Origin of the sequence: Paraburkholderia strydomiana, assembly GCF_031456815.1 — a bacterium.
GTDB classification, from domain to species: Bacteria; Pseudomonadota; Gammaproteobacteria; order Burkholderiales; family Burkholderiaceae; genus Paraburkholderia; species Paraburkholderia caledonica.
Genome location: NZ_JAVDVL010000018.1, coordinates 57,672 through 112,288 on the forward strand (window position 1 = coordinate 57,672; position 54,617 = coordinate 112,288).

The window sequence follows — 54,617 nt, forward strand, 5'->3', positions numbered from 1 at the left end:
AGTACGGCCGGTCCCTGTCATCAAGTATCGCGTACATTGCCTCCCGGTCCTGTGGATCGGGGTTGAGCCATGCATCTATGTTTTCCGGCTTGATAGGGCCAGGAACGGTCGTTCGACACCGGCTCGAAGATATCGTAGACAATTCGTGAAGTCGTCCCCTTGCTAGCAACTGCCCATCACGATGAAGTTTAGACCCGGCAAGAGCACACATTGAGCACATGCTTCGTGGAGTCTCGAAGTCGTCTGGACGGGCGCCCGGGTTTATCCCACGACGCACGCAATAGGTGAACGTACGGTAGCCGGAGGCACTCCATGCAGGAAGAGAAGATAATTGAAGCCCTGAATGCGCACTGGCAAGCGTCAGCGGCCGGCAATCTCGACGCAGAACACGATATTTACGATGACGATGCCATCTGTGACTATCCCCAGTCAGGTGAGCGAATCCTCGGACGAATGAATTTGCAGGCACTGCGGAGTCATCATCCAGGCAAGCCAGCAGGTTTCGATGTCAGGCGAATTCAAGGAGAAGGTAATCTATGGATCACGGAATACTCCATCACCTATGACGGGCGACCGGCTTACACGGTAAGCATTATGGAGTTCCGCAAGGGGAAGGTCATTCACGAGACCCAGTACTTTTCAGATCCCTTTGAAGCGCCGGGTTGGCGGAGTCAATGGGTTCAGCAGATCCCGTGACAATGCACATTGAACACGCTCTCGCCGCCGCCCAAAAGAACCTCATGGCCGGTCAACTCGACGATGCTGCAAGTCTGCTGCACGGTATTCTCGCAAGCATCCCCGACCACAGTGAAGCGCTTTCGGGCCTCGGTTACATCGCCGCCGAACAAGGCGATCATGCACGCGCTGCAGAGTTTCTGATACAGGCATCGGCGCACATGTCCGTGTCGTTTGAACAACTGAATTTCGCCGCGCGGGCGTGTCAGTTGGCACAACGTCACGACGATGCAATAGCGCTGTTCGAGCGCTGCCTGGCCCGGTTCCCAGACCATGCCGCTTCATTGCATGGCGTCGCAATGGGGCTGATACAGCTTGGCGAACTGCAGCGTGCACTCGAAATCCTGGTGCATCTGTGCAAAATCCAGCCGCGGTCAGCCGAAGCGCATTACAACCGGGGCTCGCTGCTCGGTAAGTTGGAGCGGTATGAGGACGAGCTGGATGCTTACCGGCAGGCGATCGCGCTCAAACCGCGTTTCGTGCGCGCATACGTCAATCTCGGTGTCGCATTGCGAGATCTGCGACGCTTCGATGAGGCGCTGCTTCAATTCAAGAAGGCGCTTTCGATCGATCCGAACGACGTCGGTGCCCGCACCAATCGGGCTCAGACGAATTTGCTGCTCGGCGAATTCGAACACGGCTGGCGCGAATATGAATGGCGTTGGCGCGATGGCACCGGTAGCCACGGCTTTCCGCAGAGCACCCTATGGACCGGCGGGCAACCGATACGTGACAGGACAATACTCGTTCATCACGAGCAGGGGTTCGGCGACACGCTCCAATTCGTACGCTTCGTGGATCGGCTCAGTGCGGCTGGAGCTCGCGTCGTGTTGCGCGTTCAGGATGCACTACTGCCGCTTCTGAAGAATTATCGGGGCGCGGCCGAAGTCATCGGCGAGACGGGAGAAGTGCCGCATTTCGATTATCACATTCCGACCCTGAGCCTGCCGTTTGCGCTCAAGGTTCGCGCACCCGATCTCGCGGTGACCGGTCCATATGTTCACGCAGACGACGCGCTTGTCCGTCAATGGGACGATCTGTTTGCCGCCTCTGCTCGACGGCGGAAGGTTGGGATCGTATGGTCGGGAAGCCGGACACATGTGAATGACCACAACCGGTCTATATCGCTCGAACAACTGACGCCGTTATTCGATGCCGACGCGGACTTCTTCGCGTTGCAACATGATGTACGTGACAGTGATCGGACGTGCCTCGCGCAGCTTGAGCAGCGCGCGGTGCTGCGCGACGTTTCCGCGCAGCTTACTACGTTCGCTGAGACGGCTGCGCTGATCGCTCGCCTCGACCTCGTGATCAGCGTCGACACGGCCGTAGCGCATCTGGCGGGGGCGCTCGGAAAGCCCGTATGGATTGCTGTGCCGTTCATGCCGGACTGGAGATGGCAACTCGACAGAAGTGATAGTCCATGGTACGCACAGGCGCACTTGTTTCGACAAACGACACGAGGTGACTGGACTGGCGTAGTGGCTGCGCTTCGCGCAGAGCTCGACGCTTGGCGGGGCGCCTGAACGGCGCCCTGCGAACAGCGAGCGCCATTCATGTGCTCGCGGCGAGGAGCTGCAAATGGGATCGCGTTATCCCGGTCGTGTCGAGTGTCCAATTTGCAGTTCTCTTACGGACATTCTCGATGACGACTCGACAGACGACTCCCGCTGCGTCTCTATACTCCTCTCGCATCACTGCAACCACATTATTCATTGCGTGCGCGGGGGGACTGAAAACCACAGATGTCATGTCGAACGGCGAGCCCCATCTGTATTCGATCTCTTTAAAATCGTTTCAGTCTGATTGAAGAGCGTCCGTCAGAAAAAGGGTTGGGTTTTCACCTACCTTTATAAAACCGTGCAACGTCTCTCTGTGAGGAATGCGTTCCTTCACAGTGCGTCCATGCCTCACGATTGGGCGCCGCTGCCCCGGTATCGCCCTCTCGGACAGGCCTGCAACAACCCGAGGTCCGGCAGTCCCGGCAACAAATGTCTGGCATGGATATCGCTTAAAGCGTTGCAGAGTATAAGCGGCTAGCGTCGGCGTATCTGACCGGCGTGGGGCATTGCTCTTGGGGCGCATCGCGCGCCTACGTCGACCAGCCTCGACGTTCGAACGGAATCGTCCGGATTCCGTCGACAGGAAGCGTTGCGTGAATCGCCCCGAATCTTCCTCGATCGTCATCCGGCACGCCGAGCGCATTGCGCCCGACACGTTCTTACGTCCGCATGGTCTTCCTACGTTCCAACAGGGGAGCCCTTTTCATGCGTGTATTGAATCGCATCTTGAGCAGCATCGTTCTAGCCGCGAGTATCTGTTCGACGACATCGGCGCGCGCCGACGATCACGTCACCATCCTGACAAGCTGGTATGCGCAGGCCGAGCACGGCGGCTTCTATCAGGCACAGGCCACGGGCCTCTACAAGAAAGCCGGGCTCGACGTCACGATCAGGATGGGCGGCCCGCAGGTCAACGGTATGCAGTTGCTCGTCGGCGGCCAGGCTGACTTCATTCTCGGCTACGACTTCCAGGTGCTGTCGAGCGTCGAGGCGGGGATTCCGGTGACGACGGTCGCCGCCTCATTCCAGTTCGACCCGCAAGGCATGCTCACGCACGACGACGTGAAGAGCCTCGCGGACCTCAAAGGCAAGACAATCCTGGTCGCGGGTTCGGGCCGCACGTCGTGGTGGCCCTGGCTCAAGGAGAAGTATGGCTATAGCGACGGTCAGACGCGTCCCTATACGTTCAACATCCAGCCGTTCTTCGCCGATGCAAACGTCGCGATGCAGGCGTATCCGTCATCCGAGACGTTCCAGGCCGAACGCGCGAACGTGAAAACGCACTTTTTCCTTTTTGCCGACGCCGGCTATCCGCCCTACAACACCACCATCGTCGGCATGAAGAAGACTCTTGCCGAGAAGCCCGATGTGGCCGCGCGCTTCGTGAAGGCGTCGATGGAAGGCTGGAAGAGCTATCTCGCCGATCCGGCGCCGGGCAACGCGCTCATCAAGAAGGACAATCCCGAGATGACCGATGCGCAGCTCGCGTTCGGCGTGGCGCAACTGAAGAAGCTGAAGCTCGTGACGGGCGGAGACGCCTCGACGCTCGGCATCGGCGCGATGACCGACACGCGCTGGAAGCAGACCTACGACTACATGGTCGGCGCGAAGCTGCTCAAAGCGAGCACCGACTATAAGAGCGCCTATACGCTGCAGTATATCCAGAACGCAAAGGTCATGCCCTGAGCGGGCTTCACGGAATCAAGGAGTCCGATCATGCTGGTTACACGTCAGAAAGTTTTGCGCCGCTTCTGGTACGCGGTCATGCCGATCTCGCAACTCGACGCAGGTCCGCAGCCGTTCACGCTGCTTGACGAACCGATCGTCCTGTGGAAAGGCGCGGGCGGCAAGCCGCATGCGCTGCGCGACCGCTGTTGCCATCGCACGGCGAAGCTCTCGAAGGGATTCGTCGATGCCGATGGCAACATCGCCTGCGGATATCACGGCTGGACCTACGACTGCAGCGGCAAGTGCGTGCGCATTCCGCAAAACGCGGGCGGCGAGATTCCGTCGCGCGCGATCGTGCAGTCGTATCGCTGCGAGGAGCGCTACGGTTACGCGTGGGTTGCGCTCGACGATCCGCTGCAGCCGATTCCCGAATTTGCCGAGGAAACCGCACCGGGCTACCGGCGCATCCTGCAGTTCTACGAACAGTGGAATACGAGCCCGCTGCGCATGATGGAGAATTCGTTCGACAACTCGCACTTCAGCTTCGTGCACAAGTCGAACTTCGGTCTCTTCGACAATCCGAAGCCATCGAAGTACGAGTTCCGTCCGAACGAATGGGGCTTTGAGGCCGAGACGCGCGTGCCGATCCGCAACCCGCAAGCGAGCTTCCGCATCACGGGCACCACGGACGACATCACCGAGCGCCATCTGATGAACCGATGGTACTTGCCGTTCGCGCGGCGCTTCGGCTGCATGTATCCGGCAAGCGGCGTGCATCACATCATCTACAACTGCGCGACGCCGATCGACGACCGGACGATGATGCTCGTGCAATGGCTCTATCGCAACGACACCGAAGAGCAATGCTCGACCCAGGAGCTGATCGACTGGGACCGGCCGATCACCGATGAAGACCGCGAGATTCTCGAAGCCACCGACTACGACGCGTGCATCGACGTGCGCCGCCAGCAGGAATGCCACATGGCATCCGATCAGCCCGGACTGCTAATGCGCCGCATGCTGCTCGAGCTCCTCGAAAAGCACGGCGAGCGCGAAGTGTTCCGCATCGATACAGAGGAGGCATGAGGCCATGAGCGATGACAGCAAAGACACGGCGCTCGCCGTCCAGCGTGTCGACAAGGTCTATCCGAACGGCACGATCGCACTGGACGATGTACGCCTCACCATCGGCGCGGGAGAATTTGTCTCGCTGCTCGGACCGTCGGGTTGTGGCAAGAGCACGCTGCTGAAGATGTTTGCCGGCATCGAGACGCCCACGCACGGTCACATGCGGTGGTGGGGCCAGCCTTTCAGCGTCGTCGGATCGGTCGGGCGGCGCATGTCGATGGTGTTTCAGGAAGCCACGCTGATGCCCTGGGCGTCGATTGCCGACAACGTGCGCCTGCCGCTCGACCTCGCGCACGTACCGCGACGCGAAGCCGACGCGCGTGTCGCCACGGCGCTCGCGAACGTCGGTCTTGGCGGCTTCGGCACAGCGCGTCCGCGCGAGCTGTCGGGCGGGATGCAGATGCGTGCGTCGCTGGCACGGGCGCTCGTCACGGAACCCGACCTGCTGCTGCTCGACGAGCCATTCGGCGCGCTCGACGAATTCACGCGCAACAAGCTCGATGCCGATCTTCGCGCGCTCTGGAGGAAGCGCGGGATGACCGTGGTGTTCGTCACGCACAGCGTCTACGAGGCGGTGTATCTGTCGGGACGCGTAGTCGTGATGCAGGCGCGGCCGGGGCGTATCATCGCCGACGTGCCGATCGGCGGGCCGGCCGAACGCGACGAAGCGTATCGCGTGTCGGCACCCTTCATGCAACATTGCAAGACGCTGTCGGACCTGATCACCGACGCGCATCTGGCATCGAGTGAAGACAGGCAGGTCGATACCGAAGGAGCGCAATCATGAGTAGTCAGACGCTTGCAACGAAGCCTGCGATGCAGCCGACAGCCGAGCGCCGGCGCAGCCCGCCGCTGTTACAGCGGCCCGGCGTAGCGAAGGCGATGGCGCCCTGTGTCGTCGGCATATTGATGCTGCTGGTCTGGGAAGGCTGGTGCGCGCTCTTCAAAGTGCCGGTGTATCTCGTGCCCGCGCCGCATGACATCGCGCTGCAATTGGTCGCCGATGGCCCGATGCTCGTCATGAGTCTTCTCGCGACGCTCAAGATCACGCTGCTCGCCTTCGCACTCGCAACAGTCCTGGGCGTGGCGGTCGCTTTGCTCTTCGCGCAGAGTCCGCTGATCGAGGCGAGCTTATTTCCTTATGCAATCTTGCTGCAGGTCACGCCAGTCGTCGCGATTGCGCCGCTCATCATCATCTGGGTGAAGGACACGACGTTCGCGCTCGTGATCTGCGCGACGCTCGTCGCGTTGTTCCCCATCATCTCGAACACCGCACTCGGCTTGCGCAGCGTCAACCCGGGCCTTGTCAGCCTGTTTCGCATCAATCGCGCGACACGCTGGCAGACGCTTGTGCGTCTGCGCATCCCGAGCGCCCTGCCGTATTTCTTCGGCGGCTTGCGGATTTCGAGCGGACTTTCGCTGATCGGTGCGGTCGTCGCGGAGTTCGTCGCGGGAACCGGCGGCAGCGGTTCGGGTCTGGCTTATCAGATTCTGCAGGCGGGATTCCAGTTGAACATTCCGCGCCTTTTTGCGGCGCTTTTTCTGATCACGCTCACGGGCGTGGTGCTGTTCGGCATCACCGTATGGGTCGCGCGCATCGGCTTGCGCGGCTGGCACGAAAGCGAACTCTGAGACCATCGATATGAGCATACTGATTCGCAATGCAGCGGCCATCATGACCGGCGGCAACGGCAGCGCCGAAGAACCCGCGCGCGTGGACGGACCGGACATCCGCATCGAAGGCGAGACGATCGCAGCGATTGGCAGGCTCGCGCCGCGCGAGGGCGAGACGATCGTCGATGCCTCCGATTGCGTGGTCTATCCGGCGTGGGTCAACACGCATCATCATCTTTTCCAGTCGCTGCTCAAGGGCGATCCTGCGGGACTCAACGCCTCCCTCACGCCGTGGCTCGCCGCGACGCCGTATCGCTTTCGCGTACTCTTCGATGAGAAGCGCTTCCGCCTCGCTGCCCGCATCGGGCTGATCGAACTGATGCGCTCGGGATGCACGACGGTCGCGGATCACAACTACCTGTACTACCCGGGTATGCCGTTCGACAGTTCGGCGATCCTCTTCGACGAAGCGGACAAGCTCGGCCTGCGCTTCGTGCTGCTGCGCGGCGGCGCGACGCGCACGCGCCAGCTCGAAGCCGAGTTGCCGACCGCGCTTCGGCCCGAGTCGCTCGATGCCTATCTCGCCGATATCGAGCGGCTGGCGTCGACTTATCACGATGCCTCACCGCGCGCAATGCGTCGTGTCGCGATGGCGCCGACCACCGTGCTCTATTCGATTTCGCCGCACGAGATGAGCGAGACGGCCAGCGTCGCGCGCAGGCTCGGCTTGAGGATGCACAGTCACCTGTCGGAAACGGTTGGCTATCAGGACAGCGCGAAGGCGATGCATGGCGCGACGCCGGTCGAGTTCTGCGGCGAATACGACTGGCTCGGCGACGACGTCTGGTTCGCGCATCTCGTCAAGCTCGATGCACACGAGATCGCGCTGCTCGCCGAGACTGGGACCGGGGTCGCGCATTGTCCGCAATCGAACGGGCGGCTCGGCAGCGGCATCGCGCCGGTGCGCCAGATGGCGGACGCGGGCGTGCGAGTGTCGATCGGCGTCGATGGCGCGGCGTCCAACGAAGCCGCCGACATGATCTCCGAGGTCCACATGGCGTGGCTCGCGCAGCGCGCGCGGCGCGGCATGGCGGCGCAACCTGTCTATCGGGGCGGCACGTTCGAAGGCGGCGCCGACGCTGCTTCGGTGGAAGAAGTCGTGCACTGGGGGACGGCGGGTGGCGCGCGCGTGCTCGGTCTCGAAGGCGTCGGGCGAATTGCGCCGGGCTACTCCGCCGATATCGCCGTGTACCGGCTCGACGATCCCCGCTACTTCGGTCTGCACGATCCAGCGATCGGACCGGTTGCGTCGGGCGGACGGCCGACGGTCGCGGCACTATTCTCGGCGGGGCGCTGCGTGGTGAAGGACGATGCCGTGGCGAATGTCGATCTCGGCGAACTACGACGGCAAGCGCTGGCCGAGGTCAGCGGGATACTGGCAGAAGTGGCGTAACGGCGGCTTTGCCCGCTGGTGCATCTCCGGTGGCGAAGTCAGGCCTGCTACGGCGGCCCTCGACTGACATACTGCCTAAAGGAACAATTTTGTGCGCCAACTGCGGTGAGAAAATTGTTCCTGAGAGCGCCCGAGCCCACGGCCCCCCTCAACACAAACAATCCCCAACGCCAACACAACACGCGCCCATGCCGCAGAAATATTTCGAAGTTTGGCACCAACTCCGCTCAAGCACCCAGAAACCAGGCCGACAACCATCATAACGGCCCGCTCTGCGGCCGTTGCGCTCAACAAAACATTACGGTTCAAGTTCAGATACTGCTCAGAGGTCATTTGTGAAGCTTACGAGTTCGATCGCCTTCAAGTTCAGCGCTGTGGCCGGTGCTGCACTCGCGGTTGCGGTTCTTCTTCTCACCACGGTCGGCGCGCGGAATGTGCGGCAGCAGGCTGTCGACCAGTTCGAGCGATCCAGCCATGAGCGCATTCTTCAGGCCGATGAATCGCTCGACACCAATTTCCGCGAGGTCGAGCAAAACATCAGCTACCTGGTACAGACAACGCAACTAAGAGCGGCTGACCAGAGCATCACCGATTATCTGAGCCACGGCGGACAGATGACGCCGGATGCTAACGGCGAAACTGAAAAAACCATTTTCGCCCTGCTCAAGCAGTTCGGCGACAGTCACCCGAACATGCGATACCTCGATATCGGCACGCGCTGGGGCGGCTACGTTCAGTGGCCAATCGAGAGCATGAATGGCGATCACTACGATCCTCGCGTGAGGCCGTGGTATCAGTTAGCGTTGACGGCGCCCGATCGCGTCGTGCGCCCTGCTCCCTATCTGAGCGCAGCGGGCTCCGGCGGTGCGATCATTTCGTTTGCTCGTGTCGTGAAAGACAGCAAGGGAGAAATCCTCGGCGTGCTCGAGGGCGACATCTCGCTTGCTGACTTCGCTCGCCTCACCAGCGGTATCAAGTTCGGCAAGACGGGCTACCTGCTCGTCGCGGACAACAACGGAAAGATCCTGATCGACCCCAGGGCCAAGGAACACGAGTTCAAGGATCTGAAAAGCCTTGGCGGCGGCTACGCGCAACTGGCCGCGTCGTCCGACGGGCTGACCACTGTGCAGATGGACGGCGTTTCATACGAATCCTTCGTCTATACGTCGCCGAAGAACGGCTGGAAATACTTCGCCCTGGTGCCAGGGCCGGAAATGATGGCGGCCGCGAACAAGCTGACTTTGACGCTGATCGCGACGGGTCTTCTCGTGCTGGCCGCAGGACTTGGTATGACGATCCTGCTCGGGCGGAAGATGACCGGTCCGATCCGCAGCCTCGCCAGTTCGATGCATGAGATCGCCGCCGGCGACGGTGACCTGACCCGGCGGCTGCCGCTCGATAGCGAAGATGAAGTCGGACTTCTCGCGCGCCAGTTCAATGCGTTTGTCGCGAAGCTCCACGGCGTCATGCAGAAGGTCGTGAGCAGCAGCGGCCATCTCGAACTTGCGGCGGGTGAAGTATCGTCAGGCAATCTGGACCTGTCATCGCGGACTGAGCAGCAGGCGGCTTCGCTGCAGCAGACGGCTGCGAGCATGGAGGAGCTTGCCGGAACGGTACGCGGCACGGCCGAACAGGCGAAGAGCGCCAATAGCGTGGCGAGCGGCGCAGTAGAGACAGCGCATCGCGGGAATGAAGCGGTTTTGAAGGCCGCGAACACGATGAACGCCGCGGTCGAGCAATCCAGCAAGATTGTAGGGATCGTCGGCATGATAGAAGGCATCGCATTCCAGACGAACATCCTCGCTTTGAACGCAGCGGTTGAGTCCGCCCGTGCGGGCGAAAGCGGACGCGGCTTTGCCGTCGTCGCCGCCGAAGTTCGCAACCTTGCCCAACGCTCAACGACCGCAGCCAAAGAGATCAAGGGACTGCTGGAGTCATCGGTCGTGAATGTCGAGGCAGGTGCCGAACAGGTCAACCTCGCCGGAAAGACCATTGCCGAGTTGGCCACCGCCATTTCGCATGTCGCGACGATCACGGGCGAGATTGCCACGTCGGCTCGCGAACAGAGCCGTGCGATCGACGAAGTGAATCAGGCCGTCGCCTTGATGGACCAATCGACCCAGCAGAATGCCGCACTTGTCGAGGAAATAGCCGCAGCTTCGGATTCGCTCAAGTCGCAGGGCCACGAACTCAACTCCACCGTCCGCTTTTTCAAGCTGTAGGGCTGGCGGCACTGCCTGGACCTATCGGTCCGGGCTTCTATCGTATCGACGAAGGGTGACGTGCAAGCGCTGTCACCTCGATCGACATGTACGGAAATAGCGGTAGGCCAGAAAGAATCTCGTGTAGCTCGTCGTGCGAGTCGACGTCGAAGATACTGTAGTTCGCATACTGACCGACGACCCGGTGCAATTGCTGCCATTTCCCCTGCCGCTGTAATTCTTGCGAATATTCCTTTTCACGGGCCTTAATCTCATTGGCCTGAACGACCGGCATATCTTGCGGCAGGTGTACATCCATTCTTGCGAGATACAGCATGTTCTCCTCCTTGCGCGACGCCCTTCTCCATTGCTGGCGATTGCGTCATAACGAATGTGGAATGGCCCGGTGTGCTCAGGCCTGTTTATCACGGCGGTAAAAAGCGAGCTTTTCTTCATCGATCTGAAGTCCGAGCCCCGGCCCTTCAGGAAGATGCAAGTCGAAGTCGCGATACTGGGGGCGAGCCGTCACCACGTCATCCTTTAGCAGGAGTGGCCCAAAAAGCTCAGTACCCCATGACAATTGCGGAAGTGCACTGAATCCGTGCGCGGAAGCAATCGAGCCGATGCTGCCTTCGAGCATGGTGCCGCCGTATAGCGCCACGCCGGCGGCGTCGGCGACGGCAGCGGTCCGCATCATCGCGTAGATACCGCCGGACTTCGCAATCTTCAGCGCGAAAACGTCGGCGCACGAGCCACGTACAAGATCGAGAGCGTCTTCGGGACCCGTGACGCCCTCGTCCGCCATGATCGGCACGATGAAGCGAGCAGCGAGGCGGGCAAGCGCTCCACGTTGCTCGCGTGGCGTGGGTTGCTCGATGAGGTCGATGCCGGCCGCTTCCAGCGCGGCAATTCCCAGTGCGGCATCGATTTCGTTCCATGCCTGATTCACGTCCACGGTGATTCTTGCGCGGTCCCCGAGGGCTGCCTTGATTTTGGACACGTGCGCTACGTCGTCGCGAACGCTACGCCGTCCAATCTTCAGCTTGAACGTATCGTGCCGACGTTCGGCAAGAAGCATTTCGGCTTCTTCGATGTCGCGATAGGTGTCGCCGCTCGCGAGCGTCCAGAGCACCGGAAGCGTCTTGCGAACAGATCCGCCGAGCAGCGCCGACAGCGGCACACCAAGACGTTTTCCCTGTGCGTCCAGCAGCGCCGTTTCAATGCCGGACTTGGCGAACCGGTTGCCGCGGGCCGCCTTGTTCAGCTTGAGCATGACGTCGTTGATGTTGGTCGCGTCTTGTCCCACCAACACTGGCGCCAGATATGTGTCGATGGTCAGTTTGATGCCTTCGGGACTTTCTTCGCCGTAAGAGAGACCGCCGATAGTCGTCGCCTCCCCTATGCCCTCGATGTCGTCGCTTGCGCGAAGGCGGATGATGACCATGGTTTGTTGCTGCATCGTCGCCATGGAGAGCTGATGCGCGCGAATGGTTGGAAGGTCAACCAGAATCGCTTCGACAGAGGTGATTTGGGGATTCATACCTGGGATGACGAGATGGATAGGTTGCAGAAGTATTGCTCGCGCAATCTTCCCCTGTCCAAGACCATCGACGTCTAGTGCCATACCCGCGAGGTATGACAGGCTTACCGACCCCCGTCCGTGCGGGCGACGGATGCCACCTGCTCTTCCTCGTACAGCCGATAAATCAGATCGAGCATCTCGCTTATATCGCGCGACTCGTCCATCGCACGCACACTCATGATGATTGGCGACACCAGAGTCGGGTCGTCCAGTTCCTTGTAGCTCACGTCGTCGCGCTTCAAACCATAGACGCTGCTCGGGACAATGGAAATCCCCTCGCCTGCGGCGACTAGCCCCAACGCAATCTGTATTTCGCGGACTTCATAGATCTTTCGCGGCTTTAACCCACGATCCTCAAAAGCAGCGAGGACCTGGTCCGCGTAGCTCGGACGGGGCGTTTTCGGGTAGATGATGAGCGTTTCGTTTACGAGGTCGCGCAAGGCCGACACAGGCCTGGAAATCGAAAGCGGGTGGCCGAGAGGGAACGCGACAATCATCTTCTCTTCTCGCAGAACCACTCGCCTTATGTTCGGATCTTCTAGCCGGATGCGGCCAAAGCCGATGTCGATGCGGCCGTCTTTGAGCGCCCTGATCTGGTCGGTAGTCGACATTTCGTGAAGGCTGAGTTCGACGGTCGGGTTTTCGTCGCGAAAGCGGCGGATTATTTTTGGCAGCAACCCGTAGAGCGTCGATGCGACAAAGCCGACGGACATGCTGCGCTCGATGTTGCCGACTCTGCGCGTCATCGATTCGAGTTCTGAAGTCTGTGCCAGCAATTGCACCGCGTGGCCGTAAAAGAACTTGCCCGTCTCCGTCAGTTTCAGCGGGCGCGAGTTTCTTTCGAAGAGTTGCACGCCCAACGTCTCTTCCAGTTGCTGTATCTGCCGACTGAGCGGGGGCTGGGCGATGTGAAGCCGTTGCGCGGCACGCGTGAAGTTCCGCTCCTCGGCAACCGCCACGAAGTACCGGAGGTGTCGTAGCTCCATTTAATACCTCTCAGATATAGCCCGATACTAAATCGGTGTTGGACCGGTCGGTTTGGCCTCAACTATCCTGCATGCATACCGAGTTTCACAACCCGATTATACCTTCTGAGCATACTTAATCTGCGCAGAAACAAGGGTTAACCCCATCGAAAAATAGAGAGTCAGGAGCAGACAATGAACGCCAAAGTGTTTGAAACGAACGAAGTGCAGAGCCTTCTTGCGGCCGCCGCCAACCTCGGTCGCGAGGACGGCAATGCCCGCGCCAAGGAGATCACCCATCGCCTGTTGAGCGACCTGTTCAAGGCTATCGACGACCTCGACATGACCCCCGATGAAATCTGGGCGGGCGTGACCTACTTCAATAAGCTCGGACAAGACGGCGAAGCGGCGCTTCTGGCTGCAGGTCTTGGGCTGGAAAAGTATCTCGACATTCGCATGGATGCGCAGGACCTCGAGGCAGACATTCATGGAGGCACGCCGCGAACCATTGAAGGACCGTTGTATGTCGCCGGCGCGCCGGTTCGCGACGGTGTGTCGAAAATCGATATCAATCCCGACGCAGACGCTGGCCCGCTCATCATTCATGGCACCGTGACCGGACCCGATCGCAAGCCCGTGGCGGGCGCGGTGGTCGAGTGCTGGCATGCCAACTCGAAGGGCTTCTATTCGCACTTCGACCCGACCGGTGCACAAAGCGAGTTCAACCTTCGCGGCGCAGTGCGAACCGGTGCCGACGGTAAATACGAATTCCGCACGCTCATGCCGGTTGGCTACGGCTGCCCGCCGCAGGGTGCGACCCAGCAACTGCTGAACATGCTTGCTCGACACGGTAATCGTCCGGCGCATGTGCACTTCTTCGTCACCAGCGATAAAACACGCAAGCTGACGACGCAAATCAACATCGAAGGCGACCCGCTGATCTGGGACGACTTCGCCTATGCGACCCGCGAAGAACTCGTACCTCACGTGGTCGAGAAGACCGGCGGCATTGCCTTGGGTCTGAAGGCGGATGCGTACAAAGAGATCCAGTTCGACATTGCGCTGAGCCCATTGATCCAGGGTAAGGACACTCAGTTGGTCAATCGCCCAAGGGCGTCAGCTGCGGTCTAACCGCTCGACACGGCGGCTTTCTGACCGACTCGCTGCCTGATTCTCCGCATAAATCACTGAACCGATGCAAGGGCTCCGCCATGGAGCCCGCATAGGGAGAGCAAACATGTCTGCAATTATCGACAAGGCGTTGAAGCTGGAAGACCTGCTGAGTAATGCAGTGCAAGACGACAAAGAAAACGGTGTTTTCCGCTGCCGCCGTGACATCTTCACCAACGCCGATTTGTACGAACTCGAGATGAAGCACATCTTCGAGAGCAACTGGGTTTATCTCGCACACGAAAGCCAGATTCCTGATAACAACGACTACTACACCACGTCGATTGGTCGTCAGCCGATCGTCATTACCCGTGACAAGGCCGGCGAATTGCACGCGGTCATCAATGCTTGCGCGCACAAAGGTGCAATGCTGTGTCGCCGCAAGCACGGCAACAAGAGCAGTTTCACCTGCCCTTTTCACGGTTGGACTTTCTCGAATGCGGGGAAGCTTCTGAAAGTGAAGGATGAGAAGACCACCGAATATCCGATGCAATTCAACAAGCAAGGTTCTCACGACCTGAAGAAGGTTGCGCGCTTCGAGAGCTATCGCGGCTTTCTGTTTGGCAGTCTCAATGCCGACGTGATGCCGCTTGAGGATTACCTCGGCGAGACGAAGGTCATCATCGACCAGATCGTTGCGCAAGCACCGGACGGCCTTGAGGTGTTGCGCGGAAACTCCTCGTATATCTACGACGGCAACTGGAAGATGCAGATGGAAAACGGTTGCGACGGCTATCACGTCAGCACCGTCCACTGGAACTATGCCGCGACGATGGGCCGGCGCAAGGAAGAAGGCACCAAGGCAGTGGATGCGAACAGCTGGAGCAAGTCGATTGCCGGCGTGTACGGATTCGAGCACGGTCATATCCTGCTGTGGACCAACACCATGAACCCGGAAGTGAGACCGGTTTATCGGCACCGCGACGAAATCACGGCGCGTGTGGGCGAAGACAAGGGCAAATTCGTCATCAACCAGACTCGCAATCTGTGCCTTTATCCCAATGTCTTTCTGATGGATCAGTTCAGCACGCAGATTCGTGTGGTTCGTCCGATTAGCGTAGACCGGACCGAAGTCAGCATCTTCTGTTTCGCCCCCAAGGGCGAGAGTGCCGAAGACCGCGCGACCCGCATTCGCCAATACGAAGATTTCTTCAACGTATCTGGCATGGGGACCAGCGACGACCTCGAAGAATTTCGCGCGTGCCAGTCCGGTTACGCCGGTTCAACGACGATGTGGAACGACCTCTCGCGCGGTGCTCCGCTGTGGATTCACGGACCCGACGAAAACGCCAAAAGCATGGGCTTGAATCCGCTCATCTCCGGAGAGCGGAGCGAAGACGAGGGCCTCTTTGTCGTTCAGCACGAGTATTGGCTGCAGGTCATGCGCGAAGCGTTGCGAAAAGAACAGGCGGAGGCGACGGTATGAGCTTCGACTATCAAAAATTATGTCGCGCGCTCTATCAGGAAGCCCGTTTCCTGGATGACCGTCAATGGGACGAGTGGCTTGCCTGCTATACCGAGGACGTCACTTACTGGATGCCGGCGTGGGACGACGATGACAGTCTGACGGAAGACCCGCAGACGCAGATTTCGTTGATGTACTACCCGGATCGCGGTGGGCTCGAAGACCGCGTGTTCCGCATCAAGACCGAACGAAGCGGCGCTTCGATGCCGGAACCGCGCACGAGCCACAACGTGACCAATGTGGAAGTGCTGGCTGAACGTGATGGCGAGGTGGACCTTCGGTACAACTTCAACACGCTCATTCATCGCTACAGGATTACCGACCAGTTCTTCGGCACGATGTACGTCACCTTGCGCAAGGTCGACGACCGTCTGCTGATTGCCAGCAAGAAGATTGCACTGAAGAACGACTATATCCGACAGGTACTCGACGTCTATCACGTTTGATGCGACCGGTCGAATAGAGACAAGGAAGTAGGAGACAACATGTCCAGCTACAACATTGCACTGAACTTCGAAGACGGAGTAACCCGCTTCGTCGAATGCAAGGCCGGCGAGAAAGTTCTCGATGCCGCCTTTCGCGCCAGAATCAACTTGCCGATGGACTGTTCCGACGGCGTATGCGGTACCTGCAAATGCCGGGCGGAGAGTGGCCGCTACGATCTGGGCGACGACTATATAGAAGACGCGTTGACCGACGACGAGAAGCAGAGCGGTCTCGTCCTCACATGTCAGATGGTTCCGGAAAGCGATTGTGTCATTGCCGTCCCCGCGTCATCGACGGCCTGCAAGACTGAGCAGAGCAAGTTCACCGCGACGGTCACAAAGGTCGAAAAGCACAACGACGCGGCCGTGGTGCTAGAGATGAATGTTGACGGCACTCCTCCCGTGTTCCTTGCCGGTCAGTACGTCAACATCGATGTACCCGGCAGCGGCCAACATCGCTCCTACTCGTTCTCCTCGTTGCCCGGCGAATCGAAAATCTGCTTTTTGATCAAGAAGATTTCCGGCGGCGTCATGAGCACATGGCTCGAATCGGCCCAGCCGGGCAACAAGGTTCAGTTGACTGGACCGATGGGCACCTTCTATTTGCGTGCAGTCGAACGGCCCTTGTTGTTCCTCGCGGGAGGTACTGGGCTGGCCCCATTCCTGTCGATGCTGGAAGTGTTGGCCCGCGCGAACTCCCAGCAGAAGGTGCACCTCATCTACGGTGTGACGCGAGACCTCGACCTGGTTCTGGTCGAAGACATTCAGGCATACACGTTGAGGCTTCCGAATTTCACGTTCAGCACCGTTGTGGCCGCAACCGAATCCGCGCACCCGCGCAAGGGCTGGGTGACACAGCACATGCCCGCAGAATGTTTGAACGACGGAGATGTCGACGTGTACCTGTGCGGCCCGCCGCCGATGGTGGACGCCGTACGCCAATACTTCGACGAAAACGGCGTAGAGCCAGCCAGCTTTCACTACGAAAAATTTACCCCTAACGCTGCCCCGGTGGACGCATGAACGCGCAACGGTTCGAAGGCAAGGTAATGGTCGTCACGGGAGCGGCGCAGGGAATCGGGCGCGGCGTTGCTCTGCGTGCAGCATCGGAGGGTGCGCAAGTACTGTTGGTGGACCGCGCTGAGTTTGTCCACGATGTCGCCGCCGAGGCGATCGGTGCCGAGACAGCCGGCTTCGTCGCCGACCTCGAGACGTATGAAGGTGCGGCTTCGGCAATGGCTTTTGCCGCGCAAAAGTTTTGCCGGATCGACATCCTTGTGAATGGCGTCGGCGGCGCGATTCGCATGCGGCCTTTCGCGGAGTTCGAACCGGCTCAGATTGATGCTGAAATCCGCCGTTCCCTGATGCCGACCCTCTACGCGTGCCACGCTGTTTTGCCTCAGATGCTTTCGCAAGGCCATGGAACGATCGTCAACGTCTCATCGAATGCCACGCGAGGTATTCGCCGCGTGCCCTACTCGGCTGCCAAGGGCGGCGTCAATGCCCTCACCCAGTCGCTCGCGATGGAATACGGCGAATGCAACATCCGCGTGGTCGCTGCCGCCCCTGGTGGGACAGAGGCGCCTCCGCGACGCGTGCCTCGCAACGAAGCCGGAGATAACGAAGCGGAGCAAACCTGGATGAGCGAAGCCGTCAAGCAGGTGGCCGAGTCCACCTTCTTCAAGCGCTATGGAACGCTTGAAGAACAGGTGGCGCCGATTCTCTTTCTTGCATCCGACGAAGCTGGCTACATCACGGGCGCCGTGTTGCCGGTTGCCGGCGGCGACAACGGCTAGAGCCAAATCAGTCTGGAGACGCAGTAATGAAGGAACGCAAAGCCGTTGTGCCCGCCGGAATGGAGGCGGTGTACGAAAGAATCCGCTACGCCCCCGCGGTCAAGATCGGGAACACCATATACGTGTCCGGACAGGTGGGTCGCGATGAGAAGATGCAACTCGTCGAAGGTCGCGAAGCGCAGACAGTTCAAGCGTTCGAGAACCTGAAGAAAGTACTCGAGGCTGCAGGCGCTTCGCTGAGCGACGTGGTGGATCTCACCACGTTCCACACCGATTCGATGTCGACACCACCTCTCCCACGCTTTTCCAATTCCACTTCGCGGCAGCAAAGCGTGAATGATGCGAAATACCCAATACGCAATAGTCCTTCTTTTCAGCGACGAATTTGCGGACCGCCTCGGGAAAGCACCAAGCGCGTTTTTTCAGAAATGGTTTGACGGCGTTATTGGCTCGTATATCCTGACTTATAGGCGGTCGCCGTTCGCACATCGCAGGACACTCGCTGGTGTTTTGCGCCGCAGCGAAATCGCTTCACAGTGGTTCAAGGCGATCATCCCAACGTCCTGTTTCTTTAAACGCCCCGTGCGGATGAGCAGGCCGTTCGATACTTTCAACGTTGCCAGTCGAGTGTAATCGTGAGAGTCCGTGGCCCTTTGGTGAAATGGAACCGCAGCCAGGCGAGTTGTCCTCGCGCTGACGGCGCCATCGCCGACGGCAGCAGCGGCAGCCTTGCGTTCCGCCGCTTCGTGTCCGTCTTCACAATCCTTTCGCGTCGTTCAGTTCGACGTCACAACTCTATCTCCGCCCGCGCCTTCATTGCCGTGCGTACGGACGAAGTCGCCTCGCTGTTGCCCTAGCGCCTCCCTCTTTTTCGCCGTTGGATTCGTTCGTCTGCGCGAGCGCGTTTGCTCAAGCCGCGCGTTTGCGCATGTGCGGTGCTCAATGCCGTCCATGTGTTTCGCACGTGTCGGCCCGGATGTGCAGCGCACCGGCCCTTATCGAACGGCAAACCTGATCGTCACGCGCGGCGCGTTTCGTTGACGACGACCGCCTGCCCTACTCCGGCGGCTTGACGCATGGCGTCCGGCTGAGGACTGGTGCCGCGCTGACATTCACGGTGCGCACGCTGCGTTTCGCATCCGCTGGGTCACGCGGTTGAATACACACGTCAATTCGTTATGCGAAATAAACCATTGATTGGCATTACCGCCGATAGAACGACGACAGGACATCATCCTTCGCATGTGGTTGGTGAGAAGTACATCGCGGCAATTGTCGACGGGTCGCAGGCGCTCGCATTGCTGCTGCCTGCGCTGGGCGAGCGTCAGTCCACGGAAGATGTACTGGCCACTGTCGACGGTCTGTTTTTCACCGGCAGTTATTCGAATCTTGAGCCGCACCGTTACGGCGGCAAGCCTTGTGCGCCTGACACGCTGCACGATGCAGCCCGCGATGCAACGACGCTCCCGTTGATGCGCGCCGCGATTGCGGCGGGCGTGCCCGTGCTCGCCGTATGCCGTGGCTTGCAGGAAATGAACGTGGTGTTCGGCGGGACGTTGCATCAAAGCGTTCATGCGGTCGCGGGCTTTAGCGACCATCGCGAGAACAAGGAGGATCGCGTCGACCTGCAATACGCGCCGTCTCACACGGTCTTGCTGACGCATGGTGGCTTGTTGCAGCGTCTCGCGGACGGTGCAAACGAAGTGCGCGTGAACTCGTTGCATGACCAGGGTATCGAGCAGTTGGGTATGTGTCTCGTGGTCGAAGCCACTGCGCCGGACGGACTGATCGAAGCGGTGAGCGTGAGCGGTGCACGCGCTTTCGCGCTGGGCGTGCAGTGGCACCCGGAGTGGAAGCATGCGAGCGACCTCCTCTCCACTGCGATCTTTCGTGCGTTCGGCAATGCTTGCCGCGAACGCATGCGTGCCAAACGCGAGAACCGGCTATGAAACTCAGCTTGCCGACGCCAGGCAGGCTTGCGCGATAGCGCAACACACAGAGAGAAAATCATGCATGACATCGACGAATTTCTAAAGAAAAATCGCGTCACCGAAATCGAAGCGATCATCCCGGATATGGCGGGCATTGCTCGCGGCAAGATCATTCCGCGCAGCAAGTTCGAGTCGGGCGAGTCCATGCGCTTGCCGCAGGCCGTGATGATCCAGACCGTCACCGGAGACTATCCGGACGGCGGCACGCTCACGGGCGTCACCGACCCCGACATGGTATGCGTGCCCGACTCCAGCACGATACGAATGATTCCGTGGGCCGTCGACCCGACCGCTCAGGTGATTCACGATTGCGTTCATTTCGACGGCACGCCTGTCGCCATCTCGCCCCGCCGCGTGCTGCGCCGTGTGCTCGAACTGTACAAGGCGAAGGGCTGGAAGCCGGTCATTGCACCCGAGCTCGAGTTCTATCTGGTCGATATGAACAAGGACCCCGACCTGCCGCTGCAGCCGCCCATTGGCCGCACCGGGCGCGCCGAGACCGGACGTCAGGCGTACTCGATAGAAGCGGTCAACGAATTCGACCCGCTTTTCGAAGACATCTACGAGTATTGCGACGTTCAGGAACTGGAGGTCGACACGCTGATTCATGAGGTGGGCGCCGCGCAGATGGAGATCAACTTCATGCATGGCGACCCGCTCAAACTCGCGGACAGTGTGTTCCTCTTCAAGCGCACGGTGCGCGAAGCGGCATTGCGGCACAAGATGTACGCCACTTTCATGGCCAAGCCGATGGAAGGCGAGCCTGGCTCGGCCATGCATATGCATCAAAGCCTCGTCGACGGGGAAACCGGCCGCAATCTTTTTACCGGCGCCGACGGCAAGCCCACGTCGCTTTTCACCAGCTACATAGCGGGCTTGCAAAAATACACGCCCGCGTTGATGCCGATCTTTGCCCCATACATCAATTCATATCGGCGTCTCTCGCGCTTCATGGCCGCGCCGATAAACGTCGCGTGGGGATACGACAATCGCACGGTGGGCTTTCGCATTCCGCATTCGGGGCCGGCTGCGCGCCGCATTGAAAACCGGATTCCCGGCGTGGACTGCAACCCGTACCTCGCAATAGCGGCAACGCTTGCGGCCGGTTATCTCGGCATGACACAAAAGCTCGACGCTACCGAACCGCTGCTGAGCGACGGATATGAGTTGCCCTACCAGCTACCGCGCAATCTCGAAGAGGGGCTGACATTAATGGGCGCCTGCGAGCCCATTGCAGAGGTACTCGGCGACAAGTTCGTGCGAGCGTACCTTGCGCTAAAAGAGACCGAATACGAAGCGTTCTTTCGCGTGATCAGTTCATGGGAACGCCGGCATCTGCTATTGCACGTGTGAATCAAACGCGAGCCCGAACCCGAGCCCGAACGCAAACGCAAACGCAGACGTGAGAAAACCGGAGGCAGTATGAGCTACAGAACAGAAGAAGTCGCCTACGTGCAACCTGCCGAACCTGCCGCAGGCGCACGCACCGCGCAGCAGCGCACCACCGCGGAGTACCGCGCGCTGGATGCCGCGCATCACATTCATCCGTTCTCCGACATGGGTGCGCTCAATCGCAGCGGCAGCCGCGTGATCGTGAAAGCCCACGGCGTGTACTTGTGGGATTCGGAAGGTAACAAGATTATCGACGGCATGGCGGGCCTGTGGTGCGTTAATGTCGGTTATGGCCGCAAAGAACTGGCCAATGCGGCGTACAGGCAAATGGAAGAACTGCCTTACTACAACACGTTCTTCAAAACCACTCACCCGCCGGTAATCGAGTTGTCGGCGTTGCTCGCGGAACTCGCGCCGGAGCCGTTCAATCACTTCTTCTACTGCAACAGTGGATCGGAAGCCAACGATACGGTGCTGCGTATCGTCCATCGATATTGGGCGACGCAGGGCAAGCACTCAAAAAAGGTCGTGATTTCGCGCAAGAACGGCTACCACGGCTCGACGATCGCAGGCGGTACGCTTGGCGGCATGGGCTACGTGCACGAGCAGATGCCGTCGAAAGTCGAGAACATCGTGCATATCGATCAACCTTATTTCTTCGGCGAAGCAAATAGCAGTCAGACACCGGAAGAGTTCGCGCTTGCCCGGGCGCAACAACTCGAAATGAAGATCCGGGAAATTGGCGCGCACAACGTGGCTGCGTTTATCGGCGAGCCTTTCCAGGGTGCGGGCGGCGTCATCTTTCCGGCGTCCACATACTGGCCGGAAATTGAGCGCATCTGCCGCAAGTACGACGTCCTGCTAGTCGCGGACGAAGTGATTGGTGGTTTTGGCCGTACCGGCGAATGGTTTGCTCATCAACATTTCGGTTTCAGGCCCGATCTGATCACAATGGCGAAAGGGCTGACGAGCGGTTATGTACCGATGGGCGCCGTCGGCCTGCACGACCGCATTGCCAAAGCGATTATCGAGAACGGCGAGTTCAATCATGGGCTGACATACTCGGGCCATCCGGTGGCCGCCGCCGTTGCGGTAGCAAATCTCAAACTGCTGCGCGACGAAAAAATTGTCGAGCGCGTCAAGACCGATACGGGACCCTACTTCCAGAAGAAACTGCGCGACACCTTCGCGCGCCATCCGATTGTCGGTGAGATTGCCGGTGCCGGACTGGTGGCGGGATTGCAGCTTGCGGAAGAACCCGCATCACGCAAACGCTTTGCTAATGGTGTTGATGTGGGCGGCGTTTGCCGGGACTTCTGCTTCAACGGCAATCTGATCATGCGCGCGAGCGGCGACCGTATGCTGCTGTCGCCGCCTCTCGTCATCAGCAAACAGGAGATCGACGAGCTTGTTTCGAAGGCGAAGAACGCGATCGACGCCACGGCAACGCAACTGGGCATTTCATGACGCAGGTCTTGCCTGCATGCAGGTGGAGGCAACCCGCGCCGCGATTTACAGCGAGCTGAAGCATCGGTTTTGCCGAACTATAACTTCGTTATTAACAGGTTTATCCGGCTTGGGTATTGCCGCAGACTGGGTTCACTTCAACACGGACATCGCCTACCAAAGGACCCGACCATGCGAACCTATCCGCGTAACAGCCCCCAGGCAGCAGCACGTATCGTCGCGCTGGCCCTCACTTCGGACGGCCACGTATGCAGTTCGGAAGAACGCGTGCTGGAAAAGCTGGACATCGCGGGCGAACTCGGTCTCGCGCCGGCCCAGTTCGCCCATATCGTGCAGACGCTCTGCGAGGATCGCTCGATCGCGCAGATGTCGTCCGCGCCTCCAATGGGCCGCCTGGACGCGGCCATGCTGACGACGCTCATCGACGAAATCGACGATCCCGTCTTGCGCCGCAAGATCATTCGTCTATGTGTTGCGGTAACGGTCGCGGACGACTATCTGGCCGACGGCGAAATTGCGTTGCTCGCTGCGGTCTTCAACGCATGGGGACACGACTTGAAACCGGCCGTGGGCCGCGCCGGGTTTAAGTGGCCCGCGTCGCGCGCTCATGGACGCGCAGTGGCCACCACCTGAGAAGCCAGCGCATGATGCTGGCCGCGGCGCGAGCGGATGGCGTGGATCTCATCGATTACTCCGTCCGCGCGGCCGAGCCAGCGCAGGCCGCGCAGTAGCGACAAATCTTCCGCACCTAGTTCAGCGAGCGGAAATACGCCCAGGCCGCGCGCGGCGAACACCGCCATCAGCGCGCTGTCCTCGAATTCGCCGACGACGCGCGGCCGGATGCCCTGCGAATCGAACCAGCGGTCGAGCCGCCCACGCAACGCGCCGTGGCGCGTCGGCAGGAGCACTGGCAAGTCGGCGAGGCACTGCGGAAACCCCGCGCGCGCCGATTTGCGCGCGATATCAGCCGGACCGTACCAGTCCACCGGCGAACCGGCGAGCCGCTGGCTCACCACCCGCAGATCGGAATTATGCGGCGCCGGTTGGCAAGCCAACACGAGATCGAGCCGGTGCAGTGCGAGTTCGGATAACAACTGCGCGTGCTCCCCTTCATGACACAAGAGCCTGAGCGACGGCGTGCCGAGCACCGGCGCGAGCAGTGCGTGCGCCGCCAGCTTCGAAATACCGTCGGACAGACCGACCGCCAACCGGGCGACGCCCTCGCCGCCCGCCTCGCGCATGTCATCGAGCAACGCCTCACCGAGCTGAAAGATCTGCTCGGCGCGACTAAAAGCGCTCTCGCCGGCTTCTGTCATCGCGACGCCTCGACCAGCGGGCTTGAGCAACTGACGCCCGATGGACTTCTCCAGTTCACGCACCTGCGCGCTGATGGTCTGAACGGCCATATCGAGCCGCTCTGCCGCGCGCGCAAAGCCGCCCTCTTTGACGACGATCCAGAAATAGTACAAGTGACGGTAGTTGAGCATGTAGGTGGTCCGCGACGATGAACTTCGGAAAAACCGATCTATCGCTCAGATTAACACTGGTTTATCCGATCACCGAGTGCGGCGATCATGATCGTTATTCCACCGTCATCCATTTATAAGCAGACGTACACCATGGACACCCTGCTCACACTCGCTGCCGACCCTGCCGCGTGGGTTGCGCTCCTCACGCTGGTCGTGATGGAGATCGTGCTCGGCATCGACAACCTCATCTTCATTTCGATCCTCAGCAACAAGCTGCCTGAGGCGCAGCGTGCTCGCACGCAGCGTCTTGGCATCATGCTCGCGCTAGGGCTGCGACTCGGGCTACTCGGTACGGTTGCCTGGATCGCGCAGTTGACCGCGCCCGCCATTACCCTGCTCGGCCACGCGTTCTCGTGGCGCGATCTTATTCTGCTCGGCGGCGGTCTCTTTCTCGTGTGGAAGGCAACGCGTGAAATGCATCACCACGTGGTTCACGCGGAAGAGGAACGCAGCAGCGCGGGCAGCACTGTCCAGTTGACCGTCGCTGGCGCAATCGGCCAGATTCTGGTGCTCGATATCGTGTTTTCGGTAGACAGCATCATCACGGCTGTCGGCATGACCGAGCATTTGCCGATCATGTTTCTCGCGGTCATTAGCGCCGTTATGGCGATGCTGTTCGCTGCTCGTCCGCTGTCGCAGTTTATCGAGCGCAATCCGACCATTGTGACGCTCGCATTGAGCTTTCTGCTCGTAATCGGCATGACGCTGATTGCGGAGGGCTTTGGAACGCATGTGCCGAAGGGCTACATCTATGTGGCGATGGCGTTCTCCGCGTTCGTCGAGGCGGTGAACATGCTGGTGCGCCGCGCGAAAACCAGGCGCGCAATCGGTACCGTTGAATAACCGGACCGGCGTTTTTCCGCCCGATCAAGTAGCGTGTCCGATCGGGCACACGGCGTCTTTGTACTTGTACTATAAGGAGCGACACCATGAAATGCCCTGCTTGCAAGACAACTGATCTGCTCATGACCGAGCGTCGCTCGATCGAGGTCGACTATTGCCCCAACTGTCGCGGCGTGTGGCTGGATCGCGGCGAGCTCGACAAGCTGATCGCGCAAGACACCGCGGAGACCGGCCTGCGCAGTGCGGCGAGCGCAAGCCGCCATGACCACCGGGAGCATGACCGCGCTTACGACAGTGACCGCCGGTACGAAGATCATCGCTCGGGTTATCGAACGCAAAAGAAGAAGCGTTCGATTTTCGACGTGTTCGATTTCGACTAAGCGCTCACCACTTTCTTTCGAGCATGGCTGCGACGTGGTGGCCGCATAGGCGGCGTGCGGCCACTACCCGCGCTCCTATTTCGCCTTCCCCTCGGCGCCGTCCCCACGCCCCGCGGCAATCGGCTCGATCACGCTGAAGAGCAGCAGCAGGCATAACAGCGCGGTGCCGACCATGTAGAGAAACACGCTCGTCCAGTTGTACTTGTCGAGCAGAATGCCGACGACCAGCGGCGCGCATGCGCCGCCAATCTGGCCCACGCAGTTCACGATACCGAAGGCCGCCGGATACGTGGACTTCGTCGCGAGTCCCATCGGATACGCGGAATATCCTGCAAAGCCGATGCCGAGCATCAGGCCCGCCAGTATCAGCGCAACCCCGAGATACGCGACGCTGTCGGGCGCGTCGATTAGCAGAAGCATCATCAGCATCGTGCCGAGCGCGCCGAGCATCATCATCGGCTTGCGGCGGCCGCCCAGCAAACGGTCGGAGATCACGCCGCCCAGCATGTTGCCGGCCACCGCACCAATAAATGGCGCCGATGCGAGGAAGCCCATCTTTACAGAAGCAAAACCCTTGACGGTCACGAGATACGTCGGCATCCACGACATGAAGATGTTGCTGATCCCGATCATGCAACCGTAGCCAATCGCGACGCCCAGGATATTCCATGAACCGAACACCTGCCGGATCGTCTCGAGTTGAGCAACACGTTTTGTACGATTGAACGCATCCAGATACGGAATATGCGCGACTTCGTTGCGCCGCGATGCGTGCGCGCCGTGGGCCTGGCGCGGCGTATCGTCGGCGATATAGCGTTGTTCGGCCTCGGAACAGAAGCGGTTCTCGCTCGGCGAGTTGGTCACCGTGAACATCCAGACTATGGCGAGCAGAATGCCCGGCACAGCGAATACATAGAAGATTTCTCGCCATCCCCACAACTGGATCACGACGATGCAAACCGACGGCACGATCAGCGGACCGAGCTTCGACGCCGCAATCCAGAGTCCCGTCGCCGTGCCCTTCTCTTTTGCGGGAAACCAGCGGTTGATCACATTCGTGCAGCCGATGCCCAGCGGGCCTTCCGATAGACCCAGACCCACGCGGTATGCCTGCAACAGGAACACCGACGACGTAGTGCCCATGAGGCCGGTAAACACCGACGTGAGTATCATGAAGATCGAAAACAGAAAGCCGGTGGTCTTTTCGCTGAGCCGTTTATAAAGCAGGCCGACCGGTATCTGCACGAATCCATACGCAAAAGAAAAGAGACTCACGATCAGTCCGGCCTGCGTATTCGTAATGCCGTATTCCTTCTTCAGGTACGGCAATACAATGCCGAAATTGGCGCGATCGGCGCAGGCAATGGCCCAGATGCAAAAGATCAGCCCCATCACGATCCAACGGTGGCCGGTACGCTTCTCCGCGACCGGCTGCGCTTTCGCACCCGCGACGACACCCTCCGCATTGTTCATACCGGTCCCCTCGCGATGTTGCGCGGGAAAGTGGGCGTAAAAGCAATGGGCGCGATACGGCGGCACGTTTTCACGTTTGTCTCCAATGTGCTTGAAACTTATTTCCCTTCCCTGCTGGGAAGTGGGTGAAGGAACGCTCCTTCTGACGGTTTTGATTCTGGCCGCCGTGCCATACGCCGTCCAATCTTTTCTCGCTATTGATTGATGCCGGAATTGAATCGATAACGCTCGCCCTTCGCGTGTCGATCCGTGGATCAACTGATAGCGTTTTGGGATTGGACGCGGCGAATGAAAAAGCCCATCATCCGCCGACATTGCGACTGGATGCGTGCGCCGGATACGGCGTCGCGACGACCGCCAACTACAACAAAGGAGCGCACGGAATGAAACCGAACATTCTGCAACTGAACCCTATTCTGATTCCCGCGATCAACGACACGCTCGCCTCGCTCTACACCGTGCATCGCCTCTTCGAACAGAACGATAAGGACGCGTATATCCGCGAGCACGGGCAGTCGATTAGAGGCGTGATCACCGGCGGACATACGGGCATCGCAAACGACATGATTCAACGGTTGCCCGCGTTGGAGGTGATTGCGGTGAACGGCGTGGGCACCGATGCCGTGGACCTCGAATTCGCGCGTTCGCGCGGCATTCCGGTCACGGCAACGTTCGGCGCCTTGACCGAAGATGTCGCCGACCTCGCCATCGGTTTGATGCTCGCGGTGTGCCGCGAAATATGCGCGGGCAACGAGTTCGTCAAATCGGGCAACTGGCAGAAGAATCCGCATCCGGGTGCATTGCCGTTGTCGCACCGTCTGAGCGGAAAGCGGGTGGGCATCGTCGGGATGGGTAAAGTCGGTCGCGCAATTGCACAACGCGCTACTGCGTTCAATTGCCCTATCACGTACACCGATTTACGACGCATGGACGATGTCGCGTATCCGTTCGTTGCCGACCTGCTGTCGCTCGCGCGCGGCTGCGATTTTCTGGTGCTGGCCGCAGCCGCCGACAAGGCGCAAGGCATCGTGAATGCCGCGGTGCTCGATGCGTTGGGCAAGCACGGTTACCTGATCAACGTGGCGCGCGGCAAGCTGGTGGTCGAAAGCGATCTGGTCGACGCGTTGCGTGGCGGCGTGATCGCGGGCGCGGGTCTCGACGTGTTCGTCGACGAACCGAATGTGCCGTCCGCGCTCTTCGAAATGGACCGTGTCGTGCTGCAGGCGCATCGCGCAAGCGCCACGATCGAATCTCGCACGGCGATGGGTGAAATGGTGCTCGCAAGTCTCGCGCAGGCACTCGCCGGGCAACGTCCCGAGGGCAGCCTCACGACCTGAAGCAGCGGCTGTTCTGCCATGCCCGGATCGAGCGAGAGCGCGCGCACCTATAATGACCGTCGACTTCCCCATCCATGTCGATACAAGAATGCTCGATCTCGGACAAGTGCGTTGCTTCGTTGCGGCGGCAACAGAACTGAATTTCAGGCGTGCGGCTGCGCTGCTGAACATGACGCAGCCGCCGCTCAGCAGACAGATCCAGTTACTCGAAGACAACCTGGGCGTCATGCTCTTCGAACGCATTGGCCGCACGGTCAAGCTGACGACGGAAGGCCGCGTCTTTCTCGCGGACGCCACGCGTCTGCTCAATCTCGCCGAGCAGGCCGAAAGCACGGTACGGCGCGCGAGCAAGGGCAAAACCGGGCGCGTGCGTCTTGGCTTCACCGGCGCGGCAGGCTATGAACTGATTCCCGAGTTGCTGGTGGCGGCAACCGAAGTGTTGCCTGAGATCGACGTGGTCTTGCTCGAACTGGTCTCGGCTGCGCAGATCGAAGCCTTTGCCGCGAACACGATCGATCTCGGCTTTCTCCGGCCTTTGCCATCCAGGCAGAAGCTCGAGTTCCTTCTCGTCGACGAAGAGCCGTTGATCGTCGCGCTGCCGAAGCGGCACATGTTGTGTCAATTCGAGCAGATCGCATTGAAGCAACTCGACGAGCAGCCGTTCATCATGCATTCGCCCACGCAAGGGAAGTACTTTCACGACCGCATCATGGGGATGCTCGCGACGGAAGGCGTGAATCTGAACATTGCGCAGTACATCGATCAGACGCCCACCATTCTGTCGCTCGTGCGCGCGGGGCTGGGCGTTGCGATTTTGCCCGCGTCGGCGCAGCGGTTCCATTACGACAATGTGGAATTCCGGTTCATTGCGCAGCATTCGATCCAGGCGGAGATGAGCATGGCCTGGCGAGCGGATCAGGACAATCCGGCCGTCATTGCTTTCCGGCTAATGGCGGCGGAGTACTTTGCGCGGAAGGCGCGAGGCTGATTTCCCGGTCCGGCATCCGCGCCTCCCAACGCATCACACGAAACGCAAAGACACCCGTCAATAAGCAAACTTCCGATAGTGCTCGGCGCCCGGTGCGGTGTCCAGTTCCTCGACCCGCGGCATGTATCGCAACAACCGTTTGCCCCGCGCGCTCAACTGGTCGTAGACAGCCGCAGGTACGTCGACATGCACTTCGGGCCGAAAGTACCAGCTTCTGCTGTAGCCGATCACCACCATTGGACGCGGCACGTCGGTTTTGTTCGGCGTGCCGCGATGCAACGCCCGCACGTCGCGGATCATCACATCGCCCAGCTTCATTGGAATCGCCTGCAATGGCACACGCCCTTCGCGCCATGCCTGCAACGCCTCCTCCGAGCGCATACGATGCGTGCCGAGCGTGGTTTCGAACGGACCGTTTTCCAGCGTGACATCGCATAACGGGAAGTTCACTGCCAGCTGGAACGAAGGCGTTTCGGGCTCGCCGTCGAACAACGCCGGCGTGTCGCGGTGCACGTCCTGATAGGTGGAGCCGTTGAGCGGCGTGTCGGTGGCGAGTTGGCACATGACAGGATCGTCGCCCGCCACGCGCTCGACTATCGCGAGCACGTCCGCATCGCAAAAGATGGTTTCGTCGGCAAACACGCCGGTAAACGGCAGCGTGATGTAGTGCCGGTTTTCACCGCGTACGGCCGTCGCTTTGGATGCAAGCCGCTCGTCTAGCAACGGTTTGAAAGCCTCGGCCCATGCGCGAAGCTTTTCCGCCGGAAAATGGTTTCTCAATACGACCATTCCGTCGCGTTCGAACGCCGCGGCAAACTCGTCAAGCTGGTCCTCTGAATAGCGTCCCACATTTGTCTCCGTGATTTTTTGTACGGACTTCAAATGTACCGCGTCGTCGACGCGCTGTCTTGAGCGTTGAAAAGGTCGCACGCGTTTGCGTACCGTTTTTGCGGCGCCGCGCTGCTCATGTCCAGCTAGCGGCGTAACTGGCGCGGCCGGGTACATCGCTTGCGCCAGACTACGGAACCTTCCGGCTCCGGCAGAAAAGCGATGATCGTGCACCATCTGAACTGCATTTCCACCTGTCCGTTGGGCGGCCGCCTGATGGACGGGCGCACCCGGTCGCTCGCCGAGCGCGGGCTGCTCACCTGCCATTGCCTGCTTGTCGAGACCACCGCGGGACTCGTGCTGGTCGATACCGGCTTTGGGCTGCGCGACGTCGCCGATCCGCGCTCGCGCATCAGCCGCTTTTTTCTCGGGCTCGTGAGTCCAGATTTCCGCGAGGAGATGACTGCAATCCGCCAGATTCAGCGTCTCGGCTTCAGTCCACGCGACGTCACGCATATCGTGCTGAGTCATCTGGACTTCGATCACGCCGGCGGGCTCGACGATTTTCCTTATGCGACCGTGCATATGTTGCAAGTGGAGCGCGATTACGCGTTCGAGCAAAAGACGTGGATGGACCGCCAACGTTTTCGTCCACAACAATGGTCTACTTCGGTGAACTGGCGCGTGTATCAGGCGAGTGCAGGCGAAGCGTGGAACGGCTTCTCGCGAGTGCAGCAACTCGACGGACTGCCGCCTGAACTGCTCGTCGTTCCGTTGCGCGGACATACGTTCGGGCATGCGGGAATCGCCGTAAACACGACGGGCGAGCAATGGCTTTTCAACGCCGCCGACGCCTATTTCTATCATGCGGAGATGCATGCCACGCCGCATTGCACGCCGGGGCTTCGCATGTATCAGTGGATGCTGGAGAAGGACCGCACGGCGCGTTTCGACAATCAGCGGCGCCTACGTGAACTCTCGCTACGCGAGTCCGCTGTGACCGTATTCTGCAGTCACGACGTGACCGAATTCGAACGGCTCGCAAAGCGCGCTGCAAATGTGCCTGCGCAGAGGCCGGGACACGGGTCCGACGCCATGCAAGCCTCGCTGTCGTCAAACGGCCGCATTGCGTGACGGTACGACAAGCGGGACGAGAAGCAGGACGACACGCAAAGATAAGCGCAACCGCGAGACACCCGCGAGCGAGATGAAATCCAGTATGCTGGGCGCTTCAGCCGTCCGGCCCAGATGGATTTCACTCTTCGCCATGAACCTTTCCTTTGAAGTTCTCCAGGTACTCGACGCCGTCGATCGAACCGGCACGTTTGCAAGCGCTGCAGAAACCTTGCATAAGGTGCCTTCGTCGCTAACCTATCTCGTGCAGAAGCTCGAACTGGATCTTGGCGTCAAGCTGTTCGACCGCAGCGGCCGGCGCGCCACCCTCACGCATGCGGGACGCGTGGTCGTCGAGGAAGGTCGCCGGCTTCTCGCGGCGGCGGAAGACCTGGAATCCAAGGCGAAGCGCATCGAGCAAGGCTGGGAGTCCGACGTGTACGTGGCCGTCGACGAAATCATTCCGTTCGCGCTGCTGTGGGATCACGTCGACGAGTTTTACGGGCTGAAGCTCGACACGCGCCTGCATCTGTCCAAAGAAGTACTGGGCGGTTCCTGGGATGCGCTGCTTACACGCCGTGCCGATCTGATTGTCGGCGCCGCGGGCGATCCGCCGGCAATCCCGAATCTCATCGCGAAGCCTATTGGCTCGCTGCGGCACGTGTTCGTGGTGGCGCCGCAGCACCCGCTTGCGTCGTTGCCCGGGCCGCTTACGCTCGATGTTGTCGCACGGCATCGCGCGGTTGCAATCGGCGATACGTCGCGCGATCTCGCACCGCGCACCATTGCGCTTGCAGTTAATCAGGAAGTGCTGACCGTGCCCACGCTCGAAACGAAGCTCGCTGCGCAATTGCGCGGGCTCGCTGCGGGCACGATTCCCGAGTGCCTCGCCATCGACGCGCTCAGGCGCGGTGAACTCGTCCAGAAAGAAGTGCTCGGCATGCGTGACGTCACGCACTTTTATCTGGCGTGGCGCGACGACGAGACGGGTAAGGCACTGCGCTGGTGGGTCGATCGGCTGAATCAGCCGGATCTGATCGACAAAGCCGTGCAACAGCAGATGCAGCAGACGCAAGTGAACGCGTGACAGGGCGAACGCCATGCCACGCAGTGCGATCCAACCGCTCGGCGCAGGCTAGCGGCCTTCGCTGACTTTCTGCCGCGTACGCTTCGGCAGACGCGAGTTCAAATGCGGGCTCAGATGCGGATTGAGATGCGGATCCAGACGCAGGTCCACATCGCCCTGCCTGTCCACGCGCGGCGTCACGACCCGGGACGCAACTCTCGCGGCATCGAGCAGTTGTTGCGCGGCCGCGAAGTCCTCGAGATCGCGCCCCTGGCTTAGCCTCGCACACGCGGATTCGACGAGACGCACCGCATCGGCGGCGCGCCCTTGCGCCCACCACAACTGGCCGAGACTCGTCGCGGCGCGCAATTGCAACGACCGGCAACCTTGCGCGAGCGATTCCTCCATCGCGGCGGTCAGGCACGCCTCGGCATCCGTGACGACATCGCCACCTGGCGGCGAGCCCGCAGCGCCGAGCAAAAGCAGCTCGCCGTATGCGCGCCGCAGTTCGACCACAAACCAGTGATCGCCGCTTTCGTCGCACTGCGCCAAGGCTCGCGTCACCGCTGCGATTGCCTCGTCGCGTCGCCCGGCGCGCCCCAATGCAAGACCGTACCGTGCGACGAGCATCGCGCGTTGAGCACCGTACTCGAGTACGTCAAGCTCGTCGAGAGCGGCGCGATACGCATTCAGCCGCTCGGGGCCCACGTCGTCGAGCGAGCGCAGATACTCGTCGAAAGCGCGGGCGCATGCCTGCGATACACCGAGACCCGTACGAGCCGACACATCGCGCAGCAATGCAATTGCGTCTGCCGCGCGCTCGCGTTTGCCCGACAGCAGCGCAAGCGGGATCTCCGCTTCGACCAGCACGTAGCAGGTGACGATGGCCTGGTCCTGCGCACACGCGCTCGCGACGCAGGCTTCGGCCAGATCGAGCGCCTCGTCACGCGAGCCCTGAAACCACAGCAGACGCGCAAGCGTGGCGCGTCCCACCACGCCCTGATCGATCGACTGCCCGAGTGGCAAGCCGTGCTGGAGCGTGTCGGTGTGCTGGAGAAACCGTTCGAGTGACGCGCGCGCCTGTTGCTGGTCGCCCGCGTAGTGCGACGCGATGCCGAGAAGGCGCGAAGCAAGAATGTCGTTGCTTGCGTCGCCCGTCTGCGCCGCGAGCGACGCGAATCGATGCGCGAACGCAAGCGCATTTCGAGCCGCGCCTGAAGACTGGCTCGCGTTCCACATACCCCACAACGCGCGCGCTTCGAATGCGTGGTCACCGAGCGCGATGGCCAGCGCGAGCACCTCGGCCCAGATCGCGAGCGTTTCGCGGTTCGGTCCGTTCACGTAGACGAGCGCCGCACCGAGCGCGGCGAGCAGTTGCATGCGAACTCGCAAATGCCGAGTCGAGCCCGAGCCGCCATGCGTTTGCGCAACGCTATCGAGCGCGCGCCGCGCCCACGCGCAGCATTCGTCGACAAGTGACAGTTCGTACAGCAGCGCAACCACTTTGACCGCGAGTTTCTCTGCGAGCGCGTCGTCGCCCTTCGACGAAAGCGCCCAGCCGAGCGCCGCGCGCAGATCGTCGAGCCATTCACGCATACGCGAATGCCAACGGTCGGCGTCGGCCTCCTCGGAGCGTGCTTCGGCCGACATGTAGCGCTCCAGCAAGCCGGTGAAATAGCGCGCGTGATTGAGCGTGACGGTGCGCCGCTCGCCGTTGTCGTCGAGCTTTTGCAGTGCGTACGCGCGAGTGGTTTCGAGCAGCCGATAGCTCGCCCGGCCGCGCTCCACGTTGGCGACGACCAGCGATTTTTCGACGAGGCCCGACAGCGCCGCAATCACCTCCTGCTCGCGCAAGCCGATGTCCGTCACGACGCTGATGGCAGCGTCCATCGAAAAGCTGTTGACGAAAATGCCGAGCCTGCGCAGCGTTGCGCGTTCCGCGTCGTCGAGCAGCCCGTGGCTCCAGTCGAGCGTGGCCTTCAACGTCTGATGCCGGGGCAGCGCCGTACGATTGCCGCCCGTGAGCATATTGAAGCGATCGTCGAGATGATCCGCGAGCGTTTCTATGCCGAGTATCGCCGCGCGGGCCGCCGCCAGTTCGATTGCGAGCGGTATGCCGTCAAGCCGGCGGCACACCGTGCCGGTCAGCTGGATGCTTCGCTCGTCGGACGACAAGCGCGCGTCCATTGCTCGGGCGCGCGACATGAACAGCTGTACGGCGCTGCACTGAAGCACGTGCTCACCTTGATCGTCGTGCGAAGGAACGTCGAGCGAGGCGACCCAATACAAATGCTCTTCGGTGACGCGCAGCGGCTCACGGCTCGTTGCGAGAACACGTACGCCAGGGCCAGCATTGAGCAGCGCCTCGGCGAGTTCCGCAGCGGGGCCGAGCACATGCTCGCAGTTGTCGAGCACGCACAGCACTCGCCGTTCGCCCCATTCGCGGCTGACCCGCGTAAGCGTGAGCGGACCGCTCGCCTTGCTCACGCCCACGCTCGCAGCGAACATCGCGAGTACGCTGTTTGCGTCCGACGTGGACGCCAGCGAGACCAGATAGACGCCGTCCGGATATTGGTCGAGCAGAACTCGCGCGACTTCGACCGCGAGGCGTGTCTTGCCGATGCCGCCCGCGCCGAGAAGCGTGACATGCCGCGCCGACGCGAGCGTGCGCGCTACGTCGCGCAGCGCCCCGTCGCGGCCGATCAGCGGCGAAAAACTCGCAGGTAGATTGTGGGGCACCTGACCGGCGGAACGAACCTGCCGGTCATCGGCTACTCGGGAATCGGGTTGATTGACGCCGTTGGCGGGCGGCAGCGGCGACTGCCTTGCGACGAGCCTGTAGCCCCTGCCCGATACAGTCTGGATGAGTCCGCGGCTTTCGCCGAGCACCTTGCGCAGCGCGGACATATGAACCTGAAGATTGTTCTCTTCAACGATGGTGTCGGGCCACACCTCTTTCAACATGTCGTTCTTCGACACGAGTTCGCCCTTCGCGGCGATCAGCACGGCCAGCATGTCGAATGCGCGGCTGCCGATGCGCACGGGTTGTCCGTCGAGAAGCAGTTCCCGACTGGCAAGGTCCACTTGAAGAGGTCCGATGCGAATCATGAGGCGGTATCCAGGACGCAACCGGTGGAGAAGCTGCCGGGCAACAGCGGCCCGGCGATGAGTCCCCGAAGTCTAGACCAACCGCAACTTCGCATGCGCGGAAAAAACTGAAGCTATCGTTCAAAATTTTTGTATTGAACCAGCGGATGCTGCAGGTCGACGACCGACGCCAGAATCATCGCGGCCGCGTTGACCGGGACTGCGCTGCGCACCCTTGGTTTGTAGATCAGATCATTACGGCGGATCGTCGCCCCGCTCACCGCACAGCGTCCTTTTAGTCTCGCGCGGCAACTGATCCATACCTGGTCCGCGTAACGGCATAGCGTGGCGTCCTGCCAGAGGACCGCGATCGACGTCTCGGACAGACGCTCGATCACCTCGACCTGCCGGTGGCGCGACGGTTCATTGGCGGCCTCGCGCGTAAGCGGCGGTGCAAGATAGGCTTCGCCTTCCGCTTCGCCGCGATAACCGGCAAGGAGCCGCTTGATCACGTGACTCCATACGGGCGCAAGGCTCTCGTCGTGCGTGGCCGCGTGGTCGTCGTGCGCGATGCGGCAAGCGTCATGATGCACGTCCGCTTCGTGCCTCGCTGCAGTCTTGCATTGCCTGGCCGGGGATTCGATGTGCATCGTGATTCTCCTCGAAAGTTGGCGCAGCGCTCATAACAGAAGTGGCCGGCAGCGTGACCCGGCCACGCTGCGTCACTGAGCCGGCGCCGCTTCGTAATTGACCGGCACCCAGTCGTACGTGTTGCCGTTCTGCCTGATGTGCCCGAGGCCCGGAAAGGCGATATGCGCGGCGCCGATCAGATAGCGCTCCCTCGCAGCGAGTTCGAGCGCGGTGCGTCGCGAACGTTGGGCCGCGGCGGCATCGGTGTCGTATTCGACCGATGCCGTCGGGTTCTGCAACTGGATCGCCGCCACATGCACGATGTCGCCCCACACGAGCAGACGATGGGCGCCGCTTTGCACCCGATAGCCGGTGTGGCCGGGCGTGTGTCCATCGAGCGCGACGGCGCGAATGCCTGGGTCGAGCTCGACATCGCCTTGAAAAGGTCTGAAGCGGCCCGCCGCGATATACGGGGCGACGCTCGCACTGGCAGCGTCGAAGAAAGTGCTGAGAAAGGCCGGCGCTTTGCACTTGTTGGCCGGGTTCAACCAGTAGTCGGCTTCGGTCTGACTCACGCGCACGACGGCATGCGGAAAGGCCATCGCGCCGCTCGTCGCGATGCCGCCCACATGGTCCTTGTGCAGATGCGTCAGCAGCACCTCGTCGATCTGTCCGGGCCGATAGCCGGCCGCCCGCAGATTGGCGAGCAGCTTGCCGCAACAATCGCCATACAGCACGCCCGCGCCGGAGTCGACGAGGATCAGCTTCGAGCCGGTGTTGATCAGAAACGCGTTGATCGAGCCTTGCACCGGCGCCTGCAGGAAATCGCGATCCAGGTCGCGCGCGATCTCCGCCTTCGGAACATCTTCGATCACGGTGTCGATTGGAAACGGATGCGTGCCGTCAAGCAGCGCCGTCACTTCGAAGCCGCCGAGCATGATCCGGTAAAAGCCCGGGCCCTGAGTCCTGACCTGAGGCGCGGCGCCATACGCCACACCGCTCCACAGGCTCGTGACGACGCTCAATAGCAGCACGCAGCAGGCCGCCGCATGCAGGATTGCACTTCGTTGAATCGACTTCATTGTCTGCTCCGTCAGGGGGTGCCCGCGAGCTTCGTGGACTGGCTCAGGTACGCATGAATCTGGGCGACGACGGCCGCGCCGTCGCCGACCGCGGCGGCGACACGTTTCGCGGAATCCGAGCGCACGTCGCCGACCGCGAACATGCCCGGCACGCTGGTTTCGAGCGGATAGTGCGCACTGGCCGCCGACGCGCCCTGCCCGCTTCTCGCCATGCCGGTCAGGAGAAAGCCGCGATTGTCTAGCTCGACGCCGCTTGCGCCGAGCCAATCCGTTTTGGGCTCCGCGCCGATGAAAAGAAAGAGATGTCGCGAAGCCAGGACTTCCTCTTCACCGCTCGCTTCGTGGCGCACGCGAAGATGCGTGAGCCCTGCTTCATCGCCTTCGAGCCCGCGCAGCGTGCAGCCCGTACACAACGACACATTCGGCAGCGAGCCGATGCGGTCGATCAGATACTTCGACATGCTCGCGTTGAGGTCCTGGCCGCGAATCAGCATGCGGATGCTGCGCGCGAAGTTCGCAAGAAACACCACGGCCTGGCCCGCCGAGTTGCCGCCTCCCATCAGCACGATGTCCTGGCCTTTGACGAGCTTCGCTTCGATGGTCGACGCCCAGTAATACGTGCCGCGTCCCTCGAAACGTTCGAAGCCCGGCACTGTCGGCTTGCGGTATGCGGCGCCGCTCGCCACTACGACCGTGCGCGCGCTGATGCGCTGGCCGTCGACGAGCGTCAGCACGAACATCCCGTCTTGCCGCGTTACTTCGGTGACCTTGCCTGGAATCGCGAGGTGCGCGCCGAACTTCAGCGCCTGCTGGAACGCGCGCGCGGCGAGCGCCTGCCCGGAGATGCCGGTCGGAAAGCCCAGATAGTTTTCGATGCGCGAACTCGCGCCGGCCTGGCCGCCTGGCGCGCGCTGATCGAACACGGCCACCGAGAGCCCCTCGGTAGCCGCATAGACCGACGCCGCCAGTCGGGCCGGACCCGCGCCGACGATCGCGACGTCGTATCTGTGCGACTGTTCGAAGGTCGGCACGAGTCCGAGGCACGACGCGAGTTGCGCCTCGTCCGGCGCGCGCAGCACATGCCCGTTCGGGCAGAACACGAGCGGAAAGTCGCCGGGCCCGGTCGTCATGCCGCCGAGCAGGGTCACGGCTTCGGGATCGGAACGCGCGTCGATCACGGTCGCCGGATACGCATTGCGCCGCAGGAAGCCTTGCAATCCCACGAGGCGTGCGTCGTCGCCATTACCGACGATAATCGGCCCGAGCCCCTGCTCGATCAGTCCGAGCCGGCGCAGAATCAACGCGCGCATGATGTGCTCGCCGAGTTGCGCATCGGCGACGATCAGCGCTCGCAGACGCTCGGGCTCGATCACGAGCGTCTCGACATCGGTCAGCGCGAGGCCGTCGATCAGCGCGGGCTTGCCGGAAAGCTGCGCCATCTCCGCCATGAAATGGCCGTCGTCGTGCTCGGTCACGAGCGTCGAGCGGCCGAAGCTGTCGCGCGAAAAAATCCTCACGCGGCCATGCAGCAACACGAAAAGCCCCAGCGCGACCTGCCCGGTCTCGAAGATCAGTTCGCCTGCCTTGAAGTTCATCGGCCGCGCGAAGCGGCGCAGGCTTTGAATTTCCGCAGGTGACAGACGCGGGAACATCTGATGTTGCCGGTATTCGAGCGACGAATACGGGAACTCCAGCTCGGACGGTTGCGCCACATCGGGCGATAAACCGGAAGTGCTCATAACGATGACCTTTGTTTTTGTGACGGCCTCAATCGATCCGATATCGGCCGCTACCTACCTACCCGCTACCATCCGAACTTCAGTTCCGCGCCGATGTAGTCGGCGTTGCGCGCGCCGAGTTCGCGCAGCGACGGTCCCACCTGGAAATGCACGGCTTCGAGCGCCGCCGCGAGATTCGCGGTGACTGCCCAGTCGGCGCGCAACTGGGTATAGAAACCTGTCCAGCGCGAGCCGTGCCCCGCCGTGCCCGGCACGACCGCCGAGCCTTGCTGATAGACAGCGTCGGCGGTGGTCTCACGCCATTGCAGGCCGACGCCCGCAAGCAGCGAGAGCTTGCTCGTCGGCTTGACGATGAGCGACGGCTTCACGTGAATCAGGTTCGTATAGCCGGTGTAACCCGCAAGCGCGAAGTAGTAGCCGTTCGGAAAGAGCGGATTGAAGGTGCCGACGCGGCCATCGCCAGGATGGGTGTCGCCCGAAGCCGCATCCACCTGAATACCGACGCGCGGCGTCCATGGCGTCGACGCGAACGTATAGCCGGCGAGCGAGCCGACCGCCCACGCGCCGATCGTTTTCGTGCCTACATGCCCCGACTGATACATCGTCTCGATGTCCCAGTCGACGTGGTTCAGCGTGCCGGAATAGCGTGCATCGAACACATCGCGGTGCTCGTCGCCGGTCGCGTCGAGAAAACGCGCGTTGCTGCGGTTGTAGCGCGAGTAATACGCGGATACGTCGCCGGGACCGACCGCTTTGCGCTCGACGCGCACACCGCTGAACGTCAGATGCCGGTTCGACACGTCGTCGAAATCGCTGTTGTCGCGGTATTGCACCGGCTGCGTCGCATACGCGATCCAACGCCAGAGACCCGTCTCGTAGTCGGCCCAGATCGCGTCGAAGGCCTGGCGCACATTCGGGCCGTCGCGCACGGAGATGAAGCGCTGCAAGTCGAACGCCATCTCCTGGCGGCCGAGCCGGAACTTCACGACGCCCGGGCCGAGCGGCTCGACGATAGCGACAAAAGCCTGGCGCAAGTCGAGCGGATTCTTGTCGACCGTGGTGACATTGTCCTTGCCGTACGGACGGGCGTCCTCGAACTGGGTGAAGATCTGCACGTGAGGACCGAGGTGCACGTCCGCATGCACTTCGAGGCGTTGCAGCAGATACGTATCGTCGTGCCCCGCGCCGAGACCGAAGAGCGGCGCGTCGTTCATTTCGAGCCGCTCGCGCAGCACGACGCCGAGCGACACGTACGCGTCGGGATTGCCGAACAGCGGAATGTACTTGAGCGAGTCGAACGGGCGCTTGGGTACGCAGGGATTCGCGAGCGCCGACCAGTTTTCCTGCCAGCGGTTGAACATCACCGTCGGGCGCGCGCAGGAGGTGCTTGCCGCCGGAGCGCTCACGGCCGCGGTGTCGTCGGCGCTGCCGAGCGCGGTGTCGGCTGCCATTGCCGGCAGTGACACTGTGAGGCCCGCCGTGAGCCCCATCGTAAGCCCTGCTGCGGTGAGCCGTGCGCTCAGGCTGGCCTTGAGGCTCGCTGCGGGCCGCTTGCCGAGCAGCCAAGCACCCAGCGCAGCGCCCCGCCCAAGCCGCGCTCGCGCGGCTCGCTCTGACGAACGCGGCCGACGCGGCCCCACTGTCAGCAGCGCTCTGATTGCGCGCGCTTTATCGGCCATCGTGCACTTCGGCGATATATCCGCCCGGGAATTCGAGCACTGCCGTCTTGCCCGTTGCGCTGTTATACGGCGCATAAACCACCTTCGCGCCAGCCGCCTGCGCGCGCTGCAGCGTCTGTGCAAGATCGTCGACACCATAGCCGGTCGTCTCGCGGCCGAACGGGAACGGCAGCTTGCCGTCGGTGACGAACACCACCATGCGGCCAAAGCCCGAGGCGATGCGAATCTCGCGGATCGTTTCGCCCGGGCGGCCGATCACGCCGGCGTCGGCGCGCGGGTTGTCCGAGACGATCTTGCCGTGCGAAAAGTGCAGCCAGCGGCGCACGAAGCTGTTGGCCTCGTAGCGCGAAACATACACGCGGTTATCCGGCACGCTCTGCAGCGGCGCATAGTTCGGCGCTTTCGTGTGCCAGTAGAGCTGCATCGTCAGACCGCCCGGCCACTGGATGATCGCGTCCTTGCCGATGGGGTCGTCGAAGCTGTCCACGAGCACATCCGCGCCCGCCGCGCGTGCCGCCTTCACCGCCTGATCGATATTCGTGACCAGATAACCCGTGCGCTCATTGCCGAACGGATACGGAACCGGCGTTTCGAAGCCGAACACCGACAGCATGCCGACCGGCGTCTGCACATATTGCGACGCGGTCTTGCTGGGCGTCGGCGTGACGGTGAACACCGCGCGTGGCGACGCCTTGCCGCCGAACGTCGCGATAAAGCTGTTGACGAACGCGTCCAGATCCGCAGACGCCACGTACACGTGCGTCGTGTCGAATTGCGGACCGACCGACACATCCGGCTGGCGCGCGGCGAGCGCGGTGTTGGCGGTTGCGACTTCGGGCGGGCCGGCATCGGCGTGAGCGGAGGTGAGCGGCGCGAGGCCGATCAGCAACGCGGCGGAAACAGCCGCGAGAGGACGGAAACGCTGAAGCAAATGGATCATGTGATCTACCTGATGATGTTGGATGGAATTCGAGTGCAATCCGGATCCGGCGGATACGGGTTGCACCAGGGAGCGGGCCAGCGGTGGAGCCAAGGCTTTGAGTCATGGCTTCAGATCAGAAACTGCACCTCGATCTGCAATCAACCGCCCTGTTTCGTGGCGCCGGGCGCGCCCGGCTTTTGCGTGGAACTGTCAGGCATCGGCGCGGCAACCGGCAATGTCGACGAAGGCGACGCCGCCTCCACCGCCGCGCCCTGTGCGAAGAGCTGTGCCTTCACCACAGGTATCGCGTGTTCGCCGAGCACCATGCCGAGCAGGCCGGCGAGCGCAATCAACGGCGGCGCCGGCGACTGCACCTTGAGCAGCCAGTAGAGAAGTCCGACGCCGAAGCCGACTCCCAGTGAAATGATGTAGCCCATGCCAATCTCCTATCGAGGCCGGGTCAGTTCGGCCATTCCGAACCAAGCACCAGCCCGCAAAAATTCAGACGCCGGTAATTCGGATCCCATCGGTCGAGCACGTCGGCGTTGACCGTGCCGAACGTCGTTTGCGGACGATGTTCCATGCCGCGCGCGTATTCCTCGAGAATCCGCTTCTTGAAACCCACTTCGCGCGGACACGCCTGCACGATTTCGTCACGCTCGTTGACGGCGTATTCGTCGTAGCGCGCACCGCGCACGTCCATCTGCACGCCCGCGGCGAGCAACGCGACGAGCGGCGCGAGATGCTCGGGAATGCCCGGCGTCGTGTGCAATGCAATCGCCATCCATACTTCGTCGATCGCGCTTGCCGCCGCCCGATGCTCGCGCATGAAATCGCGCGCGGCGTTCGCGCTATCCACTTCGTAGCGGCACGGCGAACGCCGATGCGCGCTATTCAGGCCCACGTTGTGAAACATCGCGCCCACATAAAGCAGTTCCATGTCGAAAACCATGTTCTCGCGAAAGCCAGTCAGCGCACCGAACAGAAACGCCCGCTGCGCGTGATGGAACATCAACGCAGACTCGGTCGCGCGAATCCGTTCGGTTGCCCCACGGGCCATCGCACTGTCGGGCATCTCGATGCCCGCAATGGTTTTCTTCATGTCACCTCCTCCATATGCCGATCGCCGGCGATCTGCGCGGGCCTCGTCGCCAGAGGGCCCTCGTTTGCGCACGATGCAGCGCATGGCGGCTCGGAACGGGCCGCCTTGCGATCCCATTCAGCGTACCGATTGCCGTCGATAAAAGCCTTGGCGCGACCTTAAAAAGCCTTAAGCGAAAGCTGAATTCGAATGGCCGCCGCCTCACAGTGCAAGCTCGTGAAAGCGCCGCACGCCGTCGCGGATCCATTGCAGCAGGCCGCCGCTGCCCTCATCAGCGGTGGCCGATGTCGCAAGCAGCATCTTTTCGCTTTCGTGATGAACCGAGAGCAACCGGCACATTTCTCGCGCGACTTCGGGGCGCCGCGCGAGGATCGGAGTAAGCGCGCTTTTGTCGAGCCGGAACACCGTGGCGCGTGTGAGCGCGCGCACGACTACCCCGGTTCTCACGCCGGCGAGTATTCCCGACTGGCCCACCGAGTCGCCCGGCGCGAGCCTGCGCAATTCGACCTCGCCGCCGTCTTTCTGCACGACGGCCTTCGCAACCCCGCGCGCGAGAATGTGCAGCTCATGCCCGCCTTCGTCGGCGGCGGTATAGATCGTGTCGTCGACATCGAACTCGTGCAGCGTCAGTTGGCCGGCGAGCTCGGCGATCTCCGCGTCGTCGAGCGTCTGGAAGATCAGGACGTTGTGCAACAGCCGCTGCTTTTCGTCCGTGGGCTCACCCGTGGGCTCCGCCACCGACAATGGCCGCAACACCACGCCGCGCGACAGCAGATGCCGGTGCGCGAGGTCATACAGGTCGTTGCGCACGCCGATCTTCTTGTTCCATGCGTCGACGTAGCAGACGATCTCGTACTCGATCGCGTCGTTGGTGGCGCGCTTCACGCTCACGAGCGGCTTCGGCTCGGCGAGCACCTCGGGCGAACTGGCGGCGGCGTGCATCAGCGCCTGCAGGACGGTCGCCGGACGAATCGACGGTTTCACGGGCAGCAGCACGCTCACGCCATGCGTATCCATCGGCTGGTTCGCATTGACGATGTTCGTGCGTGCGGCCACGCTGTTGGGGATCACGACGATGTTGCCCTGCCCGTTCAGCAGGCTCGTCGCGCGCCAGTTGCTTTCCACCACCTTGCCTTCCACTTCGCCGATGGTGATCCAGTCGCCTATGCGGAACGGCTGCGTCGCGTTGAGCACCACGCCGGAAAACACGTCATTCAGCGTGCTCTGGATCGCGAGACCCAGCACCACCGCAACCGCTCCCGAGGTGGCGAGCAGCCCGCGCACCGGCAGCTGCAACACGAACGCGATCGCGCCGACCGCGGCGGCCAGAAACACGAGAGCACCGAGCACGTCCTGAAACAGACGCTCCTTGTGCCAGGTCTCGGGCAGCACCATTCGATCGAGCACGACGGTCACGAGCCGCGCTCCCTGCAGCCACCAGATCACTTCGAGAATCTGCGCGAGCAGATGGCGCACGGGCTCCGCGCCCCACGGCGCCTCGCGCAGCGGATTCATGCCGTGCGTGAAGAGCACATAGCTCGACAGGCCGAACATGATCACGCGCAACGCGAGCCGCGCGTTCGCGTTGCGGCGGCCCATGAAGCGCCAAGCGAGGAAGTCGAGAACCAGAATGCCGAGCCCATAGAGCACGCCATCGGTCAGAGTCGGCATAGTGATTCCCGCTTACGGCAAGGCACGATGAAGATCGGGCAAGTAGCGCAGCGCGCAGCGCGTCAGAACGCGAAGCAGCTGCAGCCGAGCGCACCCCAGAAGCCGTTCGAATCGCTGACGGGCACGTTCTTGCGCCATGCCCAGCCATGCGCATGCGCATGCACGCCGCACAGATTCACGCAGCCGTCCACGCAGGCGACGGCGGTCGGCTTATAGCGGCTGTAGCCGCCGAACTCCGCCACCGGCGACCACGATGGGCTCACCGGCAGATCGGGCGGCGCGAGCGGCGCGAACTCGTCGGCCGCGTAGACCACCTTGCCGCCCACCACCGTCATTACCGATTCGAGGTATTTGATGCTGGTTTCCTCGACGCTGAAGTAGTCGTCGCTCAACACGGCGAAGTCGGCGAAGTGGCCCGGCATGAGCGCGCCCTTGCGGTCGTCTTCATTCGAGAACCAGGCGCTGCCGACCGTATAGCGGCGCAGCGCTTCCATGCGATCGAGCTTGTTCGCGCTCGAATACATTGCCGTGCCGCCAACCGTCTTGCCCGACACCATCCAGTACAGCGACACGAACGGATTGAAACTGGCGACGCGCGTGGCGTCCGTGCCCGCGCCGACCGGCAGACCCGCGTCGAGCATCTGGCGGATCGGCGGCGTGTGCTTGACTGCCTCTTCGCCGTATTGCTGGATGAAGTACTCGCCCTGATACGCCATCCGGTGCTGGATCGCGATGCCGCCGCCGAGCGCGCGCACCCGCTCGATGTTCTTCTGCGTGATGGTCTCGCAATGGTCGAAGAACCAGCGCAGGCCGTCGAACGGAATGTCCGCGTTCACGCGCTCGAACACGTTGAGAAAGCGCTCGATCGACTCGTTGTAAGTGGCATGCAGACGGAACGGCCAGCGGTTCGCGACGAGCAACCGGACCACCGCCTCGAGTTCGGCTTCGAGCGTGTCGGGCAAATCAGGCCGCGGTTCCAGGAAGTCTTCGAAGTCCGCGGCGGAAAAGACCAGCATCTCGCCCGCGCCGTTCACGCGCAGGAAGTCGTCGCCTTCGCCGGGCTTCGTCATCTTCACCCACTTCGCGAAGTCTTCAATTTCCTTCTTCGCGTTCTGCGTGAAAAGGTTATAGGCGATTCGCACGGTCAACTCATTGTGCTTCGCCATTTCCATGATGACCGCGTAGTCGTCCGGATAAGCCTGGTAGCCGCCGCCCGCGTCGATTGCGCTCGTCACGCCGAGCCGGTTCAACTCGCGCATGAAGTGACGCGTCGAATTGCGCTGGTCTTCCAGCGCGAGCTTCGGACCTTTGGCGAGCGTCGCGTAAAGCAGGCCGGCGTTGGGCCGCGCGATCAGCATGCCGGTCGGATTGCCGCGCTTGTCGCGCTGGATCTCGCCGCCCGGCGGATTGGGCGTGTCTTTCGTGTAGCCGACCGCACGCAGCGCCGCCGCATTCAGAAGCGCGCTGTCGTACAGATGCAGGATGAAGACCGGCGTATCCGGCGCGATCGCGTTGATCTCTTCCAGCGTCGGGCCGCGCCGCTCGGCGAACTGGAATTCGTTCCATCCGCCCACCACGCGAACCCACTGCGGCGCGGGCGTGCGGGCCACCTGTTTGCGCAACATGTCGAGCGCGTCCGCGAGCGACGGCACGCCGTCCCAGCGCAACTCCATGTTGAAGTTCAGACCGCCGCGAATGATGTGCAGATGCGAGTCGTTCAGACCCGGAATGACCGTGCGGCCTTTCAGGTCCACATGGCGAGTGGCGTCGTTCACGTGACGCATCACGGCATCGCGCGAGCCAGCGGCGATAACGCGGCCATTCGCGACGGCGAGCGAATCGGCAAACGAGCGCTTCTCGTCCTGCGTCGCGATCTTGCCGTTGAAGAAGACGACCTCGGCCGGGGTGAATCCGGGTGACAGGTCTTTGGACATGGCGGGCTCCGTGAGAGAAAGGACAGGCAGGCTGATGAGACGTGCCGCGCTCGCCTGGATGGCGAGTCGAACTGGGAGGCAGTCTATCGGCGGCGCTTTGCCAGGTCCTTGTCGAAGCCCTTAATAGTTCTTAATGCAAGTTCTTAATGCTGGTTGGTGAGCTGGTTCCTGTTGCCGGTTCCAAAAACGGGTGCATGTCGCGTCCGCGAAAACAATCGCGGCGAGTGGCGCATGCGCCTCAGAAGTTTTCATTATTTTTGCAGGACTTTATGCACGTGCTCTTCCTACACTGGCTGGGCGCTCAATGGGCAGTTGAACGGGCACGCTCGCAGCGCCACTCACCACCCTCGATCAAGGACTCGCCATGAAAGACCTAAAGCAGGCAGCGGCGCATCGCGCGGCATCGCTCAGGACGCCGACTCGCCTCACCGAAGACGCGACTCGTGACATCGCCGCCGCATTGACCACCCTGCTCGCCGATGTGTTCGCGCTGTATCTGAAGACAAAGAACTTTCACTGGCATATGTCCGGGCCGTGCTTCCGCGACTATCACCTGCTGCTCGACGACCAGGCGAACCAGATCTACGCGACGACCGATCCGATCGCAGAGCGCGCCCGCAAGATCGGCGGCAAAACGCTGCGCTCGGCCGGCCACATCACGAAGCTGCAACGTATCGCCGATAACGACGCCGACTTCGTCACGCCCGGCGACATGCTCGCGGAACTGCGCGAGGACAACCTGGCGCTCGCCGGCTATATGCGCGAAACGCATTCGTTGTGCGATGAATACGGCGATGTCGCGACTGCGAGCCTGCTCGAAAACTGGATCGACGAAGCCGAGCAGCGCGTGTGGTTCCTGTTCGAGTCTGGACGCCACGACTGATAGCGCACTGGCCTCTCTAGCACTGGCCTCTGTAGCCCACGCCACTGGCGGCACACGTTCAGTCACCCGCCTTAACAACAATTAAGCAATCTGAAAGTACGGGAAATATTCGCGCCCGTAGGATTCGCAACTCTGCGATGCCGCGTCGCGTTTCGCCGGCACGCACATCATAACGTCACACGCACGGAGAAAAAATTTGGCCAACTCATCCGCAATTCCATCGGCGAACCGCCGCCAGTTACTCGCAGCAGGCGCAGGCGCGGCCGTTGCCGCTATCGCAGCGCCGGGCGTCGCGCTAGCGGCAACGGCCGGCGGCAGCAGCCATGCGGGCAATTCTTCTCACTCAAAGCACGGAGAGCGACACACCATGAACACGGTCACGACCAGGGACGGCACGCGCATTTTCTTCAAGGACTGGGGTTCGGGTAAGCCGGTCGTCTTTTCGCACGGCTGGCCGCTCGATGCGGACGCATGGGACGCGCAGATGCTGTTCCTCGTGCAGAAAGGCTACCGTGTGATCGCTCATGACCGCCGTGGCCATGGCCGCTCGGACCAGCCGTCGCACGGCAACGACATGGACACCTACGCGGACGATCTGGCCGCCGTGATCGAGGCGCTCGACCTGAAGGAAGCCACGCTCGTCGGCCATTCGACGGGCGGTGGCGAGGTCGCTCACTACATTGGCCGCCATGGCACGTCGCGCGTTGCCAAGGCCGTGCTGATCGGCGCCGTGCCGCCGATCATGGTCAAGACGGAAGCCAATCCGAACGGCTTGCCGATGTCCGTGTTCGACGGCATTCGCGCGAACGTGGCGGCGAACCGCTCGCAGTTCTACAAGGACCTGGCGGTGCCGTTCTACGGCTTCAATCGTCCGAACGCGAAAATTTCGCAAGGCACGATCGACGAATTCTGGCGCGAAGGCATGCTCGGCTCGATCAAAGGCCAGTATGAGTGCATCAAGCAATTCTCCGAGGTCGACTACACAGCGGACCTGAAAAAGATCGACGTGCCCACGCTGATCCTTCACGGCGACGACGACCAGATCGTGCCGATCGACGACTCGGCCCGTCTGTCGGCCAAGCTCGTGAAGAATGCGACGCTGAAGGTCTATGCCGGCGCACCGCACGGCATGTGCACGACGCAAGCCGACAAGGTCAACGCCGACCTGCTCGAATTCCTGCAGAGCTAAACCTGGCGGGCGCGCGCCGCGTTCCAGCGGCGCCGCCCCTGCTTTTCCCTTCGCGTCTACATTCTTTTGACGCAGATTGCCGCCGCGCGAAGCGCCGATGCGATCGGCTCCGAATTGGGAGGCCGATTAATAGAAGCGTCACGAATACATGAATGCCGCGACGCAAATCCCCCGAGCGAAAATCCGTTACGGCAATATGTCGATCACAAAAATAAATCGCGTCGCTTTTTGAGCGTCGGTGATTTGTGATAAGCAGCAAAGCTCCGAAGGCCGGGGCTCACGTAATTCTTATGATGTTTGATGCTTATTATTTGAGCGCACATTATTTTATCGACGTTTCCCAACCTCGGGAAAACCCGGCATAATGACAAATAACTTACAAATGATAATTTTTGAGTAACGACTAACGGCAGTTGAGGCGCTGCGACGACCCGAGGTGACGAACATGTTCAACGATATTCATGCATCCGCCGCCACGGCCGCACGTCCTAAAGACTCCCTCGGGTGTCTGTCGAGTCAGCTGCGCCAGGACCTCGAACTCGACACCGGCGAATTCAAGTTTTACCGCAAATGCACGTTGGGCAGCGACACGAGTCCCGTCACAATGGACGGCTCGGGCCGTGGTTTTCTGATCGGCGTATCGCTGCAAACAGGACACCGCCGGCGCATCTATTCGCAACATCGCTGGGTCACGCACGAGTTCGAGCGCGACTGCGTCTACGTCCGCGATTTCGCCGACGACTACCGCGCCGAACTGCTTGGCGGCTTCGACTTCGTGCTGATCGAACTGTCGCGCAATTTTGTCAGCGACGCCTGCCACGAGCGCGGCGGCAGCGGCCTTGCGCGCATCGCAACGGTTGCAGGCCGCAAAGATCCGGTGCTCGGGCATCTAGCGCAGGTGCTCGCGCTCACGCTCAATGCGCAAAGCGAGGCAAGTCCGCTTTTCATCGAACAACTCGGCGTGACCATCGGCACGCATCTGCTTGATCGCTACGGCGAGGCCTCGCGTCGGTCGAACCGCAACAACCGGGGCCTGTCCGCGTTGCAGGAAGCCCGCGCAAAAGAGATGCTGCTCGCCAGATCTCAGGGCAATGTGTCCATTGAAGAGATCGCGAGTGCGTGCAATCTGTCGCGCAGTTACTTCATTCAAGCATTTCGCGAGACCACGCAGCGCACGCCGCATCAATGGTTGCTGGAGCGGCGTATCGACCAGGCTCGTGAGCTTCTCAAGCACTCGAACCATTCGCTTTCGGAGATCGGCATGGCTTGCGGCTTTTCCGATCAAAGCCATTTCACGCGCACGTTTTCGCAGCTCGTCGGCATGCCGCCAGGACATTGGCGCCGTGAGGCTTGCCGATAGACGGTCAGCGATTTCGACACCACCCATTTTTCACGGTGCGCAGCCCATGCAAATGGACTTTCGTACAAAGCATCGCACTAACCGACAAGACTCGCACGATTTGATGCGGTAACTTCCGTCTTGTGGTACTGCAGGTTCTTCTCACCAAGCACGTTGTCCCGGAAGTTGAAAACGACATGATTGAACTAGGCCGCTTTCAAATCGATCTGGAACTGCGCACCTTATGGCGTGACGGCGAACGTGTGCCGCTCGGCTCGCGCGCCTTCGAGATTCTCGCAATGGTCGTCAAGGCCGGCGGACGCCTCGTCACGAAAGACGAGTTGATGGACGCCGTATGGCCGGATACGATCGTCGAAGAAAATAATATTCAGGTGCATTTGTCTGCACTGCGCAAGATTCTCGGCGCGGATCGCGATCTGATTCTGACCGTGCCTGGCCGCGGCTATCAACTCGTGCAACGGCAGCGAGCCGCGAGCGCCACGACGCCGCCAATCCCTGTGCCCGCTGGGCGCTCTCTTCCGCCTCCGCGCACGCCGCTCGTGGGGCGCGACACGGCCATCGCTCAAATCCGCTCCATGCTCGAACACACGCGCGTGCTGACGCTAGCCGGCGCCGGCGGCATCGGCAAGACGAGTCTCGCTATTGAAGCCGCCCGTCATGCCGCCGCAGATTTCGCGGAGCCCGTGTGGTTCGTTGAACTGGCCACGCTCGGCACGCGCGACGAAGTGCTGGCCGCCACCGCGCAAGGCTGCGGGTTGCCGGTCGAACACGGGACGCCGGGCCTCGCGCAAATCGCCTTGGTGCTTGCGGACCAGCGCCGTCTGCTCGTGCTCGATAACGCCGAACACGTGGTCGAGCACGTCGCTGAAATGGTCGAGGCATTGGTCGCTGCCAACGCGAATTTGCGAGTGCTCGTAACGAGCCGCGAGCCGTTGCGCATCATGGCCGAAGCGATTCTGCGGGTCGAGCCGCTCGACGTGCCGCAGCCTGGCTGCCTTGACGCGCAGATTCTGCAGCAATCCGCTGTCAGCCTGTTTTTGCTGCGCGCCAACTCGCTGCAGCGCGAAGTCGCCGCGGATAGCGCGGAACTGCGGCTCGTCGGCGAAATATGCCGGCGTCTGGACGGCATTCCGCTTGCGCTCGAACTGGCGGCGGCGCGCGTGGTGACACTCGGCGTGGTCGGTGTGCATCAACGGCTCGACGACCGCATGGCGATACTCGCGGGCGGCTATCGTACGGCGTTGCCGCGCCACCAGACCTTGCGCGCGACGTTCGACTGGAGCTTCGCGCTGCTCGATTCGGATTCGCAAGCGCTTTTCAGACGAACCGCGGTATTCGGCGGCGTCTTCAGCTTTGAAGCGATGTGCGCGGTCGCATGCGACGCGTCGCTGACGGTGGCCGATGCGATCAGCGCGATCAGCGAACTGCTTGCCAAGTCGCTCGTGAACGTGGAGTTCGATGGCCCCGTGGCGCGCTACCGTCTGCTGGAATCGACGCGTGCGTATGCGCTCGAAAAGCTGCAAGCCGAAGGCGAGCGGCAGGACATGGCCTTGCGCCACGCGCGCTATCTCTCGCAATGTTTCATGGCACACACGGCGCAAACGGTGGGTGGCAACGCGGATAGCGCCGCCGCCCTCAGGCACACGTTCGACGACGCACGCACCGCGGACGACTGGGCGTTTTCCGCCGACGGCGATGTGCACCTGGGCATCGAGCTCGCATCGAATCTCACGGGTGCGCTGCTCGACAATGGAATGATCGCGGAATGCTGTGAGCGCGCAAGCCGCGCGGTCGATGCATTGGACACGCTGCCCGCCGGCAGCGTCGATGCGCTCGGCGAGATGCGCGTATGCGCGGCATTGGCTTCCGCGCTGCCGCACGTGCGCGGCGCTGTGTCGACGTCTGAGCAGTTGTGGCGCAATGTCCTCACGCTCGCGACCGAACACGGTGACGCAGCATTTCAGGCACGCTCGCTCTGGGGCTTGTGGACCACCATGATTTCGAGCGGCAACATCCACGAGTCGATGCAGTTCGCGAAGCGCTTGCGGCAGCTCGCACACGCTCGCGCCAACCCGTGGCAGGAAACGCTGGCCGATCAGATTGTCGCGATTTCGCTGCATTGTCTCGGCCGACACGCCGAGGCGAAAGCAGAACTGCTGCGCACGCGCGACCGCTTTGCAGAACTCGAATACAGCGGGCAGCGCGACAATACGATCGCCGTCCATCCGCTTGTCTACTGCAACGGCACCCTCGCGCGCATTGCGTGGCTCGAAGGACATTGTGGCGAGGCGATGAAGCTCGTCGATACGCTCGTCGGCCTCGTGCGCCCCGACATCATGGAGCCATTGCTCACGCACACGCTCGGCGCCTCGGCCGCGCCGCTCGCGCTGATGTGCGGCGACCTCAAGCGCGGCGCGGTGTATCTGGAGATCATGCGCTCGCAGGCGGCGCTGCATGGCCTCGATGTCTGGCGCGACTACTGCAACTGTTTGTGCGCGTATCGCGACATTCTCGGCGGCGACCAGCAGCGCGGCATCGCGCTGCTGGAAACCTCGCTCAACGCGCTGATCGAGCGTGGTTTCCGGCGCCTCATCACGCTCTTCATCAGCGCCTATGCCGAGGCGCTCGTGGCAGCCGGACGTATCGACGAAGCGTCGCGCCGGCTCACCGATACGCTGCAGTTTTGCGAGGCCAACGGCGAGATGGTGTTCGCGCCCGAACTGTGGCGCGTGCTCGGAGTCGCCGCGCACGCGCAGCGCAAGCTCGCCGACGCCGAATCCTGCTTCGTCAAGGCAATCGACATGGCGCGTTCACAGGGCGCGAGAATGTGGGAACTGCGCGCGTCGCTGGCACTGGCTAGCTTACGGCAGGAAGACGGTCGCGCTCCCGAAGCACTGCAGATGCTCGAACGCATGGCGCTGTATTTCGATGCGCCGTCGAACGCCACCGACGTGCAGCGACTGTTCGATACGCTCGCAACAATGCGCGGCACGAAACACAAGAGCACTGCGCCTGCGGTCGCGGTGAATTCCGCGCCGACCGATTCGCCCAGGCGGGGCGCGCGCAAGACGGGCGGGAGCCTTGCACGCGTGGACTAGCCGATGCGTGGCAGATGCCGGTTTATTACGGTATCCGTAACATCTGCCATTACGCCGCGCCATCCTTTTGAGCCGAGGTTTCGGCCTTCAAATCGTCGGGCGCCGGAGCGTCTGCCGCCGGAGCGTCACGCTTCGTGGTCAGCACGGCCGGCATCGACGGATTCTCCGGCTGCGTATAGCGTTCCTGCACTGCAGCCTTGATTCGTGCGAGGCTCCCGGCTGCATCGAGCGAAGTGTCCTGCTCGATCTGCCGCGCCTGCGCCGCGAGATCCGGGTCGCCGATTTCCTTTTCGAACCACCGCGAATAGTCGCCCTGCTCGCGGTGATACTGCCAGGTGGCGGCGTCGACGCCCTCCGCGATCTCCACGAACAGCACCAGGTTATGCGCGCGCAGATTCAATGCACGTTCGGGCCCGCGAAAATAGAAACTGCGCTCGGGAATCAACAGCCCTTCCGCGTATTTTCGCCGATGCCTGAGCCGGTGCTTCGTGCCCGGTTCCAGCCGGATCACACCTTCGGGCGCCGGCTCGGTGAGACGCCATAGCAACGCCTCGCCGGGTTGCAGCTGCGTTTGCCCCAGCATATCGTCGACGTTCGGCACAGTGCGATCCGTCGCCTTCGCGAGTTCCTGCACGGCGTTGGCCGCGCTCGGACCCATTGCGAGCATCAGATTCACCTGGCGCAGGAACGCGCCGTCGAGTTGCTGCGGAGACACCGTGATCGCAAGCGCGGTCTCAAGCGTCTGCGGAATGGTCTGGCTGGCCCCGGCCCATCCAGCGGGAAACAGATGATGTGCCTCGTCGAACACGAGCCAATGCGGCCGCCCGGTTCGCACGCGCAACTGCTGCACTTCGAGCAGTAACGACGCGCAGAACGCGGGCCGCTCGGGCAGCGGCACGCGCAGCAGATTGACGGCCACCGCAGCACGCGGAGGACGCAGCAGCAACTGCACGACTTCCTCGATCAGCGGGGCGGTGTGCGCATCGCCGACCACGATCGTGTCTTCGTCGTTCTGGTAGTCGCCTTCCGGATCGATGATGCACAACTGCTGGTGCATGCCCGCCAACCGTTCAAGCAGGCCGGCGCAGGCGGTCGACTTGCCGCACCCCGATTCACCGGCGAGCAGCGCTACCGTGCCATGCGCCGCGCAATACTGGTCGGCCGGCTCGCCGCCGTCGCGCGCATGTCCAACAAGGACGCGACTGCGCGGCGTCATGCTCGCCCGTTCGCGCAAGTCGTCCTTTACCAGCGCGTCGACCAGTTCGGCGACACCCGCGCCCGCCGCCTGGCTCGTGATCATATCGGCGCGCTCCTTCAGGGCCGGTAGAGCATTGGCAACCGCCACCGAAAAACCGCACGCGTCGAGCAGCGCATGATCGTTCTCGGCGTCGCCTACTCCCGCCACATTGAACGCCGACAGCGCCAGTTCGCTTAACGCCTCCTGCAAGCCGCTTGCTTTCGATATGCCCGGCGAGACGATCATGACCGCCTCGCCGTTGAAGATGATCTGCAAGCCGAGCCCCAGGTCCCGAATCGCGGCGAGCGCGATCTGCTCGGCGGGCTTGATCGTCGCAATGAGCGTTTCGCTGACGCTGAAATGATGCAGGCCGCGACGCCTCAGTTCATCGACGAAAACGGGCGGCGGTGGCGGCGCGAGGAGCCGCCGTGTACCCGTCGACGGCGTATACAACACACCGCCGTTTTCCGCGACCACCCGCGAGAACATGTCGAGCCGCGGGCAGACGGCGAGCAGGTCGTCCATCTCCCTGCCGCTCACGAGGATCGCCTGGCGGCCCGAGGCGCGCAGGCGCTCGAGCGCATCCCACGTTGCGTCGGCGACGCGTCCGTCGGATGCGAGGGTGTTGTCGTAGTCGGTCGCAATGGCAAGAAATCGCATGAAAGACGCTCCGTAGTCCTGTTTCGCTGTTTCGCTGTTTCGCTGTTTCGCTGTTTCGCTGTTTCGCTGTTTCGCTGTTTCGCTGTTTCGCTGTTTCGCTGTTTCGCTGTTTC

General features: G+C 61.7%; 46 protein-coding genes and 1 pseudogene (1 of these 47 only partly in view). 29 read left to right on the forward strand and 18 right to left on the reverse strand.

Annotated features, from left to right (window positions below):
• Positions 1-97: pseudogene (locus J2W46_RS34575) on the reverse strand (SOS response-associated peptidase family protein) (its annotated part extends 23 nt beyond the left edge of the window); the annotation flags it as partial.
• 215 nt (positions 98-312) lie between these two features.
• Between J2W46_RS34575 and J2W46_RS31185 the strand changes: the two are divergent.
• The 8 genes from J2W46_RS31185 (at position 313) to J2W46_RS31220 (ending at position 10,382) form a co-directional block, all read left to right on the forward strand.
• Positions 313-696 carry a nuclear transport factor 2 family protein gene (locus J2W46_RS31185; RefSeq protein ID WP_088174430.1) on the forward strand — a complete coding sequence of 128 codons (384 nt, stop codon included), beginning with the start codon at positions 313-315 and terminating at the stop codon, positions 694-696.
• A gap of 2 nt (positions 697-698) precedes the next feature.
• A complete protein-coding gene (locus J2W46_RS31190) occupies positions 699-2,261 on the forward strand; it encodes a tetratricopeptide repeat-containing glycosyltransferase family protein (RefSeq protein WP_310359342.1) in 1,563 nt (520 codons plus the stop codon).
• A 741-nt stretch (positions 2,262-3,002) separates the two neighbouring features.
• On the forward strand, positions 3,003-3,983 hold the full coding sequence (locus J2W46_RS31195) for an ABC transporter substrate-binding protein (RefSeq protein ID WP_310359273.1): 981 nt from the start codon (positions 3,003-3,005) through the stop codon (positions 3,981-3,983).
• 30 nt (positions 3,984-4,013) lie between these two features.
• Positions 4,014-5,051: an aromatic ring-hydroxylating dioxygenase subunit alpha gene (locus tag J2W46_RS31200; protein WP_020066083.1), complete on the forward strand. Its 1,038-nt coding sequence runs from the start codon at positions 4,014-4,016 to the stop codon at positions 5,049-5,051.
• 4 nt (positions 5,052-5,055) lie between these two features.
• Positions 5,056-5,880, forward strand: coding sequence for an ABC transporter ATP-binding protein (locus tag J2W46_RS31205; RefSeq protein WP_204520868.1), 825 nt, complete (start codon positions 5,056-5,058; stop codon positions 5,878-5,880).
• Positions 5,881-5,909: 29 nt separating this feature from the next.
• The gene (locus tag J2W46_RS31210) at positions 5,910-6,725 is read left to right on the forward strand and encodes an ABC transporter permease (protein WP_027804320.1); all 816 of its coding nucleotides are present in this window, start codon (positions 5,910-5,912) and stop codon (positions 6,723-6,725) included.
• Positions 6,726-6,735: 10 nt separating this feature from the next.
• Complete coding sequence (locus J2W46_RS31215; RefSeq protein WP_310359279.1) at positions 6,736-8,160, forward strand: amidohydrolase family protein; 1,425 nt, start codon at positions 6,736-6,738, stop codon at positions 8,158-8,160.
• A gap of 335 nt (positions 8,161-8,495) precedes the next feature.
• Positions 8,496-10,382, forward strand: a complete 1,887-nt coding sequence (locus J2W46_RS31220; RefSeq protein ID WP_131319469.1) for a methyl-accepting chemotaxis protein — start codon at positions 8,496-8,498, stop codon at positions 10,380-10,382.
• A gap of 37 nt (positions 10,383-10,419) precedes the next feature.
• On the opposite strand, the gene catC is transcribed toward J2W46_RS31220, so the two are convergent.
• The 3 genes from catC to J2W46_RS31235 all read right to left on the reverse strand — a co-directional run bounded on the left by catC (position 10,420) and on the right by J2W46_RS31235 (position 12,929).
• On the reverse strand, positions 10,420-10,698 hold the full coding sequence (gene catC, locus J2W46_RS31225) for a muconolactone Delta-isomerase (RefSeq protein WP_087754610.1): 279 nt from the start codon (positions 10,696-10,698) through the stop codon (positions 10,420-10,422).
• 75 nt (positions 10,699-10,773) lie between these two features.
• Positions 10,774-11,901, reverse strand: coding sequence for a muconate/chloromuconate family cycloisomerase (locus tag J2W46_RS31230; RefSeq protein WP_310359345.1), 1,128 nt, complete (start codon positions 11,899-11,901; stop codon positions 10,774-10,776).
• Positions 11,902-12,005: 104 nt separating this feature from the next.
• Positions 12,006-12,929: a LysR family transcriptional regulator gene (locus J2W46_RS31235; protein WP_310359281.1), complete on the reverse strand. Its 924-nt coding sequence runs from the start codon at positions 12,927-12,929 to the stop codon at positions 12,006-12,008.
• A gap of 174 nt (positions 12,930-13,103) precedes the next feature.
• Between J2W46_RS31235 and catA the strand changes: the two genes are divergently transcribed.
• The 11 genes from catA to J2W46_RS31290 all read left to right on the forward strand — a co-directional run bounded on the left by catA (position 13,104) and on the right by J2W46_RS31290 (position 23,307).
• Entirely contained in the window at positions 13,104-14,039 is a 936-nt protein-coding gene (gene catA, locus J2W46_RS31240) for a catechol 1,2-dioxygenase (protein ID WP_310359283.1), read from the forward strand.
• Between the two features lie 106 nt (positions 14,040-14,145).
• Entirely contained in the window at positions 14,146-15,504 is a 1,359-nt protein-coding gene (locus J2W46_RS31245) for a Rieske 2Fe-2S domain-containing protein (RefSeq protein ID WP_310359285.1), read from the forward strand.
• Positions 15,501-15,989 carry a benzoate 1,2-dioxygenase small subunit gene (gene benB / locus J2W46_RS31250; RefSeq protein WP_310359286.1) on the forward strand — a complete coding sequence of 163 codons (489 nt, stop codon included), beginning with the start codon at positions 15,501-15,503 and terminating at the stop codon, positions 15,987-15,989. The genes J2W46_RS31245 and benB overlap by 4 nt, the downstream gene beginning before the upstream one ends.
• A 39-nt stretch (positions 15,990-16,028) precedes the next feature.
• Positions 16,029-17,051, forward strand: a complete 1,023-nt coding sequence (gene benC, locus J2W46_RS31255; RefSeq protein ID WP_310359288.1) for a benzoate 1,2-dioxygenase electron transfer component BenC — start codon at positions 16,029-16,031, stop codon at positions 17,049-17,051.
• Positions 17,048-17,824: a benzoate diol dehydrogenase BenD gene (benD, locus tag J2W46_RS31260; protein WP_310359290.1), complete on the forward strand. Its 777-nt coding sequence runs from the start codon at positions 17,048-17,050 to the stop codon at positions 17,822-17,824. The genes benC and benD overlap by 4 nt, the downstream gene beginning before the upstream one ends.
• A 26-nt stretch (positions 17,825-17,850) precedes the next feature.
• Entirely contained in the window at positions 17,851-18,261 is a 411-nt protein-coding gene (locus J2W46_RS31265) for a Rid family hydrolase (protein WP_310359292.1), read from the forward strand.
• A gap of 198 nt (positions 18,262-18,459) precedes the next feature.
• The gene (locus tag J2W46_RS31270; protein WP_370687565.1) at positions 18,460-18,681 is read left to right on the forward strand and encodes a hypothetical protein; all 222 of its coding nucleotides are present in this window, start codon (positions 18,460-18,462) and stop codon (positions 18,679-18,681) included.
• A 321-nt stretch (positions 18,682-19,002) separates the two neighbouring features.
• A complete protein-coding gene (locus J2W46_RS31275; RefSeq protein ID WP_310359293.1) occupies positions 19,003-19,773 on the forward strand; it encodes a gamma-glutamyl-gamma-aminobutyrate hydrolase family protein in 771 nt (256 codons plus the stop codon).
• A 60-nt stretch (positions 19,774-19,833) separates the two neighbouring features.
• On the forward strand, positions 19,834-21,168 hold the full coding sequence (locus tag J2W46_RS31280; protein ID WP_310359295.1) for a glutamine synthetase family protein: 1,335 nt from the start codon (positions 19,834-19,836) through the stop codon (positions 21,166-21,168).
• 69 nt (positions 21,169-21,237) lie between these two features.
• The gene (locus tag J2W46_RS31285; protein ID WP_310359297.1) at positions 21,238-22,674 is read left to right on the forward strand and encodes an aspartate aminotransferase family protein; all 1,437 of its coding nucleotides are present in this window, start codon (positions 21,238-21,240) and stop codon (positions 22,672-22,674) included.
• Positions 22,675-22,845: 171 nt separating this feature from the next.
• Positions 22,846-23,307 carry a TerB family tellurite resistance protein gene (locus J2W46_RS31290; RefSeq protein ID WP_310359299.1) on the forward strand — a complete coding sequence of 154 codons (462 nt, stop codon included), beginning with the start codon at positions 22,846-22,848 and terminating at the stop codon, positions 23,305-23,307.
• Here the strand turns inward: J2W46_RS31290 and J2W46_RS31295 are convergent.
• On the reverse strand, positions 23,280-24,161 hold the full coding sequence (locus tag J2W46_RS31295; protein WP_020066102.1) for a LysR family transcriptional regulator: 882 nt from the start codon (positions 24,159-24,161) through the stop codon (positions 23,280-23,282). The two genes, J2W46_RS31290 and J2W46_RS31295, sit on opposite strands and share 28 nt — an antisense overlap.
• A gap of 132 nt (positions 24,162-24,293) precedes the next feature.
• On the opposite strand from J2W46_RS31295, the gene J2W46_RS31300 reads away from it, so the two are divergent.
• Positions 24,294-25,046, forward strand: coding sequence for a TerC family protein (locus tag J2W46_RS31300; RefSeq protein ID WP_087754729.1), 753 nt, complete (start codon positions 24,294-24,296; stop codon positions 25,044-25,046).
• A gap of 86 nt (positions 25,047-25,132) precedes the next feature.
• On the forward strand, positions 25,133-25,426 hold the full coding sequence (locus tag J2W46_RS31305) for a TFIIB-type zinc ribbon-containing protein (RefSeq protein WP_087754597.1): 294 nt from the start codon (positions 25,133-25,135) through the stop codon (positions 25,424-25,426).
• 75 nt (positions 25,427-25,501) lie between these two features.
• On the opposite strand, the gene J2W46_RS31310 is transcribed toward J2W46_RS31305, so the two are convergent.
• Positions 25,502-26,899 carry an MFS transporter gene (locus J2W46_RS31310; protein ID WP_310359303.1) on the reverse strand — a complete coding sequence of 466 codons (1,398 nt, stop codon included), beginning with the start codon at positions 26,897-26,899 and terminating at the stop codon, positions 25,502-25,504.
• A 383-nt stretch (positions 26,900-27,282) separates the two neighbouring features.
• Between J2W46_RS31310 and J2W46_RS31315 the strand changes: the two genes are divergently transcribed.
• Together J2W46_RS31315 and J2W46_RS31320 are read left to right on the forward strand one after the other, a co-directional pair.
• The gene (locus J2W46_RS31315) at positions 27,283-28,236 is read left to right on the forward strand and encodes a 2-hydroxyacid dehydrogenase (RefSeq protein WP_310359306.1); all 954 of its coding nucleotides are present in this window, start codon (positions 27,283-27,285) and stop codon (positions 28,234-28,236) included.
• An 88-nt stretch (positions 28,237-28,324) separates the two neighbouring features.
• Complete coding sequence (locus J2W46_RS31320; protein WP_310359348.1) at positions 28,325-29,224, forward strand: LysR family transcriptional regulator; 900 nt, start codon at positions 28,325-28,327, stop codon at positions 29,222-29,224.
• A gap of 57 nt (positions 29,225-29,281) precedes the next feature.
• Here the strand turns inward: J2W46_RS31320 and J2W46_RS31325 are convergent, their stop codons facing one another.
• Complete coding sequence (locus J2W46_RS31325; RefSeq protein ID WP_310359309.1) at positions 29,282-30,073, reverse strand: phytanoyl-CoA dioxygenase family protein; 792 nt, start codon at positions 30,071-30,073, stop codon at positions 29,282-29,284.
• 201 nt (positions 30,074-30,274) lie between these two features.
• Here J2W46_RS31325 and J2W46_RS31330 point away from each other — a divergent pair, with 201 nt between their 5' ends.
• Positions 30,275-31,186, forward strand: coding sequence for an MBL fold metallo-hydrolase (locus tag J2W46_RS31330; protein ID WP_310359312.1), 912 nt, complete (start codon positions 30,275-30,277; stop codon positions 31,184-31,186).
• A gap of 133 nt (positions 31,187-31,319) precedes the next feature.
• On the forward strand, positions 31,320-32,252 hold the full coding sequence (locus J2W46_RS31335; protein ID WP_310359315.1) for a LysR family transcriptional regulator: 933 nt from the start codon (positions 31,320-31,322) through the stop codon (positions 32,250-32,252).
• A gap of 48 nt (positions 32,253-32,300) precedes the next feature.
• Here J2W46_RS31335 and J2W46_RS31340 read toward each other — a convergent pair whose 3' ends face one another.
• The 10 genes from J2W46_RS31340 to J2W46_RS31385 form a co-directional block, all read right to left on the reverse strand.
• Positions 32,301-35,339: a winged helix-turn-helix domain-containing protein gene (locus J2W46_RS31340; protein WP_310359317.1), complete on the reverse strand. Its 3,039-nt coding sequence runs from the start codon at positions 35,337-35,339 to the stop codon at positions 32,301-32,303.
• A 113-nt stretch (positions 35,340-35,452) separates the two neighbouring features.
• The gene (locus tag J2W46_RS31345; protein ID WP_087754593.1) at positions 35,453-35,968 is read right to left on the reverse strand and encodes a DUF3331 domain-containing protein; all 516 of its coding nucleotides are present in this window, start codon (positions 35,966-35,968) and stop codon (positions 35,453-35,455) included.
• Positions 35,969-36,040: 72 nt separating this feature from the next.
• Positions 36,041-37,030 carry an MBL fold metallo-hydrolase gene (locus J2W46_RS31350; protein WP_310359320.1) on the reverse strand — a complete coding sequence of 330 codons (990 nt, stop codon included), beginning with the start codon at positions 37,028-37,030 and terminating at the stop codon, positions 36,041-36,043.
• 11 nt (positions 37,031-37,041) lie between these two features.
• Positions 37,042-38,769, reverse strand: a complete 1,728-nt coding sequence (locus J2W46_RS31355) for an FAD-dependent oxidoreductase (protein WP_310359323.1) — start codon at positions 38,767-38,769, stop codon at positions 37,042-37,044.
• 65 nt (positions 38,770-38,834) lie between these two features.
• A complete protein-coding gene (locus tag J2W46_RS31360; protein ID WP_310359350.1) occupies positions 38,835-40,259 on the reverse strand; it encodes an alginate export family protein in 1,425 nt (474 codons plus the stop codon).
• Positions 40,260-40,437: 178 nt separating this feature from the next.
• A complete protein-coding gene (locus J2W46_RS31365) occupies positions 40,438-41,388 on the reverse strand; it encodes a VOC family protein (protein WP_310359324.1) in 951 nt (316 codons plus the stop codon).
• A gap of 140 nt (positions 41,389-41,528) precedes the next feature.
• Positions 41,529-41,807, reverse strand: a complete 279-nt coding sequence (locus J2W46_RS31370; protein ID WP_310359326.1) for a DUF1427 family protein — start codon at positions 41,805-41,807, stop codon at positions 41,529-41,531.
• A gap of 23 nt (positions 41,808-41,830) precedes the next feature.
• Entirely contained in the window at positions 41,831-42,472 is a 642-nt protein-coding gene (locus tag J2W46_RS31375; RefSeq protein ID WP_310359327.1) for a phosphohydrolase, read from the reverse strand.
• Between the two features lie 201 nt (positions 42,473-42,673).
• A complete protein-coding gene (locus J2W46_RS31380) occupies positions 42,674-44,143 on the reverse strand; it encodes a mechanosensitive ion channel family protein (protein WP_204520888.1) in 1,470 nt (489 codons plus the stop codon).
• A 62-nt stretch (positions 44,144-44,205) separates the two neighbouring features.
• A complete protein-coding gene (locus J2W46_RS31385) occupies positions 44,206-46,077 on the reverse strand; it encodes an amidohydrolase (RefSeq protein WP_020066120.1) in 1,872 nt (623 codons plus the stop codon).
• Between the two features lie 364 nt (positions 46,078-46,441).
• Here J2W46_RS31385 and J2W46_RS31390 point away from each other — a divergent pair, with 364 nt between their 5' ends.
• From J2W46_RS31390 to J2W46_RS31405, 4 genes are all read left to right on the forward strand, one after another.
• The gene (locus J2W46_RS31390) at positions 46,442-46,960 is read left to right on the forward strand and encodes a Dps family protein (RefSeq protein ID WP_310359332.1); all 519 of its coding nucleotides are present in this window, start codon (positions 46,442-46,444) and stop codon (positions 46,958-46,960) included.
• Between the two features lie 367 nt (positions 46,961-47,327).
• Complete coding sequence (locus J2W46_RS31395; protein WP_310359333.1) at positions 47,328-48,149, forward strand: alpha/beta fold hydrolase; 822 nt, start codon at positions 47,328-47,330, stop codon at positions 48,147-48,149.
• A 445-nt stretch (positions 48,150-48,594) separates the two neighbouring features.
• Positions 48,595-49,509 carry a helix-turn-helix transcriptional regulator gene (locus J2W46_RS31400; protein WP_020066124.1) on the forward strand — a complete coding sequence of 305 codons (915 nt, stop codon included), beginning with the start codon at positions 48,595-48,597 and terminating at the stop codon, positions 49,507-49,509.
• 176 nt (positions 49,510-49,685) lie between these two features.
• A complete protein-coding gene (locus J2W46_RS31405; protein WP_310359336.1) occupies positions 49,686-52,607 on the forward strand; it encodes an ATP-binding protein in 2,922 nt (973 codons plus the stop codon).
• Positions 52,608-52,656: 49 nt separating this feature from the next.
• Here J2W46_RS31405 and J2W46_RS31410 read toward each other — a convergent pair whose 3' ends face one another.
• A complete protein-coding gene (locus tag J2W46_RS31410; RefSeq protein WP_310359337.1) occupies positions 52,657-54,504 on the reverse strand; it encodes an HAD hydrolase family protein in 1,848 nt (615 codons plus the stop codon).
• Between the last annotated feature and the right edge of the window lie 113 nt (positions 54,505-54,617).

What these genes read in the sequence shown, in the direction of transcription:
- J2W46_RS31405 (WP_310359336.1), top strand. Translation starts at nt 49,686, where the DNA reads ATGATTGAACTAGGCCGCTTTCAAATCGATCTGGAACTGCGCACCTTA.
- J2W46_RS31390 (WP_310359332.1), top strand. Translation starts at nt 46,442, where the DNA reads ATGAAAGACCTAAAGCAGGCAGCGGCGCATCGCGCGGCATCGCTCAGG.
- J2W46_RS31305 (WP_087754597.1), top strand. Translation starts at nt 25,133, where the DNA reads ATGAAATGCCCTGCTTGCAAGACAACTGATCTGCTCATGACCGAGCGT.
- benD (WP_310359290.1), top strand. Translation starts at nt 17,048, where the DNA reads ATGAACGCGCAACGGTTCGAAGGCAAGGTAATGGTCGTCACGGGAGCG.
- benB (WP_310359286.1), top strand. Translation starts at nt 15,501, where the DNA reads ATGAGCTTCGACTATCAAAAATTATGTCGCGCGCTCTATCAGGAAGCC.
- J2W46_RS31400 (WP_020066124.1), top strand. Translation starts at nt 48,595, where the DNA reads ATGTTCAACGATATTCATGCATCCGCCGCCACGGCCGCACGTCCTAAA.
- J2W46_RS31265 (WP_310359292.1), top strand. Translation starts at nt 17,851, where the DNA reads ATGAAGGAACGCAAAGCCGTTGTGCCCGCCGGAATGGAGGCGGTGTAC.
- J2W46_RS31380 (WP_204520888.1), bottom strand. Translation starts at nt 44,143, where the DNA reads ATGCCGACTCTGACCGATGGCGTGCTCTATGGGCTCGGCATTCTGGTT.
- J2W46_RS31385 (WP_020066120.1), bottom strand. Translation starts at nt 46,077, where the DNA reads ATGTCCAAAGACCTGTCACCCGGATTCACCCCGGCCGAGGTCGTCTTC.
- J2W46_RS31315 (WP_310359306.1), top strand. Translation starts at nt 27,283, where the DNA reads ATGAAACCGAACATTCTGCAACTGAACCCTATTCTGATTCCCGCGATC.
- J2W46_RS31230 (WP_310359345.1), bottom strand. Translation starts at nt 11,901, where the DNA reads ATGAATCCCCAAATCACCTCTGTCGAAGCGATTCTGGTTGACCTTCCA.
- J2W46_RS31370 (WP_310359326.1), bottom strand. Translation starts at nt 41,807, where the DNA reads ATGGGCTACATCATTTCACTGGGAGTCGGCTTCGGCGTCGGACTTCTC.
- catC (WP_087754610.1), bottom strand. Translation starts at nt 10,698, where the DNA reads ATGCTGTATCTCGCAAGAATGGATGTACACCTGCCGCAAGATATGCCG.
- J2W46_RS31365 (WP_310359324.1), bottom strand. Translation starts at nt 41,388, where the DNA reads ATGATCCATTTGCTTCAGCGTTTCCGTCCTCTCGCGGCTGTTTCCGCC.
- J2W46_RS31200 (WP_020066083.1), top strand. Translation starts at nt 4,014, where the DNA reads ATGCTGGTTACACGTCAGAAAGTTTTGCGCCGCTTCTGGTACGCGGTC.
- J2W46_RS31275 (WP_310359293.1), top strand. Translation starts at nt 19,003, where the DNA reads ATGCGAAATAAACCATTGATTGGCATTACCGCCGATAGAACGACGACA.
- J2W46_RS31375 (WP_310359327.1), bottom strand. Translation starts at nt 42,472, where the DNA reads ATGAAGAAAACCATTGCGGGCATCGAGATGCCCGACAGTGCGATGGCC.
- J2W46_RS31190 (WP_310359342.1), top strand. Translation starts at nt 699, where the DNA reads ATGCACATTGAACACGCTCTCGCCGCCGCCCAAAAGAACCTCATGGCC.
- J2W46_RS31205 (WP_204520868.1), top strand. Translation starts at nt 5,056, where the DNA reads ATGAGCGATGACAGCAAAGACACGGCGCTCGCCGTCCAGCGTGTCGAC.
- J2W46_RS31320 (WP_310359348.1), top strand. Translation starts at nt 28,325, where the DNA reads ATGCTCGATCTCGGACAAGTGCGTTGCTTCGTTGCGGCGGCAACAGAA.
- J2W46_RS31340 (WP_310359317.1), bottom strand. Translation starts at nt 35,339, where the DNA reads ATGATTCGCATCGGACCTCTTCAAGTGGACCTTGCCAGTCGGGAACTG.
- J2W46_RS31280 (WP_310359295.1), top strand. Translation starts at nt 19,834, where the DNA reads ATGCATGACATCGACGAATTTCTAAAGAAAAATCGCGTCACCGAAATC.
- J2W46_RS31300 (WP_087754729.1), top strand. Translation starts at nt 24,294, where the DNA reads ATGGACACCCTGCTCACACTCGCTGCCGACCCTGCCGCGTGGGTTGCG.
- J2W46_RS31290 (WP_310359299.1), top strand. Translation starts at nt 22,846, where the DNA reads ATGCGAACCTATCCGCGTAACAGCCCCCAGGCAGCAGCACGTATCGTC.
- J2W46_RS31355 (WP_310359323.1), bottom strand. Translation starts at nt 38,769, where the DNA reads ATGAGCACTTCCGGTTTATCGCCCGATGTGGCGCAACCGTCCGAGCTG.
- J2W46_RS31410 (WP_310359337.1), bottom strand. Translation starts at nt 54,504, where the DNA reads ATGCGATTTCTTGCCATTGCGACCGACTACGACAACACCCTCGCATCC.
- J2W46_RS31395 (WP_310359333.1), top strand. Translation starts at nt 47,328, where the DNA reads ATGAACACGGTCACGACCAGGGACGGCACGCGCATTTTCTTCAAGGAC.
- J2W46_RS31185 (WP_088174430.1), top strand. Translation starts at nt 313, where the DNA reads ATGCAGGAAGAGAAGATAATTGAAGCCCTGAATGCGCACTGGCAAGCG.
- J2W46_RS31285 (WP_310359297.1), top strand. Translation starts at nt 21,238, where the DNA reads ATGAGCTACAGAACAGAAGAAGTCGCCTACGTGCAACCTGCCGAACCT.
- J2W46_RS31245 (WP_310359285.1), top strand. Translation starts at nt 14,146, where the DNA reads ATGTCTGCAATTATCGACAAGGCGTTGAAGCTGGAAGACCTGCTGAGT.
- J2W46_RS31350 (WP_310359320.1), bottom strand. Translation starts at nt 37,030, where the DNA reads ATGAAGTCGATTCAACGAAGTGCAATCCTGCATGCGGCGGCCTGCTGC.
- catA (WP_310359283.1), top strand. Translation starts at nt 13,104, where the DNA reads ATGAACGCCAAAGTGTTTGAAACGAACGAAGTGCAGAGCCTTCTTGCG.
- J2W46_RS31295 (WP_020066102.1), bottom strand. Translation starts at nt 24,161, where the DNA reads ATGCTCAACTACCGTCACTTGTACTATTTCTGGATCGTCGTCAAAGAG.
- J2W46_RS31330 (WP_310359312.1), top strand. Translation starts at nt 30,275, where the DNA reads ATGATCGTGCACCATCTGAACTGCATTTCCACCTGTCCGTTGGGCGGC.
- J2W46_RS31195 (WP_310359273.1), top strand. Translation starts at nt 3,003, where the DNA reads ATGCGTGTATTGAATCGCATCTTGAGCAGCATCGTTCTAGCCGCGAGT.
- J2W46_RS31235 (WP_310359281.1), bottom strand. Translation starts at nt 12,929, where the DNA reads ATGGAGCTACGACACCTCCGGTACTTCGTGGCGGTTGCCGAGGAGCGG.
- J2W46_RS31215 (WP_310359279.1), top strand. Translation starts at nt 6,736, where the DNA reads ATGAGCATACTGATTCGCAATGCAGCGGCCATCATGACCGGCGGCAAC.
- J2W46_RS31335 (WP_310359315.1), top strand. Translation starts at nt 31,320, where the DNA reads ATGAACCTTTCCTTTGAAGTTCTCCAGGTACTCGACGCCGTCGATCGA.
- J2W46_RS31360 (WP_310359350.1), bottom strand. Translation starts at nt 40,259, where the DNA reads ATGGGGCTCACGGCGGGCCTCACAGTGTCACTGCCGGCAATGGCAGCC.
- J2W46_RS31310 (WP_310359303.1), bottom strand. Translation starts at nt 26,899, where the DNA reads ATGAACAATGCGGAGGGTGTCGTCGCGGGTGCGAAAGCGCAGCCGGTC.
- benC (WP_310359288.1), top strand. Translation starts at nt 16,029, where the DNA reads ATGTCCAGCTACAACATTGCACTGAACTTCGAAGACGGAGTAACCCGC.
- J2W46_RS31210 (WP_027804320.1), top strand. Translation starts at nt 5,910, where the DNA reads ATGCAGCCGACAGCCGAGCGCCGGCGCAGCCCGCCGCTGTTACAGCGG.
- J2W46_RS31345 (WP_087754593.1), bottom strand. Translation starts at nt 35,968, where the DNA reads ATGCACATCGAATCCCCGGCCAGGCAATGCAAGACTGCAGCGAGGCAC.